Annotated in this window: 48 protein-coding genes, 2 tRNA genes and 1 pseudogene (1 of these 51 running past the window's edge); 33 read left to right on the top strand and 18 right to left on the bottom strand. The window is 71.9% G+C overall.

Annotated features, from left to right (window positions below; translation table 11 throughout):
* Positions 1-142: 142 nt before the first annotated feature.
* From ACSP97_RS13205 to ACSP97_RS13190, 4 genes are all read left to right on the top strand, one after another.
* On the top strand, positions 143-430 hold the full coding sequence (locus ACSP97_RS13205; protein ID WP_388288881.1) for a hypothetical protein: 288 nt from the start codon (positions 143-145) through the stop codon (positions 428-430).
* Entirely contained in the window at positions 431-2,629 is a 2,199-nt protein-coding gene (gene malQ, locus ACSP97_RS13200; protein WP_440557601.1) for a 4-alpha-glucanotransferase, read from the top strand.
* Positions 2,630-2,633: 4 nt separating this feature from the next.
* Positions 2,634-2,918, top strand: coding sequence for a hypothetical protein (locus ACSP97_RS13195; RefSeq protein ID WP_180331052.1), 285 nt, complete (start codon positions 2,634-2,636; stop codon positions 2,916-2,918).
* A gap of 261 nt (positions 2,919-3,179) precedes the next feature.
* Positions 3,180-4,079, top strand: a complete 900-nt coding sequence (locus tag ACSP97_RS13190) for a methyltransferase domain-containing protein (protein WP_440557599.1) — start codon at positions 3,180-3,182, stop codon at positions 4,077-4,079.
* Here ACSP97_RS13190 and ACSP97_RS13185 read toward each other — a convergent pair.
* Positions 4,030-4,500, bottom strand: coding sequence for a DUF1203 domain-containing protein (locus ACSP97_RS13185; RefSeq protein ID WP_440557597.1), 471 nt, complete (start codon positions 4,498-4,500; stop codon positions 4,030-4,032). The genes ACSP97_RS13190 and ACSP97_RS13185 overlap by 50 nt on opposite strands.
* Positions 4,501-4,612: 112 nt before the next feature.
* Between ACSP97_RS13185 and pepN (ACSP97_RS13180) the strand changes: the two genes are divergently transcribed.
* Positions 4,613-7,180 (top strand): aminopeptidase N, encoded by a 2,568-nt coding sequence (gene pepN / locus ACSP97_RS13180; protein WP_355144794.1) that lies wholly within the window; start codon positions 4,613-4,615, stop codon positions 7,178-7,180.
* 116 nt (positions 7,181-7,296) lie between these two features.
* Here pepN (ACSP97_RS13180) and ACSP97_RS13175 read toward each other — a convergent pair whose 3' ends face one another.
* Positions 7,297-8,313 (bottom strand): aspartate-semialdehyde dehydrogenase, encoded by a 1,017-nt coding sequence (locus ACSP97_RS13175; RefSeq protein ID WP_355144792.1) that lies wholly within the window; start codon positions 8,311-8,313, stop codon positions 7,297-7,299.
* 495 nt (positions 8,314-8,808) lie between these two features.
* Between ACSP97_RS13175 and ACSP97_RS13170 the strand changes: the two genes are divergently transcribed.
* From ACSP97_RS13170 to ACSP97_RS13155, 4 genes are all read left to right on the top strand, one after another.
* Positions 8,809-10,566, top strand: a complete 1,758-nt coding sequence (locus tag ACSP97_RS13170; RefSeq protein WP_440557595.1) for a TIGR03767 family metallophosphoesterase — start codon at positions 8,809-8,811, stop codon at positions 10,564-10,566.
* A 92-nt stretch (positions 10,567-10,658) separates the two neighbouring features.
* The gene (locus ACSP97_RS13165) at positions 10,659-11,825 is read left to right on the top strand and encodes a serine hydrolase domain-containing protein (protein WP_440557593.1); all 1,167 of its coding nucleotides are present in this window, start codon (positions 10,659-10,661) and stop codon (positions 11,823-11,825) included.
* 234 nt (positions 11,826-12,059) lie between these two features.
* On the top strand, positions 12,060-12,611 hold the full coding sequence (locus tag ACSP97_RS13160; RefSeq protein WP_440557591.1) for a MarR family winged helix-turn-helix transcriptional regulator: 552 nt from the start codon (positions 12,060-12,062) through the stop codon (positions 12,609-12,611).
* Complete coding sequence (locus ACSP97_RS13155) at positions 12,608-15,337, top strand: FUSC family protein (RefSeq protein ID WP_440557589.1); 2,730 nt, start codon at positions 12,608-12,610, stop codon at positions 15,335-15,337. The genes ACSP97_RS13160 and ACSP97_RS13155 overlap by 4 nt, the downstream gene beginning before the upstream one ends.
* A 67-nt stretch (positions 15,338-15,404) precedes the next feature.
* Here the strand turns inward: ACSP97_RS13155 and ACSP97_RS13150 are convergent, their stop codons facing one another.
* Positions 15,405-16,439: a hypothetical protein gene (locus ACSP97_RS13150; RefSeq protein WP_355144782.1), complete on the bottom strand. Its 1,035-nt coding sequence runs from the start codon at positions 16,437-16,439 to the stop codon at positions 15,405-15,407.
* Positions 16,440-16,645: 206 nt separating this feature from the next.
* Complete coding sequence (gene pepN, locus ACSP97_RS13145; protein WP_388288860.1) at positions 16,646-19,222, bottom strand: aminopeptidase N; 2,577 nt, start codon at positions 19,220-19,222, stop codon at positions 16,646-16,648.
* 139 nt (positions 19,223-19,361) lie between these two features.
* On the opposite strand from pepN (ACSP97_RS13145), the gene ACSP97_RS13140 reads away from it, so the two are divergent.
* Entirely contained in the window at positions 19,362-20,024 is a 663-nt protein-coding gene (locus ACSP97_RS13140) for a mycothiol-dependent nitroreductase Rv2466c family protein (RefSeq protein WP_355144778.1), read from the top strand.
* 351 nt (positions 20,025-20,375) lie between these two features.
* On the opposite strand, the gene ACSP97_RS13135 is transcribed toward ACSP97_RS13140, so the two are convergent.
* Positions 20,376-21,398 carry a 2-hydroxyacid dehydrogenase gene (locus tag ACSP97_RS13135; protein WP_355144774.1) on the bottom strand — a complete coding sequence of 341 codons (1,023 nt, stop codon included), beginning with the start codon at positions 21,396-21,398 and terminating at the stop codon, positions 20,376-20,378.
* Between the two features lie 286 nt (positions 21,399-21,684).
* On the opposite strand from ACSP97_RS13135, the gene ACSP97_RS13130 reads away from it, so the two are divergent.
* Positions 21,685-22,296 carry a histidine phosphatase family protein gene (locus ACSP97_RS13130; protein WP_440557586.1) on the top strand — a complete coding sequence of 204 codons (612 nt, stop codon included), beginning with the start codon at positions 21,685-21,687 and terminating at the stop codon, positions 22,294-22,296.
* Positions 22,297-22,418: 122 nt separating this feature from the next.
* Here ACSP97_RS13130 and ACSP97_RS13125 read toward each other — a convergent pair whose 3' ends face one another.
* From ACSP97_RS13125 to ACSP97_RS13110, 4 genes and pseudogenes are all read right to left on the bottom strand, one after another.
* Positions 22,419-23,066 carry a superoxide dismutase gene (locus tag ACSP97_RS13125; RefSeq protein WP_355327403.1) on the bottom strand — a complete coding sequence of 216 codons (648 nt, stop codon included), beginning with the start codon at positions 23,064-23,066 and terminating at the stop codon, positions 22,419-22,421.
* Between the two features lie 122 nt (positions 23,067-23,188).
* Positions 23,189-24,571 carry an amino acid permease gene (locus tag ACSP97_RS13120; protein ID WP_355144768.1) on the bottom strand — a complete coding sequence of 461 codons (1,383 nt, stop codon included), beginning with the start codon at positions 24,569-24,571 and terminating at the stop codon, positions 23,189-23,191.
* A 119-nt stretch (positions 24,572-24,690) separates the two neighbouring features.
* On the bottom strand, positions 24,691-25,593 hold the full coding sequence (locus ACSP97_RS13115; protein ID WP_440557583.1) for a TauD/TfdA dioxygenase family protein: 903 nt from the start codon (positions 25,591-25,593) through the stop codon (positions 24,691-24,693).
* 39 nt (positions 25,594-25,632) lie between these two features.
* A pseudogene (locus ACSP97_RS13110) lies at positions 25,633-26,175 on the bottom strand (LLM class flavin-dependent oxidoreductase); the annotation flags it as partial.
* An 836-nt stretch (positions 26,176-27,011) separates the two neighbouring features.
* Here ACSP97_RS13110 and ACSP97_RS13105 point away from each other — a divergent pair.
* Entirely contained in the window at positions 27,012-27,593 is a 582-nt protein-coding gene (locus ACSP97_RS13105; protein ID WP_382014118.1) for a biotin transporter BioY, read from the top strand.
* A gap of 77 nt (positions 27,594-27,670) precedes the next feature.
* Here the strand turns inward: ACSP97_RS13105 and ACSP97_RS13100 are convergent, their stop codons facing one another.
* Positions 27,671-29,092, bottom strand: coding sequence for an amino acid permease (locus ACSP97_RS13100; RefSeq protein ID WP_440557581.1), 1,422 nt, complete (start codon positions 29,090-29,092; stop codon positions 27,671-27,673).
* Positions 29,093-29,386: 294 nt separating this feature from the next.
* Between ACSP97_RS13100 and ACSP97_RS13095 the strand changes: the two genes are divergently transcribed.
* Positions 29,387-29,872, top strand: a complete 486-nt coding sequence (locus ACSP97_RS13095) for a ribose-5-phosphate isomerase (protein WP_355144752.1) — start codon at positions 29,387-29,389, stop codon at positions 29,870-29,872.
* Positions 29,873-30,117: 245 nt separating this feature from the next.
* Positions 30,118-30,927 carry an Fpg/Nei family DNA glycosylase gene (locus tag ACSP97_RS13090; RefSeq protein ID WP_388310609.1) on the top strand — a complete coding sequence of 270 codons (810 nt, stop codon included), beginning with the start codon at positions 30,118-30,120 and terminating at the stop codon, positions 30,925-30,927.
* Positions 30,928-30,942: 15 nt separating this feature from the next.
* Here ACSP97_RS13090 and ACSP97_RS13085 read toward each other — a convergent pair whose 3' ends face one another.
* Positions 30,943-32,115 (bottom strand): GNAT family N-acetyltransferase, encoded by a 1,173-nt coding sequence (locus tag ACSP97_RS13085; RefSeq protein WP_440558417.1) that lies wholly within the window; start codon positions 32,113-32,115, stop codon positions 30,943-30,945.
* A 243-nt stretch (positions 32,116-32,358) separates the two neighbouring features.
* Here ACSP97_RS13085 and ACSP97_RS13080 point away from each other — a divergent pair, with 243 nt between their 5' ends.
* Together ACSP97_RS13080 and ACSP97_RS13075 are read left to right on the top strand one after the other, a co-directional pair.
* Positions 32,359-33,531: a PP2C family protein-serine/threonine phosphatase gene (locus ACSP97_RS13080; protein ID WP_355144746.1), complete on the top strand. Its 1,173-nt coding sequence runs from the start codon at positions 32,359-32,361 to the stop codon at positions 33,529-33,531.
* A 12-nt stretch (positions 33,532-33,543) separates the two neighbouring features.
* Positions 33,544-34,017 carry an HD domain-containing protein gene (locus ACSP97_RS13075; protein ID WP_440557578.1) on the top strand — a complete coding sequence of 158 codons (474 nt, stop codon included), beginning with the start codon at positions 33,544-33,546 and terminating at the stop codon, positions 34,015-34,017.
* A gap of 37 nt (positions 34,018-34,054) precedes the next feature.
* Here ACSP97_RS13075 and ACSP97_RS13070 read toward each other — a convergent pair whose 3' ends face one another.
* On the bottom strand, positions 34,055-35,239 hold the full coding sequence (locus tag ACSP97_RS13070) for an acyltransferase family protein (RefSeq protein WP_388288831.1): 1,185 nt from the start codon (positions 35,237-35,239) through the stop codon (positions 34,055-34,057).
* A 439-nt stretch (positions 35,240-35,678) separates the two neighbouring features.
* Here ACSP97_RS13070 and ACSP97_RS13065 point away from each other — a divergent pair, with 439 nt between their 5' ends.
* Entirely contained in the window at positions 35,679-35,873 is a 195-nt protein-coding gene (locus tag ACSP97_RS13065) for a hypothetical protein (protein ID WP_070027114.1), read from the top strand.
* 43 nt (positions 35,874-35,916) lie between these two features.
* Here ACSP97_RS13065 and ACSP97_RS13060 read toward each other — a convergent pair whose 3' ends face one another.
* The 4 genes from ACSP97_RS13060 to ACSP97_RS13045 all read right to left on the bottom strand — a co-directional run bounded on the left by ACSP97_RS13060 (position 35,917) and on the right by ACSP97_RS13045 (position 38,691).
* Positions 35,917-36,555, bottom strand: a complete 639-nt coding sequence (locus ACSP97_RS13060; RefSeq protein ID WP_440557575.1) for a TetR/AcrR family transcriptional regulator C-terminal ligand-binding domain-containing protein — start codon at positions 36,553-36,555, stop codon at positions 35,917-35,919.
* Positions 36,552-36,938: a VOC family protein gene (locus ACSP97_RS13055; RefSeq protein ID WP_358271226.1), complete on the bottom strand. Its 387-nt coding sequence runs from the start codon at positions 36,936-36,938 to the stop codon at positions 36,552-36,554. Before ACSP97_RS13055 ends, ACSP97_RS13060 begins: the two co-directional genes overlap by 4 nt.
* Positions 36,939-37,118: 180 nt before the next feature.
* Positions 37,119-38,246, bottom strand: a complete 1,128-nt coding sequence (locus ACSP97_RS13050) for a PP2C family protein-serine/threonine phosphatase (protein ID WP_440557573.1) — start codon at positions 38,244-38,246, stop codon at positions 37,119-37,121.
* Positions 38,247-38,310: 64 nt separating this feature from the next.
* Positions 38,311-38,691, bottom strand: a complete 381-nt coding sequence (locus tag ACSP97_RS13045) for an STAS domain-containing protein (protein WP_355144734.1) — start codon at positions 38,689-38,691, stop codon at positions 38,311-38,313.
* A 129-nt stretch (positions 38,692-38,820) separates the two neighbouring features.
* Here ACSP97_RS13045 and ACSP97_RS13040 point away from each other — a divergent pair, with 129 nt between their 5' ends.
* The gene (locus ACSP97_RS13040) at positions 38,821-39,177 is read left to right on the top strand and encodes a helix-turn-helix transcriptional regulator (protein WP_440557571.1); all 357 of its coding nucleotides are present in this window, start codon (positions 38,821-38,823) and stop codon (positions 39,175-39,177) included.
* A 202-nt stretch (positions 39,178-39,379) separates the two neighbouring features.
* On the opposite strand, the gene ACSP97_RS13035 is transcribed toward ACSP97_RS13040, so the two are convergent.
* Positions 39,380-39,450: transfer RNA gene (locus tag ACSP97_RS13035), tRNA-Gly, on the bottom strand.
* A gap of 159 nt (positions 39,451-39,609) precedes the next feature.
* Here ACSP97_RS13035 and ACSP97_RS13030 point away from each other — a divergent pair.
* The 5 genes from ACSP97_RS13030 to clpX all read left to right on the top strand — a co-directional run bounded on the left by ACSP97_RS13030 (position 39,610) and on the right by clpX (position 44,380).
* A tRNA-Pro gene (locus tag ACSP97_RS13030) sits at positions 39,610-39,686 on the top strand.
* A 188-nt stretch (positions 39,687-39,874) separates the two neighbouring features.
* Positions 39,875-41,242: a trigger factor gene (gene tig, locus ACSP97_RS13025; RefSeq protein ID WP_355144730.1), complete on the top strand. Its 1,368-nt coding sequence runs from the start codon at positions 39,875-39,877 to the stop codon at positions 41,240-41,242.
* Between the two features lie 341 nt (positions 41,243-41,583).
* On the top strand, positions 41,584-42,189 hold the full coding sequence (locus tag ACSP97_RS13020) for an ATP-dependent Clp protease proteolytic subunit (protein WP_180333392.1): 606 nt from the start codon (positions 41,584-41,586) through the stop codon (positions 42,187-42,189).
* 69 nt (positions 42,190-42,258) lie between these two features.
* Positions 42,259-42,924: an ATP-dependent Clp protease proteolytic subunit gene (locus tag ACSP97_RS13015; RefSeq protein WP_070027104.1), complete on the top strand. Its 666-nt coding sequence runs from the start codon at positions 42,259-42,261 to the stop codon at positions 42,922-42,924.
* Between the two features lie 169 nt (positions 42,925-43,093).
* Positions 43,094-44,380, top strand: coding sequence for an ATP-dependent Clp protease ATP-binding subunit ClpX (gene clpX, locus ACSP97_RS13010; RefSeq protein ID WP_014672712.1), 1,287 nt, complete (start codon positions 43,094-43,096; stop codon positions 44,378-44,380).
* Positions 44,381-44,452: 72 nt separating this feature from the next.
* Here clpX and ACSP97_RS13005 read toward each other — a convergent pair whose 3' ends face one another.
* The gene (locus ACSP97_RS13005) at positions 44,453-45,487 is read right to left on the bottom strand and encodes a hypothetical protein (RefSeq protein ID WP_440557568.1); all 1,035 of its coding nucleotides are present in this window, start codon (positions 45,485-45,487) and stop codon (positions 44,453-44,455) included.
* 137 nt (positions 45,488-45,624) lie between these two features.
* Here ACSP97_RS13005 and ACSP97_RS13000 point away from each other — a divergent pair, with 137 nt between their 5' ends.
* The 10 genes from ACSP97_RS13000 to ACSP97_RS12955 all read left to right on the top strand — a co-directional run.
* A complete protein-coding gene (locus ACSP97_RS13000; protein WP_355144726.1) occupies positions 45,625-48,249 on the top strand; it encodes a valine--tRNA ligase in 2,625 nt (874 codons plus the stop codon).
* Between the two features lie 89 nt (positions 48,250-48,338).
* Positions 48,339-49,856 carry a bifunctional tetrahydrofolate synthase/dihydrofolate synthase gene (gene folC / locus ACSP97_RS12995; RefSeq protein ID WP_355144724.1) on the top strand — a complete coding sequence of 506 codons (1,518 nt, stop codon included), beginning with the start codon at positions 48,339-48,341 and terminating at the stop codon, positions 49,854-49,856.
* 10 nt (positions 49,857-49,866) lie between these two features.
* Entirely contained in the window at positions 49,867-50,223 is a 357-nt protein-coding gene (locus tag ACSP97_RS12990; protein WP_355144722.1) for a DUF4233 domain-containing protein, read from the top strand.
* A gap of 68 nt (positions 50,224-50,291) precedes the next feature.
* A complete protein-coding gene (ndk, locus tag ACSP97_RS12985; RefSeq protein WP_355144720.1) occupies positions 50,292-50,705 on the top strand; it encodes a nucleoside-diphosphate kinase in 414 nt (137 codons plus the stop codon).
* A gap of 207 nt (positions 50,706-50,912) precedes the next feature.
* On the top strand, positions 50,913-51,932 hold the full coding sequence (locus ACSP97_RS12980; protein WP_070027093.1) for a rod shape-determining protein: 1,020 nt from the start codon (positions 50,913-50,915) through the stop codon (positions 51,930-51,932).
* A 170-nt stretch (positions 51,933-52,102) separates the two neighbouring features.
* On the top strand, positions 52,103-53,143 hold the full coding sequence (mreC, locus tag ACSP97_RS12975) for a rod shape-determining protein MreC (RefSeq protein ID WP_440557565.1): 1,041 nt from the start codon (positions 52,103-52,105) through the stop codon (positions 53,141-53,143).
* 13 nt (positions 53,144-53,156) lie between these two features.
* Positions 53,157-53,834: a rod shape-determining protein MreD gene (gene mreD / locus ACSP97_RS12970; protein ID WP_355144716.1), complete on the top strand. Its 678-nt coding sequence runs from the start codon at positions 53,157-53,159 to the stop codon at positions 53,832-53,834.
* A gap of 167 nt (positions 53,835-54,001) precedes the next feature.
* A complete protein-coding gene (mrdA, locus tag ACSP97_RS12965) occupies positions 54,002-56,251 on the top strand; it encodes a penicillin-binding protein 2 (protein WP_355144714.1) in 2,250 nt (749 codons plus the stop codon).
* On the top strand, positions 56,248-57,444 hold the full coding sequence (gene rodA, locus ACSP97_RS12960; protein WP_355144712.1) for a rod shape-determining protein RodA: 1,197 nt from the start codon (positions 56,248-56,250) through the stop codon (positions 57,442-57,444). The genes mrdA and rodA overlap by 4 nt, the downstream gene beginning before the upstream one ends.
* Positions 57,445-57,485: 41 nt before the next feature.
* A protein-coding gene (locus ACSP97_RS12955) for a CYTH and CHAD domain-containing protein (RefSeq protein WP_440557562.1) crosses the window boundary here: on the top strand, positions 57,486-57,671 show its 5' end (the start). It continues 1,311 nt past the right edge of the window; 186 of the gene's 1,497 nt are visible here — the first part of the coding sequence; it begins with the start codon at positions 57,486-57,488; its stop codon lies off the right edge, out of view.

Here is a 57,671-nt window from a genome sequence, read left to right as displayed (position 1 = left end):
CCACCGGCCGGGATGGGCGTGTACGGAGTGAATAGTGAGTGCGACCGCGTTCACGGGGTAGGGCTGCGATAACCCCCGAAGGCCCGGCCCGCCCGATCCGCGGTCCGGGCCCCAGGTCGCCGTACAGGACAAGGAGGCCCCCGTGGCCGCACCGGCCCGAACCCCGATCCCGGCCCAGTGGAAACACGGCCGGGGTACAGGTGAGCGAAAACCGTTGGTGGAGACGTCCGCCGAGACCATCGAGTCGATGGAGTCGAGCGAGACCGGCGAGATCAGGCTGTACGCGTTCAACGCGGAGGCCGCCGCCACCACCGCGCCGCTGACCAGCGAACCACCGCTGCCCGACGCCGAGCCCCTGACCAGCGAACCGCCACTCGCCGACACCGGCTCCCTGACCAGCGAGCCGGACCCGTACGCGGCGGGGGCGTAGATGACCGGGGCGCCCGCGGACGCGGAACTGTCCCGGCTCGCCGAGCTGCACGGGGTCACCGTCTCCTACCGCCCCGCCCCCGACCGCACGGTCACCGTCCCCACCTCCGCCGTGGTCGCCGCCCTGGCCGCCCTCGGCGTCGACGCGGGCAGCCCGGACGCGGTCCGCGCCGCGCTCGCCGGCCGGGAGCGCGAGCTGCGGGAGCGGCTGCTGCCGCCGACCGTCGTGCACTGGGCGGGCGACCCGCGCGGGCCCGCCGCCCTCGCCGACCTGCCCCCCGGCACCCGGCTGCGGGTGGAGACGGAGGAGGGCACGGAGGGGACCGGCTGGGAGTCGTACGGCGACGCCGGGGCGCGAGAGGACGCCGCCCCCTCGTCCGCCGCCGCCCTCGTCGCCGGACTGCCCCTGGGCGTCCACCGGCTGACCGCCCTCGCCCCCGACGGCCGCACCGCCCGCGCCCACCTCGTCGTCGCCCCCGACCGGCTGCCGGCCCCGCCCGGCCGCTCCCACGGGCTGCTCGTCCAGCTGTACTCGCTGCTGTCGCGGCGCTCCTGGGGGATGGGCGACCTCGGCGACCTCGCGGAGCTGGCGGGCTGGGCCGGGCGGACCGCCGGAGCCGGGTTCGTGCAGGTCAACCCGTTGCACTCGGCCGTGCCCGGCGCGCCCACCGACCCCTCGCCCTACCGGCCGTCCTCCCGGCGCTTCCCCGACCCCGTGCACCTGCGGATCGAGGACGTGCCCGAGTACGCGTACGTCACGGACCGCACCCGGCTCGACGCGCTGCTGGAGCGGGCCGCAAAGCTGCGCACCGCCGTCCTCGACAAGGGCGCCCTCATCGACCGGGACGCGGTGTGGGAGGTGAAGCGGCAGGCGCTGGAAGAAGTGCTCGCCGTGCCCCTGGGCCCCGGCCGGCAGGCCGCCTACGACGCCTTCCGCGCCGCCCACGGACAGGCCCTCGACGACCACGCCGCCTACCACGCCCTCGCCGAGGTCCACGGCCCCGACTGGCGCGCCTGGCCGGACGGACTGCGCGACCCGCGTTCCGCGGCGACCGCCCGCGCCCGCGCCGCCCTCGCCGACCGCGTCGCCTTCCACACCCGGCTGGCCTGGCTCACCGACGGACAGCTGCGGGCCGCGCAGCGCGTCGCCCGGGAAGCCGGGATGGCCGTCGGGATCGTGCACGACCTCGCCGTGGGCGTGCATCCGGCCGGCGCCGACGCCTGGGCGCAGCAGGACGTCTTCGCCGCCGGCATGTCGGTCGGCGCCCCACCGGACGCCTTCAACGCCCGGGGTCAGGACTGGGGCCTGCCGCCCTGGCGCCCCGACCGCCTCGCCGCCACCGGATACGCCCCCTACCGCGCCCTGCTGCGCGCCCTGTTCCGCTACGCGGGCGCCCTGCGCATCGACCACGTCATGGGCCTGTTCCGGCTCTGGTGGGTGCCCGAGGGCAGCCCGCCCACCGAGGGCACCTACGTCCACTACGACGCCGAGGCCATGCTCGCCGTCCTCGCCCTGGAGGCCGGGCGTGCCGGGGCCGTCGTCATCGGCGAGGACCTCGGCACCGTCGAGCCCGGCGTCCGCGAGACACTGCAACGGCGCGGGGTGCTCGGCACCTCCGTGCTCTGGTTCGAACGCGACTGGACCGGCGACGGCCGCCCGCTGCCTCCCGAGCACTGGCGCGCCGACTGCCTCGCCACCGCCACCACCCACGACCTGCCGCCCACCGCCGCCCGGCTCACCGGCGACCACGTCGACCTGCGCGACCGGCTCGGCCTGCTCACCCGCCCCGCCGGCGAGGAACGCGCCGAGGCCGCCGCGGACGCCGCCGAATGGCTCGCCCTGCTGGGCAGCCTCGGCCTGCTGGACAGCACGGCGGCCGGGCCACCCGGCACCGACGAGGAGGCGGAGATCCGCGCCGTCCACCGCTTCCTGCTGCGCACCCCGGCCCGGCTGGTCGGCCTCTGGCTCCCGGACGGGGTGGGCGACCGCCGCCCGCAGAACCTGCCGGGCACCAGCGCGGAGTACCCCAACTGGCGGCTGCCGATCGCGGACCGCACGGGCCGGCCGGTGCCGCTGGAGGAACTGACGGCCGCGCCGCGGCTGCGCGCGCTGCTGGAGGTGTTCGGGCAGCTCAGGGGCGGGGGAGCGGCTGCTACGGGACCCCGGGCGCGCGGCCTTCCGGGTGATTCGCTAACTTGAGATCGTGGACAAGAAGAACGCCCTGCGCGCCGGCGCCCTGGCCGCCGGTACGACGCTGATGATGCTGCTCATGTCGTCCCCCGCGCTCGCGCTGACCCGCGACGACGGCGACGACCCCGGCCCGGGCCTGAGCGTCATCCAGACGCTGGGCCTGTACGTGCTGATCCCGCTCGCCCTGTTCGGGGTCATCGCCGGTCTGGTGATGGTGCTGGACAAGTCCCGCGCGAAGGGGAAGACCACCTCGTCCAACATCACCGTCAAGTCCGACGCGCAGGCCAACAAGGCCTGACCGTCCGGTTCTCTTCTCCGGGGGCGCCTGTCCTCCCGCCGGTACGCGCGCAAGCGGTACCGCGGGGAAGGTCGGCGCCCTCGGCGTTTTGCACCTCTAGACTCTCCGGCATGGCGTTCATGAGCACTCCGCACTGCTGCTTCCTCTGATCGGAGGGCGGCGAGGGCGTTGCCGGACGGCATCGCCCTCCTCGGCGTGCCCGTCGGCCTGGACCCCGGGCACCTTCCCCTTCCTTTCGGACCGTGCCAGGAGTGCCTGCTCATGCCCCCGTCGTATCCCCCTGCCCTCATACCGTTCCTCCCCCTGCTGCGCTGCCCCGCGTGCGGCGCGCCCCGCCTGGATCCCGACCGCGGCGCCCTGCGCTGTCCGGCCGGGCACGCCTTCGACATCGCCCGCCACGGCTACGTCGGCCTCCTCACCGGGGCCCGCGCCACCAGCGGCGACGACGCACCCATGGTCCGCGCCCGGGAGCGCTTCCTGGCCGCCGGCGGGTACGAGCCGATCCGCGGCGCGGTCGCCCGGCTGGCCGCCGCCCGGCCGGCCGGGCCGGGCAGGGTCCTGGACGCCGGCTGCGGCACCGGGTACTACCTCGCCGGAGTCCTCGACCGGCTGCCCGGCGCCCACGGACTGGGCCTCGACTCCTCGGCGCGCGCCCTGCGTTCGGCCGCCCGGGCGCACGACCGGGCCGCCGCGGTGAGCTGGGACCTCTTCCGCCCCCTCCCGCTCGCCGACCGGGCGGCGGACGTGGTGCTGGACGTGTTCGCCCCGCGCAACCCGGAGGAGTTCCACCGGGTGCTGCGCCCGGGCGGCCGGCTGGTCGTCGTACGGCCCACCGCGCGGCATCTGGCCGAGCTGCGCCGCCGGCTGCCCAGGGCGGTCGCGGTCGACCCGGACAAGGAGCGGCGGCTGCACCGGGCGCTGGACCCCTACTTCGAGGCCGCCCGCACCGAACGGGTCGAGTACCGGCTGTCCCTCGACACGGAGCGGGCCGCCGACCTGGTCGGGATGACGCCGAGCGCCCGCCACCTGGACGCGGCCGGTGCCGGGCCCGGGGCCGGACCCGTCACCGTCTCCGTCCTCGCGACCGTCTACCGGCGCCGCCCGGCACCGGTCAGCCCCGCCGCACCTCGTACAGGAAGCACCCGTACTCCACCGCCCTGACGTGCACCAACTCCACCTCCGGGTCCTCGAAGGCGGCCGTGAGGGCGGCGTGGAAGCCGGCCGCGACCAACCGGCCGCCGAGGATGCGGCCCTCGGCGGAGTAACGGCGCAGGACGCGGTGGGAGTTGTCGAGGGGGAGGGCCTGGCCCGCCCAGCCGGGGCACTCCTCGGCGTGGACGAAGACCGGGCCCTGCTCGTCGTAGGCGCCGGGACGGGCGCCGGTCGCGGCCGCCCAGCGGCGCAACGGCGCGTACGAGACCAGGGCGATGCGCTCGCCCGGCGCGCTGCGGCGCAGACAGCAGCGCAGCGGGGCGCCGCCCTCCTCGTCGGTGAACGGGGCGGCGGGACGGCCCGCGTCGTCCACCGTCCGCAGGGCGCGCAGGGTGTCGGCGGGTACGGGGCACACGGTGTAGGTCGTCATGAGTCCACCCTCCGCCGACGGCGCCCGCGTCACCGGCGGGATGCGGACATCGCGTTCCCGCCAGGTGGCATGGAAGGATGGCGCAACCCACACATAACGAGGAGATGACCGCGTGCCTGGCACAAACCTGACTCGCGAAGAGGCGCAGCAGCGGGCCGAGCTGCTCACCGTTGACTCGTACGAGATCGATCTCGACCTCTCCGGCGCGCAGGAGGGCGGTACCTACCGGTCCGTGACCACGGTGCGCTTCGACGTCGCCCGCGGCGGGACGGAGTCGTTCATCGACCTGGTGGCCCCGGCCGTCCACGAGGTCGTGCTCAACGGCGACCGGCTGGAGCCCGCCGAGGTCTTCGCGGACTCGCGGATCGCGCTGCCCGGCCTGCTGGAGGGCCGCAACGTCCTGCGGGTCGTCGCCGACTGCGCCTACACCAACACCGGCGAGGGCCTGCACCGCTTCGTCGACCCGGTGGACGAGCAGGCGTACCTGTACACCCAGTTCGAGGTGCCGGACGCCCGCCGGGTCTTCGCCTCCTTCGAGCAGCCGGACCTCAAGGCCACCTTCCAGTTCACCGTGAAGGCGCCCGCGGGCTGGACGGTGATCTCGAACTCGCCGACCCCCGAGCCGCAGGACGACGTCTGGACGTTCGCGCCGACCCCGCGCATCTCGACGTACATCACCGCGCTGATCGCCGGCCCGTACCACGCCGTGCACAGCGTCTACGAGAAGGACGGGCAGCGGGTGCCGCTCGGCATCTACTGCCGTCCCTCGCTCGCCGAGTTCCTGGACGCGGACGCCATCTTCGAGGTCACCCGGCAGGGCTTCGACTGGTTCCAGGAGAAGTTCGACCTCGCGTACCCGTTCGAGAAGTACGACCAGCTCTTCGTGCCCGAGTTCAACGCGGGCGCCATGGAGAACGCGGGCGCGGTCACCATCCGCGACCAGTACGTCTTCCGGTCCAAGGTGACCGACGCGGCGTACGAGGTGCGCGCGGAGACGATCCTGCACGAGCTGGCCCACATGTGGTTCGGCGACCTGGTCACCATGGAGTGGTGGAACGACCTGTGGCTGAACGAGTCGTTCGCCACCTTCACCTCCATCGCCTGCCAGGCGGCGGCGCCCGGCTCGCGCTGGCCGCACTCGTGGACCACGTTCGCCAACTCCATGAAGACCTGGGCGTACCGGCAGGACCAGCTGCCCTCCACGCACCCGATCATGGCGGACATCCGCGACCTGGACGATGTCCTCGTCAACTTCGACGGCATCACCTACGCCAAGGGCGCCTCCGTCCTCAAGCAGCTGGTGGCGTACGTCGGCGAGGACGAGTTCTTCAAGGGCGTGCAGGCGTACTTCAAGCGGCACGCGTTCGGCAACACGCGCCTGTCCGACCTGCTGGGCGCCCTGGAGGAGACCTCCGGCCGCGATCTGAAGACCTGGTCGAAGAAGTGGCTGGAGACGGCCGGCATCAACATCCTGCGGCCGGAGATCGCCACCGACGCCGAGGGTGTCGTCACCTCCTTCGCCGTCCGCCAGGAGGCCCCCGCGCTGCCCGCGGGCGCCAAGGGCGAGCCGGTGCTGCGCCCGCACCGCATCGCCATCGGCCTGTACGACCTCGACGCCGACGGCAAGCTGGTGCGCACCGACCGCGTGGAGCTGGACGTCGACGGCGAGCTGACCGCCGTACCGCAGCTGACCGGCAAGCGCCGCCCTGCCGTGATCCTGCTCAACGACGACGACCTGTCGTACGCCAAGGTCCGCCTGGACGAGCAGTCCCTCGCGGTCGTCACCGAGCACCTCGGCGACTTCACCGAGTCCCTGCCGCGCGCCCTGTGCTGGGCCTCCGCCTGGGACATGACGCGGGACGCCGAGCTGGCCACCCGCGACTACCTCTCGCTGGTGCTGTCCGGCATCGGCAAGGAGTCCGACATCGGCGTGGTGCAGTCGCTGCACCGCCAGGTGAAGCTGGCCATCGACCTGTACGCCGACCCGGCCGCCCGCGAGCCCCTGCTCACCCGCTGGACCGACGCCACCCTCGCGCACCTGCGCGCGGCCGAGGCGGGCAGCGACCACCAGCTGGCCTGGGCGCGGGCGTTCGCGGCGACCGCGCGCACCCCGGAGCAGCTGGACCTGCTGGAGGCCCTGCTGGACGGCTCGCAGAGCATCGAGGGCCTGGCCGTGGACACCGAGCTGCGCTGGGCGTTCGTGGAGCGGCTGGCCGCGGTGGGCCGGTTCGACGAGGCGGAGATCGCCGCCGAGTACGAGCGGGACAAGACCGCCGCCGGTGAGCGGCACGCGGCCACCGCGCGCGCGGCCCGGCCGACCGAGGAGGCGAAGGCGGAGGCATGGTCCTCGGTGGTCGACTCCGACAAGCTGCCCAACGCGGTGCAGGAGGCCGTGATCGGCGGCTTCGTCCAGACCGACCAGCGTGAGCTGCTGGCGCCGTACGCCGAGCGGTACTTCGAGATTGTCAAGGACGCCTGGGACTCCCGTTCGCACGAGATCGCCCAGCAGATCGCCATCGGGCTCTACCCGTCGCTCCAGGTCTCCCAGGAGACCCTGGACCGGACGGACGCCTGGCTGACGGCGGCCGAGCCGAGCGCGGCCCTGCGCCGCCTGGTCTCCGAGTCCCGCGCGGGCATCGAGCGCGCCCTGAAGGCACAGGCCGCGGACGCGGCCAAGTAGCACGCGGTACCCGAAGGGGCGCCCGGCGGATCGCCGGGCGCCCCTTCTGTGTGTCCGGCGGGAAGGCGCCGGGGGACGGAAAAGGGCGGCCACGCGTCCGTGGCCGCCCCGGCGGGTCAGGCGGAGAGTTCCGCCGCCACCAGCTCCGCCAGCTGCACGGCGTTCAGCGCCGCGCCCTTGCGGAGGTTGTCGTTGGAGACGAAGAGGGCGAGGCCGTTGTCCACCGTCTCGTCGGCCCGGATGCGGCCGACGTACGAGGGGTCCTGGCCGGCCGCCTGGAGCGGGGTCGGGATGTCGGAGAGGGCGACGCCCGGGGCCTTGGCCAGCAGCTCGGTGGCGCGCTCGGGGGAGAGCGGGCGGGCGAAGCGGGCGTTGATCTGGAGGGAGTGGCCGGTGAAGACCGGTACGCGCACACAGGTGCCGGAGACCTTGAGACCGGGGATCTCCAGGATCTTGCGGGACTCGTTGCGCAGCTTCTGCTCCTCGTCGGTCTCGTTCAGACCGTCGTCCACGATCGAACCGGCCAGCGGGAGCACGTTGAAGGCGATGGTGCGCCGGTAGACGTTCGGCTCGGGGAAGTCGACCGCCTGGCCGTCGTGGGTCAGCTTGTCGGCCTCCGCGGCCACCTTCTGGACCTGGCCGTGCAGCTCGGCCACGCCCGCCAGACCCGAGCCGGACACCGCCTGGTAGGTGGCGACGACCAGGGCCTGCAGGCCCGCCTCCTCGTGCAGCGGCTTGAGGACCGGCATCGCGGCCATCGTGGTGCAGTTCGGGTTGGCGATGATGCCCTTGGGGCGGTCGGCGATCGCGTGCGGGTTCACCTCGGCGACGACCAGCGGCACCTCCGGGTCGCGGCGCCAGGCCGAGGAGTTGTCGATCACGACGGCGCCCTGCGAGGCGACCTTTTCGGCCAGCGCCTTGGAGGTCGCGCCGCCCGCCGAGAAGAGCACGATGTCGAGGCCGGAGTAGTCGGCGGCCGACGCGTCCTCCACCGTCACGCCGTCCAGCACCGTGCCGGCCGAGCGGGCCGAGGCGAACAGCCGCAGCTGCGTGACCGGGAAGTTGCGCTCCACGAGGATCCTGCGCATGACCGTGCCGACCTGACCGGTGGCTCCGACGATTCCGACCCTCACGACGACTCCCTCTGTCCGACTCTGCCTGGCCCCGGGGCTGACCGGGGCGTTTCCATGATGCGGCCGACCCCGGCCCACCTGTCCAATTCTTTGCGACATGTGCCCGAGGAGTGGACATGTCCGCGAGGGGGCCTCACCGGGTGTCCGCGCCGCACGCCGTGCTGCCGGGCCCCTGCCCGGCCGGGACACGCTCATACGGACGTGTGACGCACGCCTCTGCCCGCCGGCGCCCGGTCCCGGTGCCGGGCGTCCCCCTGCCCCGGCAGGCGCGTCGCCCTGCCCCGGGAGATGAACGGGGAATGACCGCGTCCGGACCGCCCGCGATCCACTTCGTGACCACGCGCGGTACCCGGTGATCCACGTACCGTGATCGGCGCCCCGCGTTGCCGCCTCGTTCACGTCGGGGCCACCCCCGCTGCCGACGATCCCCTTGAGCGGGGCGCACGCGTACGCGGCGGCCCGCGACCGACGCGTTCGCACCCGGGGAGACCGCGCATGCCGCGCACACGCTCTGTCGCCGCCTTCGCCGCGGGGGTCAGCCGCCGCACCGTCCTCGCCGCCGCAGCGGCGGTCTCGCTCTCCGCGGGCGTCGGCTACGCCCTGCGCCCCACCGCCAGCGAGGCCGCCACCACCGCCCCCGCCCCCGCCCCGCGGACGCCCGCCGCCGGGACGCGGGGGGCCGCCCCGCTCGCCCCCTTCACCAAGGGCACCACCCTCGACTCCGTCGCCACCCCGCGAGGCGCCTCCGGTTACCGGCGCCTCGGCGACGGGCCCGGCTGGCCGCGCGTGGTGCGCACCGAGCTGGCCGCCGCGAAGTCCGGGCGGGAGGGGCGCCGCACGACGCTCGCCGCGTTCGTGCAGTTCACCGATCTCCACGTGCAGGACGTGCAGCACCCGCTGCGCCTGGAGTACATGCGCGTCACCGACACCCACTCCTGGCGCCCGCACGAGGCGCTCACCGTGCCCGGCGCGGTCTCGCTGGTGGAGCGGGTGAACGCGCTGCGCGGCGGCCCGGTCACCGGCGCCCCGCTGGGCTTCGTCATGACCACCGGCGACAACACCGACAACAACGCCCACTGCGAACTGGACTGGTTCATGCGGGTGATGAGCGGCGGCCGGATCACCCCCAACACCGGGGACCCGCGGCACTACGAGGGCGTGCAGAACAGCGGCCTGAAGATGTTCTGGCAGCCCGACTCCGAGGTCCGCGACGGCGACAAGGCGCTCGGCTTCCCGCATCTGGACGGCTTCCTCGCCGCCGCCGTCCGCGAGGTGCGCAGCCCCGGCCTGGACGTGCCCTGGTACTCCACCGTCGGCAACCACGACGCCCTCCCGCTCGGCTGCTACGGCTCCCACGGCGACCCCTACCTCGCCGAGGCCGCGATCGGCGGCCGGAAGCTGTACGACGTCGCCCTCGCCGACGCCAGGAAGCTCCAGGCCGCCATCAAGAACGGCACGGACCCCGCGGCCGTCGGCTACCGCGACTTCCTCAAGGCCCACGCGAGCGGCATGCGGGCGGTCACGGCGGACGAGAAGCGCGCCCCCTACACCCGGTCCGACTACCTCAAGGCCCATCTGGACCCCGCCTACCAGGGCCACGGCCCGGCCGGGCACGGCTACTCCGCGGCGAACCTCGACGCGGGCACCCAGTACTACGCCTTCCGGATCTCGGACGACGTCATCGGCATCAGCCTCGACACCACCGACCCCGGCGGCCACTACCAGGGCTCGATCGGCACCGCCCAGCTGAAGTGGCTGGACCGGACGCTGCGGGAGAACAGGGACTCCCACGCCGTCGTCTTCAGCCACCACACCAGCGCGTCCATGGACAACACCCGCCCCGACCCGGACCGCCCCGGCGAGCGGCGGCACGGCGGCGCCGAGGTGGTCACGCTGCTGTCCCGGCACGCCAACGTGCTGGCCTGGGTGAACGGGCACATCCACCGCAACGTCGTCACTCCGCACCGCACCGGCAACGGCCGCTCGTTCTGGGAGATCTCCACCGCCTCGCACGTCGACCACCCCCACCTCGCCCGGATCATCGAGCTGACCGACAACAGGGACGGCACGATCTCCCTGTTCACCACCCTGATCGAGTCCGCGGCCCCGCACCGCACCGATTTCGCCGACCTCTCGCAGACCGGACTCGCCGCGCTCTACCGGGAGTTGGCGTTCAACGCCCCCGGGGCGAGCCCGCACCTCGCGGGCGGCGCGGCCGACCGCAACACCGAACTCGTACTGGAAAAGGGCTGAATCGGGGCCGTCCGGAGCACTGCCGGGCAACCTCCGGGCGTCCGGCACCGGTATCTTCCCCCGACAGCGCACATCACCAGTGGGGGGAAGACATGCCGGCACGCACGGCCCTGGTGGGCGCCACCGCCCTGCTCCTGACGACGGCCCTCACCACCCCGGCCATCGCCGGTCACGCCCACCACACCTCCCGCCCCGCCCGGACGCGCTCCGCCGACGCGCACTCCGCCACCCGCAGGGCCGTCGAGGCCGCCGTCGCGGCCGGTGTCCCCGGAGTGACGGTCACCGTGCGCGACCCCCACGGGACCTGGTCCGCGACCGCCGGCACCGGCGACCTGCGCACCGGCGAACCGCGCTCGCCGCGGGACCGGTACCGCATCGGCAGCATGACCAAGACCTTCGTCGCCACGGTGCTGCTCCAGCTGGAGGCGGAGGGCCGGCTGTCCCTGGACGACACCGTGGACAAGTGGCTGCCGGGACTCGTACGGGGGCACGGCAACGACGGCCGCCGCATCACCCTGCGCAGGCTCCTCGACCACACCAGCGGCCTGCCCAACTACACGCAGGACGAGGAGTTCCGCGCCGCGCACCTCACCGAGGACGGCTTCCGGCGGCACCGCTACGACACCCTCACCCCGAACGAGCTGGTGGCCATCGCGCTGCGGCACGCGCCGGACTTCGCGCCGGGCACCTCCTGGCACTACTCCAACACCAACTACGTCGTCGCCGGGATGATCATCGAGAAGGTGACGGGACACTCGTACGCCACCGAGATCACCCGCCGCGTCATCGAGCCGCTGGGCCTGCGGGCCACGTCCCTGCCCGGCACCGAGGTCACCCTGCCGCGCCCCGGCGGCCGGGCCTACTCGACGTTCGGCGACCCGGCGGGACCGGTGTACGACGTCACCGACCTCGACCCCTCCCTCGCCGGTTCCTCGGGCGAGGTGATCTCCGACTCGGCCGACCTGGACCGCTTCTACGGCGCCCTGCTGGGCGGGCGGCTGCTTCCCGCCCGCCAGCTGGCGGAGATGCGGACCACGGTCGCGATCGACGGCGCCCCGGACGTCCGCTACGGCCTCGGGCTCATGGACCGCAGGCTGAGCTGCGGCGTGCACGTCTGGACCCACACCGGCGACATCCTCGGCTCCACCTCGGTCGCGGCGGCCACCGCCGACGGCCGCCATGTGCTGGCGCTGAACTTCAACAGCGACTGGGCCGGGGACCCGGACGCGGTGGTCGAGGCCGAGTTCTGCGGCGACTAGGGCCTCTCGTTTGGATCGTGCCGGGCTCGCGGGCCCTGGCACCGCGCCTCGCGGCGTTGTCGTCGGTTGCCATGGCTCCGCCATGTCGCCCTCCTCCGCCTTGCGACGCACGGCACCAGACCCCGCTCCCTGATCCGGCCTGATCCAAACGAAAGACCCTAGGGACCGGCTCCGGGCCCGGTCGGGCGAGCCCGCGGGTCATGCGGTCGTATCACGTGGATATATACTTTCCATATGCACGTGTCTTCCGGTGATGTCGACGCCCGTCACGGCGAACCCGGACAAGACGGCCTTCTCCCCCAGGACCGCCTCCTCGGTGAACCCGCCGACGACGGCGCCCCCTGCGCCGAACGCCGTATCCAGAGCGCGGCCCAGGGCCTGCTGCGCGACCTCGCCAGGCTCACCCTGGCGCTGTTCCGGGCCGGCGAGTACGGCCTGACCCGTACCGAGGCGTCCCTGCTCGCCGCCCTGGAGACCACGCCCCGGCGCGTCACCGAACTCGCGGCGCGCACCGGACTGGTGCAGCCCCGGGTCACGGTGCTGCTGCAGAAGCTGGAGGACCAGGGGCTGGTCGAGCGCCGCCGCTCCACGGCCGACCGCCGCGTGGTGGAGACGACCCTCACCCCCGGCGGACGCCGCCTGCTCGAACAGGCCCGGCAACGGATGGCCGCCGCCCTGCTGGACGCGCTGCACAGCCCCACCGTCGAAGAATGCGAGCGCACGGTGTACGCCGCGCGGCAGGCCGTCGCCACGCTCGCCCAAGCCATGGAACCGGAGACCACTTGACCCGCCCAGGAACCGCCCGGCAGGAAGCCGATCCCGCCTCGGCCGTCACACCGACCGAGACCGTGCCCATCGGCGTGGCCCCCAGACGGGTGGCCGGTCCGTACCGGTGGTGGGACCGCGTGCTGGTCTCGGACCCCGGACTGGGTCAGCTCCAGGCGGGCTGGCGGACGCTGGTGACGATGGTCACCTCGCTCGCGGTCGGCTACGGCCTGTCGCACGCCCTCACCGTTCCCCCGATGATCGGCATGATGGTCGGCGGGATGATGGGCCTGATGAACGGCTTCGCGGTGACCGGCAACAGCTGGGACAAGATAGCGAAGTCCAGTCTCTGGATGCCGTTCCCCTACACCCTGGTGCTCTGGGTGGCCGCGAGCCTGAGCGGCCACCGCACGCTGGAGCTCGGCCTCAACGTCGTCGCGCTCGCCCTGACCTTCCTGCTCGCCCGGTTCGGTCAGCTGGCGCTGCTTACCGGCATGATGATGTTCAACGGGCTGATGGTGGGCACCATCGCGGGCATCCCCACCGCCATGGTGGGCAAGGCGTTCGTGATCGCCCTGGTCTCCGCCGCGGCGGTGCTGGCCGCCCGGCTCCTGCTGTGCTACCCGATGCCCCGGGAGGACCTGCTCCGCACCCAGCGGGCCTTCGTCGTGGAGGCCCGCCGACTGGTCGACATCACCGTCGACGCGCTCGACCCCGACGCCTCCCCGAAGCGGGTGGTGCGCCGGACGAACCGCTCGCTGCGCCGCCTGAACCTGGTCACCCTCACCATCGACGCCCGCCTCGCCCAGCCCGAGGCCGCCACCGACCCCGTGGTGGCGGAGCTGCTGCACCGGCATCTGTTCGACGCGGAGCTGGCCCTGCGCGGCATCAGCCAGGCGGTCCAGGTGCTCAACACGCAGTCGCCGCCCGAAGAGCTGCGCCAGTGCCTGGCGGTGGGCCTGCTGTTGGCCCGCGACACCCCGCCCGCCGAGGCCGGCGGGCTGCTGCCCGCCGTGCGGACGATCCGGGAGCAGGCCGACGCGATCCTGCACAACCCGCAGGCCGCCGCCCACGACGCCGAGTCCGCGGCCCTCGTCCGCCGGGTCGCCGAACTCCTGGAGTCCCTGGCCGACTCCCTGTCCGGCTGGCTGGCCCTGGGCCTGCGCACGCCCGGCACCCCCGCCGCGGTGCCCTTCGAACCGGCCGTGGCACTGGAGAACGAGCGCATCCCCGGCTCGGCCGCGCCGATGCGGCGCGTGCTCACCGCGCGCACGCAGAGCGGTTGGCAGCGGGTCGTGCCCTTCGTGCGGGCCCCGCTGCACGCGGGAGTGGCCGCCGCGATCGCCTGTCCCATCGCCGACGCCATCGACCCGCGGCGCTTCTACTGGGGCCTGGTCGGTGTGATGATCACGCTGTTCGGCACCAACACCACCCACGAACGGCTGCGCAAGTTCGCCCATCGCATGATCGGCACCGCCGCCGGCGCGATCATCGGCGTGCTCCTGCTCCACTGGATCGGCCGCGACCACGTCTACTGGACGCTCACCGTCATCGTCCTCGGTCTCGCCTTCGGCTCCTGGGGCATGCAGCGGGCCTACGCCCTGTGGACCACCGGCCTGGTCGTCGCCCTGGTGCAGCTCTACGGGCTGACCACGCCGGACAGCCGGATGGACCACCTGCTCGGCGAACGCCTCCTGGACAACGGCATCGGCATCCTGGCGGCGGCCGCCTGCGCCGCGCTGATCTTCCCCCTGTCCACCCGGTCGATCGCCCGGGAGGCGGAACACGGCTACGTCGTGGCGGTGCAGAACCTGCTCACCCAGGTCTCGGCCCGCTGGGCGGAGCCGGACAGCCCGGTGCGGCTGCGGGGCGCGGCACGCGCCGTCGACGTCGCGCTGTTCCAGGTCGCGGAGGTCTCCCGGCCGCTGGTGCGCATGCCGATCGGGGTGCGCGGACGCGGGCCGCTCAACCGAATGGCGCTGCTGACCACGGCCACCGGGCACGCCCGGGCGCTGGCGTCCGCCGCGGACATCGACATCGACCTCTCCCCGCGGCTGTCCGAGCGGCTCCAGCTCGTCACCCACACCTTCACCGACTCGCTGCGCGCCCTCGACCACCACCTGGTCAACGGCACCGCCCAGGGCACCTGGCGCCCCGTCGGCCCCATGGTCCGGGAGTTGCGGGCGCTGGTGCGCCCGGCCTCGCCCGGCCCGCGCGCCCAGCGGTTGCAGACCGCCCTGCGCGAACTGGAGGCACTGGACACGGCACTCGCCGCGTTCGCCGAGAAGAGCGGGCTGCCCGTGGCCCCCGGCACCGGCCGGGACGCCGGGCGGCCGTGCCCGGCACAGCGGCCCGCGCCCGCCCCGGCGGCGGACGCTTTGGCGGCCGGCCGGGGCGGCACGCGCCTCGTGCGGACGCCGTCCGCCCAGGTCGCCGTCGCGGTGGGCCCCGGCGCGGCCGGTCCCGCCACCGGTACGGCACGGACGGAGGGCGCGGCCGAGGCGCACCTGGCTGGCTCGGTGTCCTGCGCCGCCCACCCCGACGGCTGCCCCGGCGTCCGGATCACCGTCATCAACTCCCGCGGCCAGCGGGTCGCCCAGACCCACGCCGACGCCGGCCGCTACCGGCTCGGCCTGCGGCCGGGCTCGCACACCCTGGTCGTGGCGGCGGCCGACCACCCCCCGCGCGCCCAGTCCGTGACCATCCACGCGGCGCAGGCGGACGTGCGGCTGGACATCCGGCTGTAGCCGGGCGGCGCTCCCCGGCCTTCGGCACCCGAGGGCCGGGGAGCGCGCGGCCGTGGAGCAGGCCGCGCTACCGGGGCAGGGCGACGACGTAGGCGGCCGGCTCCCGGTCGCCGGCCGCCATCAGCGCCGTACGGACCACCGCGGCCTGCTGGGCCGTCGACTCCCTGAGCTTCGCCGGGGTCAGATGGACGACCGTGATCCCGAGCCGCTCCAGCCGCTCCCGCCGGTCCGCGTACCGCGACCAGACGGCGTCCTCGCCGTCCCCGTGCCGCATGTCCAGCTCGACCGCGACCGCCTCGTTCGGCCAGTAGGCGTCCACGGCGCCGAGCGGGGGGCCGCCGGGCAGTCGCAGGTCCACATTCCACAGCGGGTCCGGCAGGCCGTACTCCCGGACCATCCGGTACAGCCGGCCCTCCGCGATCGACCGGCCCTCCGCGACCAGCGCGTCCACCGCGCCCGCCACATGCGGCCGCCCGAGCAGCTTCGCCCGCGTCAACTCCTCGACGACGGCGGCCGGTTCGCAGTGCCCGCCGCGCACCGCCTCGGTCAGCAGCCGCCGTACCGGCTCCGCCTCCCGCAGCCCGGCCACCGCGTCCGCGAGCGCCCTCGCCACCGGCGCCACCGGCAGCCCGGTCACCGTGCGCGGGGCGGGCACGTCAGCGCCGCGCACGATCCGGACGTAGCCGGTGGAGCGCAGCCTGCGCTGCCGGGGCACCAGGACGTCGATGTGCTCCAGGGAGGTCAGCGGCGGCGCGGCGCGAAAGCCGTACAGGGTGAGCGCCGCCAGGCCCGTGAGCATCGCGCCCGGGTACGGCGGGCGGTGCGCGTGCCTGGCCGTCGGCTGCACCGGGACGCCCGGCGCGGGCTCGCGGGCCGCGTACAGCAGGGCGCCGCGCAGCCGCTCCTCGCTTGTCGGCGGTCCCGGGTGCAACAGGTGGACGTGCGGCAGCAGTTGACGCCACGGGCCGCCGGGGCGGGTCCGTGCGGACAGTTCGGCCGCGGTCACCCCGTGGGCGCGCAGCTGGGCCGTGGTCAGCACGCGGTGGTGGGTGTCGTGGAGATGGCCGAGGGGGCGGGGGGAGAGGGGGGTGTTGTGCGTCATGCCCTCGGGATGCCCACCCCTGGTCCCTCCTTTAACCGCTGTTACACGGTCGTCGAGGAATACGGACAAGACGGAACTAAAGGTCAGGTGTTCGGATGTCGATCGGGCACCGGAAACCCCTGGTCCGCGGGGTGCGGACCAGGGGTTACGGCCGTCGGGGCACGCATCCGGTAACGGTCACCGACCGCCGAGGCTCAGGCCAACGCTCATCGGGTGGCGGCCTCCGCGTCGCACTCCTGTCCGCGCAGCGCCCGCGCCAGGTCGTCCCGCGCCTCCAGCACCAGCCGCCGCAGCGCGGGCGCCGCGTCCTGGTGCGCCTGGAGCCACGCGTCCGTCGCCGCGAGCGTCTCGGGCCGGTCCTGGAAGGCCGGGAACAGCCCGCTGACCACGTCCATGCCGATCTGGATGGAACGCTCCCGCCACACCCGCTCGATGGCCGCGAAGTACTTCTGCGCGTACGGCGCGGTCAGCTCCCGCTGGGAGGGCTGGTCGAAGCCCGCGATCGTCGCCTCCACCAGCGCGTTGGACAGCGTGTCGGACTCCACGACCTGCTCCCACGCCCGCGCCTTGACCTCCGCCGAGGGGCGGGCCGCCAGGCAGCGCACCTGGTGGCGCTTGCCGGACGCGGTGTCGTCGCGGGCCAGTTCGGCGGCGAGCAGCCGCTCGTCGGCCACGCCGTGCGCGGCCAGCGGCTCCAGGAACGCCCAGCGCAGCTCCTGGTCCACGTCCAGGCCCTCGATCGCCGTGGTGCCGTCCAGCAGCTCCTTCAGCAGCGCCAGGTCCGGCTCGGCCGACGCCGTCGAGGCGAAGAACCGCGCCCAGGCCAGCTGGTGCTCGCTGCCCGGCCCGGCCGCCCGCAGCTCCCGCAGCGCGCCCTCGGCGAGCAGCGCGCCGCCGGTGTCCCGCCAGGCGGGGGCCGCGTAGCGCTCCAGCGCCGAGCGCGCCCACGCGTGCAGCATCTGGAGCACGCCGATGTCCGACTCGCGGCCCGCGAAGCGCAGCACCAGACCGATGAAGTCCCGGGCCGGCAGCAGCGCGTCCCGGGTCATGTTCCACAGCGCCGACCAGCACAGGGCCCGCGCCAGCGGGTCGGTCAGGTCGCCCAGGTGCTCCTGGAGGGTGGCCAGCGAACCGGCGTCGAAGCGGGTCTTGCAGTAGGTCAGGTCGTCGTCGTTGACCAGCACCAGGTCCGGGGCCTCGGCGCCGGCGAGCTCGGCCACCACCGTGCGCGGGCCGTCCACGTCCGTCTCCACCCGCGCGTACCGCTCCAGCGCGCCGCCCTCGGTGAGCCGGTACAGGCCCACCGCGATCCGGTGCGGCCGCAGTTCGGGATGGGCCTCGGGGGCCTCCTGCACCACCGCCAGCTCGGCGACGCGGGAGTCCGCCAGGAGCACCTGCGGGGTCAGCGCGTTCACCCCGGCCGTCTCCAGCCAGGACCGCGACCACGCCGTCATGTCCCGGCCGCTGGTCTCGCCCAGCACCGACAGCAGGTCGCCCAGGCGCGTGTTGCCGTACGCGTGCCGCTTGAAGTAGCGGCGGGCGCCCTCCAGGAACGCGTCCTGCCCGACGTACGCCACCAGCTGCTTGAGCACGGAGGCGCCCTTGGCGTAGGTGATGCCGTCGAAGTTCAGCTTGGCGTCCTGGAGGTCGCGGATGTCCGCCGTGATCGGGTGCGTGGACGGCAGCTGGTCCGCGCGGTACGCCCACGCCTTGCGGCGGTTGGCGAAGGTGATCCAGGCGTCCTTGAAGCGGGTCGCGCCGACGTTGCCGAACGTGCCCATGAAGTCCGCGAAGGACTCCTTCAGCCACAGGTCGTCCCACCAGGCCATGGTGACCAGGTCGCCGAACCACATGTGCGCCATCTCGTGCAGGATCACATTGGCGCGGGCCTCGTACGACGCCTGCGTCACCTTCCCGCGGAAGACGTACTCCTCGCGGAAGGTCACCAGGCCCGGGTTCTCCATCGCGCCCAGGTTGTACTCCGGCACGAACGCCTGGTCGTACTTGCCGAAGGGGTACGGGTAGTCGAAGTGCTCGTGGAAGAAGTCCAGGCCCTGCTTGGTGATCAGGAAGACGTCGTCCGCGTCGAAGTGCGGGGCGAGCCCCTTGCGGCACATCGCGCCCAGCGGGATCTCCAGCGTGGTGCCGTCCGCGAACGTACGGGAGTAGGTGTCCGTCACGTAGTGGTACGGGCCCGCCACCACGCAGGTGATGTACGTCGAGATCGGCTTGGTCTCCGCGAACCTCCACACGCCGTCGGACAGTTCACCGGCGCCGTTGCTCCACACGGTCCACCCCTCGGGCGCCCGCACCTCGAAGCGGAACGGCGCCTTGAGGTCGGGCTGCTCGAAGCCCGCGAACACACGGCGGGAGTCGGCCGGCTCGTACTGCGTGTAGAGGTAGACCTCGCCGTCCTCCGGGTCCACGAAGCGGTGCAGGCCCTCACCGGTGCGCGAGTAGGCGCACTGGGCGTCGACCACCAGTTCGTTCTCCGCGGCCAGGTTTTCCAGCGCGATCCGGGTGCCGTCGAAGACCTCGCTCGGGTCCAGGTCCTTGCCGTTGAGGGACACGGCGGTCACGCTCGGTGCGATCAGGTCGGCGAAGCTGGAGGCGCCCGGCTCGTTGCAGCGGAAGCGGAGGGTGGTCACCGAGCGGAAGGTGCGCGGCTCGCCGTTCCCGTCGCCGACCGCGGACCTGAGGTCGAGGGACACGTCGTATCCGTCGACGGACAGCAGGGCGGCCCGCTCCCGGGCCTCGTCGCGGGAAAGATTCTCACCGGGCACGGCGGCACTCCCTTGTGATCACGTGATGCGGGGCTGAACAGCACCGATCCTGCCATGCGCTCCTGACGGGGCTGAGCGGGGAATGCCGTTCGCGGGGACGTCGTTGCCGTTGAGGACGACCATTTCGCTGAGGAGAACCATGTCCGAGACCGTGTCCCCGTCCGGCAAGACCCCCGTCGACTTCTGGTTCGACCCGCTGTGCCCCTGGGCCTGGATGACCTCCCGCTGGGTGCTGGAGGTGGAGAAGCTCCGGGACATCGAGGTCCGCTGGCACGTCATGAGCCTCGCCGTCCTCAACGAGGACAAGCTGGACGAGCTGCCCGAGGAGTACCGGGAGATGCTCAGCACCAGGGCCTGGCAGTCCGTGCGGGTGGTCACCGCCGCCTGGCAGAAGCACGGCCAGGAGGTCGTGGGCCCGCTGTACACCGCGCTCGGCACCCGCATCCACAACAAGGGCGAGGGCGCCACCCTGGAGGCCATCGCCGGGGCGCTCGCCGACGTGGGCCTGCCCGCCGAGCTGATCGACTACGCCGAGCAGGAGGACTTCGAGTTCGACGCCGAGCTGCGCGCCTCCCACAAGGAGGGCATCGACAAGGTCGGCCAGGAGGTCGGCACCCCCGTGATCGCGGTTCCCGGGGACGACGGGCAGCAGATCGCCTTCTTCGGGCCGGTCGTCACCCCCGCCCCCAAGGGCGAGCAGGCCGCCCGCCTGTGGGACGGCACCCTCGCGGTCGCCTCGGTCCCGGGCTTCTACGAGATCAAGCGCACGAGGACGCAGGGCCCCGACTTCAGCAACCTGTAGGCCCGGGGCAGGACACCGGACCGGGTTCCGGCACCCGGGGGGTCACCCGTGCCGGGCCCGGCTCCGGGCCGCCGCGGCAGACGCAGGTGTTCCTCCTGACGTCCGGTGCGGCGGTCGGCCCGGTCCGGGTCCGGGTGGACGATGCGGGCGGGCTCGGTCCGGGCGGTGACGTCCAGGGCGGCCGGACAGGTGCCGACGGTCAGTAGCCCGTCGCCGGGCGCGGTGCCCCCGCGCCGAGCGCGCGGGCGGGCGGCGGGCAGGCCGCCCCCGGGCCCGCCCGGCGGCGTCGGCCCGGTGACCGGTGCGAGCGGCCGCCGCCGGTCGGCCCGAGCGGCTTCGGGCTCCCGCGCCTCACGTCAGACAGTGGGCGAGCGGCTCCCCCCGCACCCACCGCCCCACCTCCGCCGCCGCCAGCCGGGCCGCCTTCTCCGCGACCGCCCGGCTCGCGCCGCCGAGGTGCGGGGTCAGCAGCACCCGCCCGCCGACCGTGCGCAGCCGCGAGTCCGCCGGCAACGGCTCCTCGGCGTACGTGTCCAGCGCCGCCGCGGCGAGCCGGCCGTCCTCCAGCGCGTCGCACAGCGCGGCCTCGTCCAGCAGGCCCCCGCGGGCCGCGTTGACCACGACCGCGCCCGGCGGCAGCAGCGCCAGCTCGCGGGCGCCGATCAGCCCCCGGGTCTCCTCGGTGAGCCGGGCGTGCAGGCTGATCACCCGGGAGCGGCGCAGCAGTTCGTCCAGCGAGGACATCCGCAGCCCGTGCACCTCGCCGCGCGCGTACGGGTCGTGCACCATCACCCGCGCGCCGAACGCGCACAGCGCCCGCGCCACCCGGCTGCCGACCGCGCCGTGCCCGATCAGCCCGACCGGCAGGTCCTCCAGCTCCAGTCCGCTCTGCTCGTACGTGCAGTACGTCGGGCCCGCCCAACTCCCCTGCTCCGCCAGCAGGTCGTGGGCCTGCGGGATGCGGCGAAGGGCGGCGATCAGCAGGCCGACGGTGAACTCGGCGGTGGCGGCGGCGGTGCGGCCGGGCGCGAAGCAGACCCGGACGTCGTGCCGCCGGGCCGCCTCCAGGTCGACGTTCACCGGGTCGCCCCGGCAGACCGCGACCAGCCGCAGCTCCGGTCGGGCGGCCAGCACCCGCTCGGTGACCGGCGCCCTCTGGGTGACGAGGACGTCCGCGCCGGCCAGGGCCGCGATCAGCTCGTCCTCCGTGCCGCTGGCCTCGCGCACCCCGGCGACCGGACCGAACGGTTCCAGCGGCCAGCCGAGCATCAGTTCCCGCACATCGCAGTGGGCCTGCCGGGCGAGGGCCGCCGTGATCAGCGAGGGCAGCACAAAGCGGTCGCCGGCGGCCAGCACCCGCACACTGGAGGTCATCACAGGGCGTCTTTCGTCTCGACGTCAAGGACAGTGGGTCTTTCGTCGGTGCGGTGGGGGCGCTGGTCCGACACGGTGAGTCGTTTCGGCTGTACAGGGTGTAGCGACCCGCAGGGGGGCGTCAATCCCTGCGCGTGGGAAAGGCCGGGGACGTTCGCGGCGGGCGGCGGGAAATGCGCCATGCGCGGAGGGACGCACGCCCGCGCGCGGCCGGCGGGGCGGCGGTGACGGCGGGACCGGCCCGGGGAAGGAAGGGGGGAGGAAGACGGAAGGGAACACCGACGGCATGACGACCACCACCCTCCTCCTGGCCCGCCACGGCGAGACCCCCTGGCACGCGGAGAACCGGTACGCCGGAGCGAGCGACATCGGGCTCACCGCGCTGGGCCGGGCGCAGGCCGAGGCGTTGGGGAGGTGGGTGGGGGAGCGGCCCGTGGACGCCGTGTGGTGCTCCCCGCTGAACCGGGCCGTGGCCACCGCCGAGCCCGCCTGCCGGGTGCTCGGGATCGAGGCGCGGCGCGAGGACGACCTCAGGGAGTGCGGCTTCGGCGTGGTGGAGGGCCGTACCCTCGCGGAGTTCGCGGCGGAGCACCCGGCCGCCGCCGAGGCCTACCGCCGGGACCCCGTCGCCCATGCGTTCCCCGGCGCCGAGGACCCGCGCGCCGCCGCCGCGCGGGGCGCCGCCGCGCTGCGCCGGATCGCCGGGGCGCACCGGGGCGGCCGGGTCCTGGTCGTCGCGCACAACACCCTGCTGCGGCTGGTGCTCTGCGCCCTGCTGGGGATCCCGCTGTCCGAATACCGCCGGGTTCTGCCGCGGCTGCTGAACGCGGCCGTCACCGAGATCCGCGTCGACGGCGACCGCACGGCTCTGCTGTCGCTCAACGTGCCCTGCGCGTGACGGGGCGGCACACGGCAGAAGGCCCTCCGTGAGTCACGTCCTCACGGAGGGCCTCCCTTCAACCGCCCGCCGCCGTGAAGGGTGAGAAGACGATCACGAGGCGGGACGCTTCAGGGGCGCGCTCACGGCGCGAGCAGCAGCGCGTTCGCGCGGGAGGTGGCGGCCGCGTAGCGCCGGGCCACGTCCTGCCAGTCGACCACCCGCCACATGGCCTCGATGAAGTCGACCTTCTGGTTCTTGTACTGGAGGTAGAAGGCGTGCTCCCAGGCGTCGAAGACCAGGATCGGGGTCGAGCCCTGGCCGACGTTGCCCTGGTGGTCGTAGACCTGCTCCACGATCAGCCGCCCGCTCAGCGGCTCGTACGCGAGCACGCCCCAGCCGGAGCCCTGGGTGGTGGCCGCAGCCTTGGACAACTGGCTCTTGAACGCGGCGAAGGAGCCGAAGGACTCCTTGATGGCGTCGGCGAGTTCGCCCACGCCGTCCGCCGCCAGCGGCTCGCCGCCACCGTCCTTCGGGCCGGTCATGTTCTGCCAGTAGATGCTGTGCAGGATGTGCCCGGACAGATGGAAGGCCAGATTCTTCTCCAGCCCGTTGACCGAGCCCCACGACTCCTTGTCCCGCGCCTCCGCCAGCTGTTCCAGCGTGTCGTTGGCGCCCTTCACATAGGCCGCGTGGTGCTTGTCATGGTGCAGCTCGATGATCTCGGGGCTGATCACGGGGGCCAGCGCCGAGTAGTCGTACGGCAGGTCGGGCAGCGTGTAGACGGGCATGGGTGATCCCCTCCGGAACCTTATTGCAAGTCTCTTGCAACTACACGCTAGCAACAACAGTGGCGGGGCAACAGAAAGGCCCCCACGTGTCGTACGTGGGGGCCGGTCCGCGCGGCGCGGGATCAGCGCCTGGCGCGCGCCCGCTGCCAGGCGTATCCCACCGCCGCGAGCACCACCGTCATCGCGCCCGACGAGTACAGCTGGACCCGGGTGTCCGGCTGCCGCGCCATCAGCACGAAGACCGCGGCCATCCCGGCCAGCGCCACCCAGGTGAGGTACGGGAACGCCCACATCCGCACCACCAGCCTCTGAGGCGCCTCCCGCTCGATCCGGCGGCGCAGCAGCAGCTGGGAGACCGCGATGAAGATCCAGACGACCAGGATCACCGCGCCGATCATGTTCAGCAGCCACGGGAAGACGTCGTCGGGCCGCCAGTAGCTCAGCAGCACGCAGAAGAAGCCCACGACACAGGAGGTGAGCACGCCGATCCGGGGCACCCCGCCGGACAGCTTCGCCAGCGCCTTCGGGCCCTGGCCGCGCTCGACCAGGGAGAACGCGATGCGCGAGGAGCCGTAGATGTTGGCGTTCATCGCGGACAGCAGCGCCACGAACACCACCACGTCCATCAGCCGGGCCGCGCCCGGGATGCCGAGGTGGTCCAGGGTCGCGACGTAGGGGCCGCGCGCCACCACCTCCGGGGAGTTCCAGGGCACCAGGGTGACGACGACGGCCATGGAGCCGATGTAGAACACGGCGATGCGCCACATCGCGGTGCGCACCGCGCGCGCCACGCCCCGCACCGGGTCCTCCGACTCCGCCGCCGCGATGGTGACCGTCTCCAGGCCGCCGTAGGCGAAGACCGAGGCGAGCAGGCCGATGACCAGGCCCTGGCCGCCGTGCGGCAGGAAGTGGGTCAGATGCGAGGTGCCGGGCGCGTCGGTGCCCGGCAGCACGCCCGTGATGGCGAGCACGCCCAGCACCAGGAACAGCGAGATCGCGCCGACCTTGAGCGCGGCGAACCAGAACTCGAACTCGCCGAAGTTCTTCACGGCGGCCAGGTTCGTGCCGAGGAAGACCAGCATGAACAGCGCGACCCAGATCCACTGCGGGCTGCCCGGCACCCAGCCCTGGACGATCTTGGCCGCGCCGATGCCCTCCAGGCCCACGGCGGTGCACAGCAGCACCCAGAAGGACCAGCCGGCCGCGAACCCGGCCCAGGGGCCGATCGCCCGCTCGGCGTGGGCCGAGAAGGAGCCGGACGACGGGTAGGCGGCCGACATCTCGCCGAGCATCCGCATCACCAGCATCACCAGCAGCCCGGACAGGGCGTAGGCGATCACGATGGACGGACCGGCCGCGGCGATGCCCGCGCCCGACCCGACGAACAGGCCCGCGCCGATCACGCCGCCGAGGGCGATCATCGACAGGTGGCGCTGCTTGAGGCCGTGGGCGAGCGAGGCACCCTCCGTCTGCGGTGGTGTCTCGGTGCGGGTGCTGCTGGGCATGGGCGCGGCTCTCCCGTGCGGTGGGGGGTAAAAACTCCCCAAGTCTGGGCGGCCCGTCCGCATGTGCGGAGGAGCCGCCCAGTATCCGGACACCCGGCGCGCGGAGAGTGAGATTCCGGTTACGCCGCCACGGGGGTCCCCGCGGGCGTGTAGTGGGAGGCGTCGCCCTCGATGGAGTAGCTCTCCTTGCCCTCGATGCCGACCGGGACGTCACCGGCGACGGTCACCCGGTGCAGCCGGCGCGGCCGCCCGTCGTAGTTGTCGATGGCGTAGTGCTGGGTGATCCGGTTGTCGAACAGCACCAGCTCGCGCTCCGCCCAGCGGTGGCGCAGGACGTTCTCCGGGCGGGTGACGTAGGACTGGAGCAGGTCGAGCACCTTGCGCGACTCGCCCGTCGACAGGCCCACGATCCGCTGCGCGAACCCGCCGATGAACAGCCCGCGTTCCCCGGTCAGCGGGTGCACACGCACCACCGGGTGGGCGGTGCGGTACCGGATCGAGGTGAACCGGGCGCGGCGTTCGGCCAGTTCCGCGTCGATCTCCTCGTGCGGTACGGCGTAGTCGTAGTCGTTGGTGTGCTCGGCCCACAGGGTGTCCGCGAAGCGGCGCAGCGGCTCGGGCAGGTCCCGGTAGGCGGCCGCCGCGTTCGCGATCAGGGTCTCGCCGCCGTACGGCGGGACGGTGATCGAGCGCAGGGTGCTGGCCTGCGGCGGGTTGAGGACGAAGGTGACGTCCGTGTGCCAGTGGTTGGCGATGCCCCGCTCGCTGTCCACGGGGAGCACGTTCGGGGCGCCCTCGACGGCCTCGACGGTCGGATGGGCGGTGGTCAGTTCGCCGAAGTGCCGGGCGAAGGCCTGCTGGCCCGCGTCGTCCAGGCCGTCGGCGGCGAAGACCAGCGCCTTGTGGACGTTCAGGGCCTCGCGGATGCCGGCCACCTCCGTCTCGGTGAGCGGCCGGGTGAGGTCGACGCCGAAGACGCGGGCGCCGATGCGCGCGGTGACCTTGGTGATCTCCAGGGACATGGGGGTTCCTTTCGGGAGGGGGTGCGGAAGACGGTGGGGTCAGCCGTGGGCAGGGGTGAGGTACTGGTTGGCGGGGCGGGGCAGGCCGTAGCGCTCGCGCAGGGTCCGGCGCGGGCCGTACTCCTCGCGGAACAGCCCCCGGGCGCGCAGGACAGGGACGACGTGGTCCACGAAGGCGTCCAGGCCCGAGGGCAGCACGGGCGGCATGACGTTGAAGCCGTCGGCCGCCCCCTGGGTGAACCAGGTCTCGATCCGGTCCGCGATCTGCTCGGGCGTCCCGGCGAAGGTCTGGTGCCCGCGCCCGCCGCCGAGCCGGCCGATCAGCCGGTGCACGGTCAGCTGCTCGCGCCGGGCCAGCGACACCACCAGGGTGTAGCGGCTCTTGGCGCCCTCCACGGCGGACTCGGGCGGCAGGTCCTCGGGCAGCCGCCGGTCCAGCTCCAGCGAGTCGGGTGCGAGCTGGAGCAGCCGTTCCAGGCGCTTGAGCCCGTGCTCGGGCACGATGTGGTCCTCCAGGACCCGCTCGGCCGCCCGCGCCTCGGCCTCCGTCGACCCGACGACCGGCACGATCCCGGGCAGCACCGGTTCGGTCAGCCGGTGCTTCAACTCCCGCCGGGCCAGCACCCGGCCGCGCAGATCCAGCAGCGCCACCGTGGTGTACGGCACCGCCACGTGCACCCCGCCCACCACGAACCGCGCGTCGTCCAGCTCCACCGGCACATGCGGCCGACCCACCCCGCGCGAGCGGCGCGGGGCGGCCGACTCCCGGATCAGCCCGAGCGCCGCGAGCCGGGCGCAGTGCTCGGTCACCGACGCGGGCGACAGCCCGGTCAGCCGGGCCACGGTGCTGCGCGCCACCGGTCCGTGCTCCAGCACGGACCGCAGCACGACGCTGGCACTGGTGCGCCGCCGGTCGCGTCGACGGCACGCGGAACGGGGGAGACAAGGGCGGGGGCGGCAGTGCGGGGCATGGGGAACCGTCCTCGGGGACCGGAGCCGACACATCGGGAACCGGGAGGGACGGGGCGGACCGAGCGGGCCCGCCCTATCCCGGACGGCGACAGGTGGCCGCGCCCTGACGCCGCAGGTCGACATAGCGACGCGACGTGAAGTACCGGGCCTGGGCAACCATGTGCCCGAAGCTAGCAAACGGCCTCCGCGCCGCCCAGGGGCCGTCGTCCGGGCCGGCGCGGACCTTTGGGGGAACCCTACAGACGCGCCACGGGCGGGTCGGGTCTCCCGGACCATGCCACCTCAGTGACCGTAATCACGCCGTGCCCGGTGTAAGGCGCGCTCTTTGTGCGGAGCCCACCAAGTCGGCGATCACCCCTTTGTCGGGCGCTGACGGTGATCGGATTCGGGGCGCCGGTATAGCGTCGCGGTGTTCCCACCTGTCCCCTTCATCCCGCGGAGTCCCCATGAGCACCGCCACCGTCTCCACCCGCCCGGGCGCCGTCCTCGCCGATCTGCTGCCCGCGTCCCGCGTCCGCGACGCCGCCCTCGTGCTCGGCGGCGCCGCGCTCACCGGCCTCGCTGCCCAGCTGTCGGTGCCCGTGCCCGGCTCCCCGGTGCCGGTGACCGGCCAGACCTTCGCCGCGCTGCTGGTCGGCACCGCGCTCGGCGCCCGCCGCGGCTTCCTCTCCCTCGCCCTGTACGCGCTGGCGGGCGTGGTCGGTGTGCCGTGGTTCGCGGGCGGCGACTCGGGCGCCGGCTCCGTCTCCTTCGGCTACGTCCTCGGCATGCTGCTGGCCTCCGCCGTCGTGGGCGCCCTGGCCCGTCGCGGTGCCGACCGCTCCCCGCTGCGCATGGCGGGCACGATGGTCCTCGGCTCGGCCGTCATCTACGCGATCGGCGTCCCGTACCTGGCCCTGGCCGCCCACTACTCCCTCGCCCAGGCGGCGGCGGTCGGCCTCGTCCCGTTCCTGATCGGCGACGCCCTCAAGGCCGCGCTCGCGATGGGTCTGCTGCCCACCGCGTGGAAGCTCGCCGGCAAGCGCTGACCCGCCGGCACCGCACAACGGCCGCGGGGCCCGACGGACTTCGTCGGGCCCCGCGGCCGTTGGCGCGTCGGAAAGGGTCAGCCGATGGAGACCTTGTCGGCCGAGGCGTCCGCGGCGGTGGCCGGCCGGTCGCCCGTGACCTTCTGCTTGATCAGGGAGATGACGACCACGACCGCCGCGACCAGCAGCGACAGCAGGACCGTCTCCCGGCCGTCGTGTTCGGTGTCGAACAGCATGTAGACCAGGACCGCCACGATCACCGCGGCCGCCGCCCAGGTCAGGTACGGGTACAGCCACATCCGCACGATGAGCTTCTCCGGCGCCTCGCGCTGGATGATGCGGCGCATCCGCAGCTGCGAGAAGCAGATGACCAGCCACACGAACAGGGCGACCGCACCGCTGGAGTTGACCAGGAAGAGGAAGACGGTGTCGGGGAACTCGTAGTTGAAGAAGACCGCGACGAAGCCGAAGACGACCGACGCCAGGATCGCCGCCATCGGCACACCGCGCGCGTTGGTGCGGGCGAACGCCTTGGGGGCGTCACCGCGCTGGCCGAGCGAGAAGGCCATCCGGGAGGCCGTGTACAGGCCGGAGTTGAGACAGGACAGCACCGCCGTCAGCACGATGACGTTCATGATCTGGCCGGCGTGCGCGATGCCGAGGGAGTTCAGCGCGGCGACGTACGAACCGTCCTTCTCCAGCGACGGGGAGTTCCACGGCAGCAGCGCGACCACGACGAGGATCGAACCCAGGTAGAAGACGCCGATCCGCCAGATGATGCTGTTGGTGGCCTTGGTGACCGCCCGCTGCGGGTCCTCCGACTCACCGGCCGCCAGGGTGGCGATCTCGCTGCCCATGAAGGAGAAGACGACCAGCAGGACACCCGTGAGGATCGCGCCCGGACCGTGCGGCAGGAATCCGCCGTGGTTGGTGAGGTTGGCGAAGGACGCCTGGTCCGTGTGGGCCCCCGGCAGCACACCGAAGATCGCGAGCAGGCCGACGACGATGAACGCGGCGATCGCCACGACCTTGATGCCGGCGAACCAGAACTCGAACTCGCCGTAGGAACCGACGGAGAACAGGTTCGACGCGGTCAGCACCAGCATCACGATGAGGGCCCAGCCCCACTGCGGCACCGCCGGGACCCAGCCCGACAGGATCTTGGCACCCGCGGTCCCCTCCACGGCGAGCACGACGACCCAGAAGAACCAGTAGAGCCAGCCGATGGAGAAACCGGCCCAGCGGCCGAGCGCGCGGTCGGCGTGCTCGGAGAAGGAGCCTGAGGTCGGGTTGGCGGCGGACATCTCGCCCAGCATCCGCATCACGAGGACGACGAGGGTGCCGACGAGGGCGTAGGACAGCAGGATGCCGGGGCCCGCCGCGGCGATGCCGGAGCTGGAGCCGACGAAGAGGCCGGCGCCGATCACACCGCCGATCGCGATCATCGTCAGATGGCGGTTCTTGAGGCCTGCTTGAAGTCCGGAACCAGGAGGGGTCATGGACGGATTCCTTTGCGCCTGTTGAGCGGGGTTCTCGTACGGGAACGGGGGTGCCGCTGTGGGGTCCGGTACGGGATTCGTACGAGCGGTGTACGAGTCGGTCCAGTGAATCCGAGGCGAACGAATTCGGGAACCTCTGAATCCGGATTGTTACTTGAGGTTCCCTTGAGGTTCTATGGTCCCGCTCACATTCGAGCTGCGGAATTCGTAGCGGCGCCGCATTCCCCTCCTTCGCCGTCCGGGCGCCGCCGCCCCGGGGCTGCTGCCCCGTATCCGTCGTGTCACACTCGTGGCATGCGCGTGTACCTCGGCTCGGACCATGCCGGCTACGAACTCAAGAACCACCTCGTCGAGTGGCTCAAGGAGGCGGGCCACGAGCCCGTCGACTGCGGGCCGCACATCTACGACGCCCAGGACGACTACCCGCCCTTCTGCCTGCGGGCGGCCGAGCGTACGGCCGCGGACGCCGACGCCCTCGGCATCGTGATCGGCGGCTCCGGCAACGGTGAGCAGATCGCCGCGAACAAGGTGAAGGGTGTGCGCGCGGCGCTGGCCTGGAGCGAGGAGACGGCGTCCCTCGGGCGGCAGCACAACAACGCCAACGTGGTGGCCGTGGGTGCGCGCATGCACACCACGGAGGAGGCCACGAAGTTCGTCGAGGTGTTCCTCGCCACCCCGTTCTCGGGTGACGAGCGCCACCTCCGCCGCATCGACATGCTCTCCGACTACGAGACCACGGGCGACCTCCCCCCGATCCCGGCGCACCACCCCCAGTCGTAGGCCCCGCCCGGACCGGCATCCGGCCCGCTTTCCCCGCCCGCCCTCCGGCCCCGCTCGACGGGCCGGAGGGCGGGCGTCGTCGGCGCCCCGGCCCCTGGGCCGACCGGGACGGCCGTCGACCGGGCGCCCCCGCGCCCCGGCCCCGGCGTTCCGCCCTCGGGAGTCCACGACGGCGGTTCCGTACGCTGGGTGAGTGGACCGCGGGGCCCCGCCCCCGGCGACGAAGAGGAAAGGACGGCCCCGCCTTGCCCGAAGGGCACACCATCCACCGGCTGGCCCGGGACTACGCCGAGCGGTTCCTGCACACGGCCCCCCGCGTCACCAGCCCCCAGGGCAAGTTCTCCGACGCCGCCGCCCTCCTGGACCGCGCCGAGCTGACCGCCACCGAGGCGCACGGCAAGCACCTGTTCCTCCGGTTCCGCGACACCGACTGGGTCCACATCCACCTCGGCCTCTTCGGCAAGGTCGGCTTCGGCGACGCCCCCGCGCCCCCGCCCACCGATACCGTCCGCCTGCGCCTCGCCACCGACACGGCGTACGTCGACCTCCGCGGGCCTACCACCTGCGCCCTGATCACCGACGCGGAGAAGCGGGCCGTCCACGACCGCCTCGGCCCCGACCCGCTCCGCGAGGACGCCGACCCCGAGGTCGCGTACCGGAAGATCTCCCGCAGCCGCACGACCGTCGCCGCCCTGCTGATGGACCAGAGGACCGTGGCCGGCGTCGGCAACGTCTACCGCGCCGAGGTCCTGTTCCGGCACGGCATCGACCCCTACCGCGCGGGCCGCGACATCACCCGCGCCGAGTGGGCCGCGATCTGGTCCGACCTCGTCGCGCTGATGCGCCAGGGCGTGCGCGACAACCGGATCGACACCGTACGGCCCGAGCACACCCCCGAGGCCATGGGCCGCCCGCCCCGCGTCGACGACCACGGCGGCGAGGTGTACGTCTACCGCCGCGCCACCCAGCCCTGCCACGTCTGCGGCGACGAGATCCGCACCGCCGGCCTCGCCGCCCGCAACCTCTTCTGGTGCCCCACCTGCCAGAAACGCTGACCCGGACGAAAGACCCTAGAAGCCGTGCGGCAGCCACGGCGCGACGGCGGACCCGAACCCCACCGACGCCTGCGCCAGCGCCCCGCGGCGCAGCTCCCGCACCCGCCCGGCCGCCGCCAGCGCGGCCGGCGACACCCCGCCCAGGTACGCGGCCCCCAACTCCCGTACCGACAGGGCGAGGTCCGCGGGCTCCCTCGTCCGCTCGCAGGACGCCCCCTCGACGTCCCCGGTCAACCGCCAACGGTCCGCGTTCCAGGGGCAGAAGGCGTCCTCCACCTCCAGTACGACGTCCACCGGCGCCTGGTACGTCCGCGCGGCCAGCGCCGCACCGACGTCGACCAGCCGTACGAAGCACTCGTCCCGCACCCGGAGCCGGCACCGGCGGATGTCGGAGACCAAGTGCTGCCAGCCGTCGTCCACCGGCCGCGCGTCCGCCGCCACAGTCGTCATCAGGTCGATGCCGCACAGGAAGCGCCACAGCGCCCCCTCCGTCGCGGGATCGAGCGCGGCGAGGTCCGTCAGCCGCACCGTGCCGTCGGCGCCGCCCTCGTTCCATCCGGCCTGGGTGCGGAACCGCGCGTACCCGGTGACCTGCCCGTCCCGCTCCGCGACCACGCACTGGAGCGCCGACGCCCCGCCGCGCGCGATCTCGGTGTCCAGCAGCCCGGCCCGCTCCCAGCCGGGCCGGCGGACCAGCATCCCGGGCCGGCGCGGCACCAGCGCCGCGTACACCGCCTCGCACGCGTCGAGGACGTCCGCGGGCGCCGCGTACCGCAGCCGCACCTCGTCGCTGCCCGCCGGCGGATCGAGGGTGACCCGGCCGGTGTCGATCCGCGCGGACAGCCGGTAGGTCGCGGCGCCGTAGCCGAAGCGGCCGTAGATCGCCGGCTCGGACGCGGTCAGCACCGCCAGCGGTTCGCCCAGCTCCCGGGCGTCGTCCAGCTGCCGGCGCATCATCGACGTCAGCACCCCGCGCCGCCGGTGCGTGGCCGCCACGCTCACCATGGTGACGCCCGCCGCCGGGACCGCCGCCCCGCCCGGCACGGTCATCCGGAAGGCGAACGACCCCGCCGTACCGACGATCCGGTCCCCGTCCCGGGCGGCCAGTCCCCGGTCCAGATCCAGCAGGGACCGGTGCAGTTCACGGTCCTCGAACTGCGCGGGCAGCCCGCCGAACGCGCGGTGCAGGCAGCCGTACCACTCGTCCTAGTCGGCCTCGCGCAGCACCCTCAACTCGGTTCCCCGGTCGGTCTCCATGCGCCATGCCTAGCAAGACGTCACGGGGCGAGCCAGCGAATTTCGCCGGGACGGGGACGCGCGGGCGCCGGGTGGCGTTCACTGAGGGACGAACCTGTGAGACGCAGCCCGCACGGGGGACAAGTGGGACCTCCCGTGCCAAGCGGCCGGTGCGATGGATAGGGTCCCGAACTAATGGCAGCAGGACGAGAGACGCGCGCGAAGGCCGAGACGCTCACGGCCCGGTGGAAGATGCAGTGGCACCGGGCCCGCGTCAGCCTGCGCAAAAGCGCCGTCGACTACTTCCGCGGCGACGGCTCCGACTGGATCGCCTTCGCCGGGCTGCTGCTCACCGTCCCCGTCCTCGCCGCCCTCACCCTGTTCGACTCCGTGTGGTGCTCCCCGGCCACGCTGGTGCTGCCGATCGTCGCGGGCGGGCTGCTGCTGCGCCCGGCGAGCCTGCTCGGTCTGTACGCGGCGGCGGCCACCGCGCTGATCGTGGAGTCGGTGCGGCTCGGCCCGTACACCGAGGGACCCTCCCGGGTCACCCCGGGCGTGGTCCTGGTGGTGGCCGCCTGCGGTTTCTTCGGCCTGCTCACCGCCCAGTTCCGCAGCCGCGTCGGCGTGCCCTGGCGGCGCGGCGGCACCATGCTGTTCGACCTGCGCGAACGCATCCGGGTGCAGAGCAAGCTGCCCAAGCTGCCGCAGGGCTGGCACCACGAGATGGCGCTGCGCCCGGCCGGCGGCCAGTCCTTCTCCGGCGACTTCGTGGTGGCCGCCCGCACCAACGGCGGCCGCACCCTGGAGGTCGTCCTCACCGACGTCTCCGGCAAGGGCATGGACGCCGGCTCGCGCGCCCTGCTGCTGTCCGGCGCCTTCGGCGGGCTGCTGGGCTCCCTGCCCCCGCACGCCTTCCTCCCCGCCGCCAACGGCTATCTGCTGCGCCAGGACTGGGAGGAGGGCTTCGCCACCTCCATCCACCTCGTCCTGGACCTCGACTCCGGGGACTACGAGCTGTACTCCGCGGGCCACCCGCCGGGGCTCCAGCTCAGCGCGGGCACCGGCCGCTGGGAGGAGAAGTCGGCCGAGGGACCGCTGCTGGGGGTCTACGACGGCGCCCAGTTCGACTCCGTGAAGGGCTCGCTGCGCCCCGGCGACGTGCTGATGCTGTTCACCGACGGCCTGGTGGAGACCGCCGACCGGGACATCGTCGAGGGCATCGACCGGCTCACCGGCGAGGCCGACCGCTATGTCCCCGGCGGCTTCCACGGCGCCGCCTGGCACCTCATCGAGGCCGTCGCCAAGGACGTCAACGACGACCGCGCCCTGCTCCTGATCTGCCGCGAGGCCTCGGCCCACGCCCGCTGACACACTGGGCGCATGACCGAGACACCGCCCGCGGCACCCGGACTCCTCACCCTCGCCGAGGTCGAGGCCACGGCCCGGACCGCGCACGAGGGACAGACCGACAAGGCGGGACGGCCCTACGCCGAGCATCTCGCCGCCGTGGCGGACGGCGTGCGCGCCCGCGGGGGCGACGCGGAGCAGATCGCGGCGGCCTGGCTGCACGACGCCGTGGAGGACGCCGCGCTGAGCCGCGCCTGGCTGGCCGGGGCCGCCCTCACCCCGCGCACCAAGGCCATCGTGGACGCCGTCACCAAGCGGCCGGGGGAGGAGCCGGCGGCGTACGCCCGGCGCATCCTCGACACCCCGGGCGCCCTGCTGGTGAAGGAGGCGGACCTGGCGCACAACGCCGACGCCAAGCGGCTGGCCGTACTGGACGAACCGACCCGGAAACGACTGACCGAGAAGTACGCGCACCTGCGCGCGCTCCTCGGTCTGCCTCAGAGCTGAACCGGCCCCGCATCGGGACGAAGGGCGGCAAAACCGGTCAGGAGGCGGCCTTTTCGGGCGCCTGCCGGCCGCGCTCCCGGGCCAGCCGGGCGGCGTCCTGCCTGAACGCCCACTCCATCTTCGGCTCCATCGCGAACCGGAAGACCCGCCGCACCGGCGCGGTGCACAGCAGGGTGACGGCGACGCCCGCGATCAGAGTCACCAGGATCTCGCCGAGCGGCCGGTGCAGCCAGGCGTGGTCGAACCAGCCCCGGTAGTCGGCGAACTTCACCAGGAAGCCGTGCAGCAGATAACCGCAGATGGTGCCCGCGCCCAGCGTCGTGAACCAGGTCTTGCGGCCCGGCACCCAGGCGAAGAAGCAGGCCGTCAGCAGCAGCGAGCAGGCCATCATCGCGAGCGTCATCACCGGCCCGCACCACCAGGGCGCGCCCAGCTCCTGCGCCGAGTCGCGGTGGTAGAACCACGCGGTGTTCATGCGCGGCACCGCCCACCAGCCGACCAGCAGCGCTGCGGCGAACACCGGCACCGCGGCGATCCGCACCGAGCGGCGGCGCACCAGCTGGAAGTGCTCCGGCTTCATGTTCAGGCCGAGTACGAAGTACGGCAGGAACTGGAGCACCCGCTGGAGGTCGAGGTCGTCGCCGATGCTCGGGGTGAGGGAGGCCAGCATGGCGATGACGAGGGCCACCGGCAGCGGATGGCGCACCAGCTTCCAGATCGGCGTGGTCAGCCGCCAGACGAACAGGGCGCACAGGAACCAGGTCAGGAACCAGGGGTCGAGCAGGCTGATCTGCTCGTGAGAGCCCGTGACGAGGTTGTTGAACAGGGGGTACGCCGTCTCGAAGACGACGTAGGGCACCAGGACTCCGGTGATCAGCCGCTTGAGCCGGTCCGGGCGCATGTCGAAATTGCGCGAGAAGAAGCCGGAAATGATGATGAACGCTGGCATGTGGAAGCTGTACACGACCGTGTACAGGCCTTCCAGGATGCGGCTGTCGCCCTTCAGCGGCTCCCACGAGTGACCCATCGCGACCAGCACGATCGCCAGGTACTTGGCGTTGTCGAAGAACGCGTCGCGCTGCTTGCCGCCGGGTCTCGCCGTCTGCCGCGGCCGTTCCTGCGTACTCACCGGGGTACGCGGACCGGGCACTCCCTGTGCCGGCGGCTGGGCCGGGGGGAGCGGCTGCGGGGTCTGGCCGGGGGAGGAGGCGGCGTCGAACATCTCAGGCACCCTAGCGTCGTGTGCGGGATTCCGTAAAACCCCGTGCAGTCATTTCCGGTTATTCCCTGTGACTGCCCGCGAATTCAACGGACTTGCGGTCCGTGGCCGCGTGACGGTGCCTACAGAAAAGCCTGCCGTTCACCCATGATGTCGGGATTCATCCCTACCTAGTGGGGCATACGGCGTCTCTGTGCGATCAATTTGAATTACCTGCGCACAAGTTGTGTGGAGCCGGAAACGAAGTCGCGTAATTCCTGCCGGAGTCGCGGTCGAGTGCCCGTCGAATTCCTGTGCGGGGCGTCGCCCGGCCCGGGGCGGCGTGTCCGACATCATGTCAGGAGCCGCATGGACCAGGCCCGTTGGTGGCACGATGGTTCTGGCGGGGGTGCGGGCCGTGCCCCCGGGCCGGGAGAGGGACCGACCGAGGGTGTGATCAGTTGTGGCCATTTCACTGTCTGTGGTGCTGCTGTTGGCGGTCATCCTGGTGGTGCTCATCAGGGGGAAGAACCTCAAGCCCGGACCGGCCATCGTGGCCATGCTCTTCGGCTTCTTCCTGGCCTCCAGCGGCATGGCGCCGTCCATCAACCGGTTCCTGAACTCGATAGCGGACTCGATCTCCGCGATCAAGTTCTGACCGGCCGCGGTCCCACCGGCCGGCGCCCCGGCACCGGCCGCTGCTAGTGGTACAGGTGCCGCCGCTCGGCCGGCTGCCGGCTGATGAGGACCAGCCGGTCGAAGTCGACGGCCACCCCGCGCAGCAGCAGGTCGACCAGCGCGCGCGCCGACGACGCGTCGACCGGCGCCTCGCCGAACAGCACCCGCCGGTACACCACCGAGGCGAGCAGGTCGACGAACAGCTCGGGGTCCACGTCCGGCAGCAGGTCCCCGCGCTCGACGGCCCGCCGCACCGCGACCGCGGCGGCCGCCCGGCCCGGCTGCAGAAGGCTGTGCAGCAGGTGCTCGTGCAGCTCGGGGTCGTCGGCGCAGTCGGCGATCAGCGGTGCGAGCACCCCGGCGGGCAGCCGCTCGTGCAGCACCTCGGCGAGGAGCCGCACGCTCTGGTGCAGGTCGCAGCGGGTGCAGCCGTTGTCCGGGGCGGGCGGCACGACGAGGACCGAGGCGAGCGCGTCGATCACCAGCCGCTGCCGCCGGGGCCAGCGGCGGCGGATGGCGGCCTTGCTGGTGCCCGCGAGCGCCGCCACCCTCTCCAGTGCGAGACCGCCGTAGCCGTCCTCGCCCAGCAGCCGCACGGTGGCCGCCAGCACCGCGGCGTCGATCGCCGGATCCCGGGGCCGGCCGCCGGGCGCCGGGCTCACGCGGCGGCGTCCTGGGGGTACCAGCGCAGCTCCACGGTGTTGCCGTCGGGGTCGCGCACGTAGACGGACTCGGCCGAACCCCGGGCGCCCCAGCGCGGCACGGGCCCCTCGACGACGTCGAAGGTGCCGGAGGCGACGACCTCCTGCCAGTCCAGCGGATCCACCACCAGGCAGATGTGGTCCACGTTGGACTCGCCGCGGGGCCGCTCGACCAGGTCGATGACCGTGGTCCCGCTGACCCGTACCGAGGGGAACGGCACCGTCCCGGCCCGCCACTCCTCGACCCGCTCGCCCGCGAGCCCCAGCGGCCCGGTGTAGAACCCCAGCGCCCGCTCGACGTCCGCGACGTTGAGCACCAGGTGATCGAAGTCCTTGACCCGCATGATCTCTCCCCCTTGAGCCGGTCGAGCTTGTACCGGTCGAGCCGTACCGCTCGCGTCCGAGTTATGTTCCGTACCGGTACGGAACATAACAGTGCCGGGACCGCGCATCAAGAGGCGGCCCGGAACCGGCCGAAGGTCCGGATCGCGAGTGTGTCCGTGTCCGTTCGGGCCGATGAGGTGTCAGTGCCGGCGGTGCCTCTGGTCGTCGGGGTGGAGGTGGAGCGCGACGAGGGCCGCGTCGTCGTTGAGGCGTCCGTGGGTGTACGCGAGCAGGTCGTGGCGGATGTGGTGGAGCAGCGACTCGGGGCCGGCCTTGTGCCACTGGGCGACCCGTGTCTCCAGGGGGTAGAAGCGGCCGTGGGCGTCGCGGGCCTCGATGACGCCGTCGGTGTACAGCAGGAGGGTGTCGCCCGGCTGGAAGGCGGTCACGTCGATCGCGTAGGCGTCCGGTCCCGCTTCCGCGACCCCCAGGGGCGGGGAGGGGCGGAGGGCGGGGACGGTGAGGGGGCCGTCCGGGCTGAGCAGCAGGGGAGGGGGATGCCCGCAGCTGATCATCCGGATGACGAGGTCGTCGTCGGGCAGCTCCAGGAGCAGGGCCGTCGCGAACCGCTCGCCGGCCTCCGTGGCCGGCTCGAACTCGGCCAGGTAGCGGGTCACGCTCTGCCCCAGGGTGGAGGCCAGGTCGGGCAGCGTGGCGTTGCGGTGGGCGGCCTCGCGGAAGGCCCCCAGCAGGAGGGCGGATTCGCCGATGGCGGACAGTCCCTTGCCCCGGACGTCCCCGATCATGAGGCGTACGCCACCGGGGACGCGGGCGGCCGCGTACAGGTCGCCGCCGATCTGTGCCTCGTCCTCGGCGGCCATGTACAGGCAGGCGATCCGCAGCGGACCGATGCGTTCCGGCAGCGGCCACAGCAGGCCGTGCTGCGCGGCCTCCGCGACCGACCGCACCTGGGCGAGTTGGCGCCGGCGACGCTCGCGCCGCACGCAGAAGAGCGCGCTGAGGGCGGTCAGCACACCCAGGGCGAGGATTTGGGCCAGTACGTTGCGCGAGGACAGCATCCCGAACTGCCAGCCGATGGCCGCCTGCGCCGCCATGGAGAGGACGCCGATCAGACCGGTGGTCCAGGGCCCGGCGAAGGAAGCGGTGAGGGCCGGGGCGATCACGAGCAGCGGACCGAGGTGGATGTCCCCCGGAACCAGCAGGTCGACCACCGTGATCACCGCGATGAGGACGACCGGCACCAGCAGCAGGGCGCGACTCGACCGCCATGGCTGCCGCGCTCCGACCCAGCCGTGCTCGGCGTTCACATCTCTCACACTGCCATCGGTGCGGACGTCCGACGAGCAGAAGCCGGCGCGTCCGTGCGGGGACTCAGGAGGCGGTGGCGTCGGCCACGGTCCCCCGGATCTCCAGCACGGTGTCCGCGCCGGTGATCGCGAACAGCCGCCGAAGCTGTTCCGGCGGCCCGGCCACCCGCAGGGTGCCCGTCTGGTGGGTGAGGATCAGGAGATTGAGGAAGGACGAGTCCCCGAAGGCGACGCCGGAGGCGTCCAGGACCACCTTCGGGTGCTCCTTGACGGCGGCGCCCAGCGCGTCCGCGAGGGGCGGGACCGAGTCCAGGTCGAAGGAGCCGTGAGCGGCCACGACCCAGGCGCCGTCCCGCTCGTACTGTTCCAGCGTGGTCACCGGTCCGAGCGCACCGGCGCGGCCCGACCACCGCTTTCCACCGGCGCTGCTCATGAGCTGTGACATGACGGCCTCATCCCCAGGACACCTTCCGGGCTCCGTCTGTGGCGATCCAGCCCGGAGCACGTCAACAGTTACCGGAAAAGTATGTCATGTATCTGGGTTCGGCAATGGCGGCCCCCTAAAATGCGGGTCATGGTTGGAGTGCCCGAACCTCACAGCGGATGGACGTTCATCACCAGCCACGCACGCGTACTCGCAGCCATCGCCGACAACACGAACGTCCGGATCCGCGACATCGCCGCCCGCTGCCGCCTCACGGAGCGCGCCGTCCAGCGCATCATCTCCGACCTCGAAGAGGGCGGTTACCTCTCGCACACCCGTGACGGGCGCACGAACACCTATCGCATCGAGCCGGACAAGGTGCTGCGCCATCCGGCGGAGGCGGGGCTGCCCGTGGCCTCCCTGCTCTCTCTGCTCGTGCAGGACGAGACCGACCGGGCCAAGGCGCCGGAGCCGGTCATGGCGCGTACCCCCTCGGCCCGCCACTGACCCCGGCGACCCGCCACTGACCCCGGCTTCCTCCCAGGCCGCCGGACCCGCCGCGAACGGCCGCGGCCGGCACCGAACGGGACGGGGACCGCGGCGGCGGCGACGGGGGTGCCCGGCCCGCCGATCGGCACTGGACGACCCGGGAACGACCGAAGGCCCAGGGGGTGGTAACTACCACCTGACCTGGGCCTTCGTCGTTCAGAGCGGGCGACGGGAATCGAACCCGCGTAGCTAGTTTGGAAGACTAGGGCTCTACCATTGAGCTACGCCCGCAGCGCTGCGCCGCAGCTCGGTGACCGCGGCACGAAGGCATCGTAGCGGGTCGCCCGTCCATTGGGCCAACACGTTCGGATCACACGCACCACGCGCCCCGCCTCGAAGAATGCGGCCGACGCGGGCCGTCCGGCCATGTACCCTACGTCTCGCACCAGACGGGGTGTGGCGCAGCTTGGTAGCGCGTCCGCTTTGGGAGCGGAAGGCCGTGGGTTCAAATCCCGCCACCCCGACCACCAGCCGACCAGCGGCCCGCGCGTCGTGATGGTCGCCTTTTGGGGCGCCGACCGCCTGCGGTTACTATGCAAGCTGCGCGCCCGTGTGACCCCGGCCCCCACGGCCTACGTACTCCTCCGGGCGGCGAATCCGCCGGACCTGTCTGGCTCGGCAGAACCCAAGCAGTCAGCCACAAGGAGACCGAACCGTGAAGAGCGCCGTGGAGACCCTGAACCCGACCCGGGTTCGGCTCACTGTCGAGGTGCCCTTCGAGGAGCTCAAGGACAGCCTCGACGCGGCGTACAAGAAGATCAACCAGCAGGTCACGGTGAAGGGCTTCCGCAAGGGCAAGATCCCGGCCCGCGTCATCGACCAGCGGTTCGGCCGCGGTGCGGTCCTGGAGGAGGCGGTCAACGACGCGCTCCCGAAGTTCTACACCGAAGCGGTCAACGAGGCCGAGCTGAACCCGCTGGGCCAGCCCGACGTCGACATCACCGAGCTGAAGGACGGCGAGACGCTGAACTTCACCGCCGAGGTGGACGTGCGCCCGGCCCTGGAGATCCCGGACTACTCCGGTATCGAGGTCGAGGTCGACGCCGTCGAGGTCACCGACGAGGACGTCGAGAAGTCGGTCGAGCAGCTGCGCGAACGCTTCGCGTCCACCTCCCCGGTGGAGCGCGCCGCCGAGGACGGCGACGTCGTCACCATCGACCTGGAGGCCAAGGTCGACGGCGAGGTGCTGGAGGACGGCATCGCCAACGGCGTCTCCTACACCATCGGCTCCGGCGAGCTGCTCGACGGCATCGACGACGCCGTCAAGGGCCTGTCCGCCGGCGAGGAGGCGACCTTCACCTCCGAGCTGAAGGGCGGCTCCGCCGCGGGCAAGGAGGCCGAGGTCACCGTCAAGGTCACCGAGGTCGCCAAGCGCGAACTGCCCGAGCTGGACGACGAGTTCGCGCAGCTCGCCTCCGAGTTCGACACCCTGGACGAGCTCAAGGCCGACAGCCGCAAGCGCCTCGCCAACATGAAGCAGTTCGACCAGGCCACCCAGGCGCAGGAGCGCGTCCTGGAGAAGCTCCTCGAGCTGGTCGAGGTCCCGGTCCCCGAGAAGCTGCTCGAGGACGAGATCAACACCCGCAAGCACAACCTGGAGCACCACCAGCTCGCGCAGATGGGTCTGACCCTCGACAAGTACCTGGAGATCCAGGGCAAGTCCGCCGAGGAGTTCGAGACCGAGACCCGCGAGGCAGCGGTCAAGGGCATCAAGACCCAGTTCGTCCTGGACGAGCTGGTGAAGAAGGAGAACCTGAACGTCAACCAGGAGGAGCTCACCGAGCACCTCATGCGGCGTGCGGCCTCCTCCGGCATGTCCCCCGACCAGTTCGCCCAGGCCGTCGTCGAGGGCGGCCAGGTGCCGCTCCTGGTCGGCGAGGTCGCCCGCGGCAAGGCCCTGGCCGTCGTGGTCGAGGCCGCCTCGGTGAAGGACACCAACGGCGAGACGGTCGACCTCAGCGACGAGGACGAGGAGACCGAGGCCGCGGCCGAGGAGACCACCACGGAGACCACCGAGGGCTGAACCGCCCCGCGGCGCCTGTGAAGGACGTCGGGACGGGCCCCGGGGACGTGTTCCCCGGGGCCCGTTCGTCTACCCGGGCAACACCGCGCCGCGCCCCGCGCACGGCCGCGCCGTGCCCCGCCCGCGCGGCCGGGTACCCGCATCCGGGGACGCGCCGCGGCCCGATGGCGCTACGCCCCCGGCGAACACTCCCATCTCCGGGATTCCCCGAACGGGCCCGAGCGTTAGGGTCCATGAGTACGGGGGCAGGGGAGTCTCCTGAAACCCCAAGCCCCCGGCAGGACGACGTGAGACGGCCCGGCGCCGTCGTGAGACGAGCAGGTGGATACGTGACGAATCTGATGCCCTCCGCCGCCGGCGAGCCCTCCATCGGTGGCGGCCTCGGCGACCAGGTCTACAACCGGCTGCTCGGCGAGCGGATCATCTTCCTCGGCCAGCAGGTCGACGATGACATCGCCAACAAGATCACCGCGCAGATGCTGCTCCTTGCCGCCGAACCGGACAAGGACATCTACCTCTACATCAACAGCCCCGGCGGCTCGGTGACGGCCGGCATGGCGATCTACGACACCATGCAGTACATCCCGAACGACGTGGTCACCATCGCGATGGGCATGGCGGCCTCCATGGGCCAGTTCCTGCTCACCGGTGGTGCCGCCGGCAAGCGCTTCGCCCTGCCGCACGCGGACATCATGATGCACCAGGGCTCCGCGGGCCTCGGCGGCTCGGTCACGGACATCAAGATCCAGGCCGAGTACCTGCTGCGCACCAAGCGCCGCATGGCGGAGCTGACCGCGCTGCACTCCGGCCAGACCTTCGAGACGATCACCCGGGACGCCGACCGCGACCGCTGGTTCACCCCGGAAGAGGCCAAGGAGTACGGTCTCATCGACGAGATCATCTCGAGCGCCTCGGGCGTTCCGGGAGGCGGCGGCACCGGTGCCTGACCGGCCCGGTCGCGCCACGCACCGCCATCACCCACGCCCCCAGAACGCCACCAGGACGGTGAACATCCCATGAGCAACTTCCCCGGCACCGCCAGCGGCATGTACGAAGGGCCCCGGCCCGACGCCCGCTACGTCATCCCGCGCTTCGTCGAGCGCACCTCCCAGGGCATCCGCGAGTACGACCCGTACGCGAAGCTCTTCGAGGAGCGCGTGATCTTCCTGGGCGTCCAGATCGACGACGCCTCCGCCAACGACGTCATGGCGCAGCTGCTGTGCCTGGAGTCGATGGACCCCGACCGGGACATCTCGATCTACATCAACAGCCCCGGTGGCGACATGACCGCCCTGACGGCGATCTACGACACGATGCAGTTCGTGAAGCCCGACATCCAGACGGTCTGCATGGGCCAGGCGGCCTCCGCCGCGGCCATCCTGCTCGCGGCCGGCACCCCGGGCAAGCGCATGGCGCTGCCCAACTCCCGGGTGCTGATCCACCAGCCGGCCGGCTCCACCGGCCGCGGCCAGCTCTCCGACCTGGAGATCATCGCCAACGAGTTCACCCGGATGCGTGAGCAGCTGGAGAACATGCTGGCCAAGCACTCGAACCAGCCGATCGAGAAGATCCGCGAGGACATCGAGCGCGACAAGATCCTCACGGCCGAGGAGGCGCTGGAGTACGGCCTCGTCGACCAGATCATCTCCACCCGCAAGCTGAACAACAGCTCGGTCCGCTGACGCGGAGCGGCACGCTCTCAGCCCCCCTTGGCAGGGCTCACGGCAAAGTGAACCCTGCCAAGGGGGGCCCGAACATCGGGCCCGGCAAGGTACCGTCGGACATAAGGCAGCACCAGGAGCCGCTGGATCTCAGTGTCCAGGTGGCTCCCAGGCGAAGGGGAAGCACACCGTGGCACGCATCGGTGACGGCGGCGATCTGCTCAAGTGCTCGTTCTGCGGCAAGAGCCAGAAGCAGGTCAAGAAGCTCATCGCAGGGCCCGGTGTGTACATCTGCGACGAGTGCATCGATCTCTGCAACGAGATCATCGAGGAGGAGCTCGCGGAGACCAGCGAGGTGCGCTGGGAGGAGCTGCCCAAGCCCCGCGAGATCTACGAGTTCCTCGAGGGCTACGTGGTCGGCCAGGAGGCCGCCAAGAAGGCCCTGTCGGTCGCGGTGTACAACCACTACAAGCGGGTCCAGGCGGGCGAGAACGGCGGCGCGAGCGGCCGGGACGACGCCATCGAGCTGGCGAAGTCCAACATCCTCCTGCTGGGCCCCACGGGCTCCGGCAAGACCCTCCTCGCGCAGACCCTGGCGCGCATGCTGAACGTCCCGTTCGCCATCGCCGACGCCACGGCGCTGACCGAGGCGGGCTACGTCGGCGAGGACGTCGAGAACATCCTTCTGAAGCTGATCCAGGCCGCCGACTACGACGTCAAGAAGGCCGAGACCGGGATCATCTACATCGACGAGATCGACAAGGTGGCCCGCAAGAGCGAGAACCCGTCGATCACCCGTGACGTCTCCGGCGAGGGCGTCCAGCAGGCCCTGCTGAAGATCCTGGAGGGCACCACGGCCTCGGTGCCGCCGCAGGGCGGCCGCAAGCACCCGCACCAGGAGTTCATCCAGATCGACACGACGAACGTGCTGTTCATCGTGGGCGGTGCCTTCGCCGGTCTGGAGAAGATCATCGAGGCCCGGGCGGGCGCCAAGGGCATCGGCTTCGGCGCGACGATCCTGTCCAAGCGCGAGCTGGAGGCCAAGGACGTCTTCGAGGACGTCATGCCGGAGGACCTGGTCAAGTTCGGCATGATCCCCGAGTTCATCGGCCGGCTGCCGGTGATCACCTCGGTGCACAACCTCGACCGCGAGGCGCTGCTGAAGATCCTGGTGGAGCCGCGCAACGCCCTCGTCAAGCAGTACCAGCGCCTGTTCGAACTCGACGGCGTGGAGCTGGACTTCGAACGCGAGGCCCTGGAGGCCATCGCCGACCAGGCCATCCTGCGCCAGACCGGCGCCCGCGGCCTGCGCGCCATCATGGAGGAAGTCCTCCAGGGCGTCATGTACGAGGTCCCCTCCCGCAAGGACGTCGCCCGCGTCGTCATCACCGCCGATGTCGTCCTCTCGAACGTCAACCCCACCCTGATCCCGCGCGACGCGCGCGGGCGTGGCTCGGGGGAGCAGAAGACGGCGTAACGACCCCGTACGTGCGAAAGGGGCCCCGGTCGGACGACCGGGGCCCCTTTCACATGCCTGGGGGCCGCCGTGTCAGGCCTTCACGCGCACGTCGTTGCGCAGCTTCGCCGCCAGCTCCGCCGTGTCGTCCAGGGAGCCGCTCTCGCCCGAGGCGAGGGAGGCGATGCTGAACGACGTCACCAGGGCGACGGTGCTGTGGTCGCCCCAGATGCACATCGGCATCTTGATGGTCTTCGGCATGCCGGCGTCCGCGGACGAGGAGCCGGTGCTGTCGATCTGCGCCACCTGGCACTTCATGATGCCGTGGGAGAGGCCGGCCGGGTGGACGGCCTGCGGGCTGCCGATCAGCTTGCCCTTGGTGTCCGAGCCGCTCTGGTCCTTCTGCGACTCCGACTTGGCCTTGGCGAACATGGCGTCCACCACCGCCTCCGGGTCGTCGATCGAGCCGTAGACGCCGCTGAAGGAGAGGCCCTTCTTGGTCAGGCCGGTGCCGTTCTCGTAGCCGCTGCTCACCTCGGTGGGGTTCTTGACCCCCCACTTCTCGAAGTCCGACTTGTCGGAGTCGCTGAGGCCGTCCGAGGAGTCGTCGGAGCCGGACTGCTTGGTGTACGACCCGTTGATCACCGAGGCGGGCGTGATCAGCTTGTGCGGGCCGTCGTCCGCGATGCTCGTGCCGCCGCCGCCGCCGGCGAGTGCGAAGTACGCGCCCACCGCGACCGCCGCCACCACGGCCACCGCGCCGATGATCAGGCCCGTCTTCTTCTTGCCGCCGGCCGGCTGCGGGGCCTGGGGCATGCCGTAGGGCTGCTGACCGTAGGGCTGCTGGCCGTAGGGGTTCGGCTGCTGGCCGTACGGGTTCTGCTGCGGGGGCACGCCGGGCTGCTGCGGGTAGCCGTACCCCGGCTGCTGCGGCGGGGCCTGCGGGGGGTAGCCGTAGCCGGGCTGCGGCGGGGCCTGCGGGGGCTGTCCGTACGGGCCGGGCTGCGGCGGCTGTCCGTACGGACCCGGCTGCCCCGGCTGTCCGTACGGGCCGGGCTGCCCCGGCTGGCCGTACGGACCCGGCTGCTGGGGTGGCTGGCCGTACGGGCCCGGCTGGTTGCTGCTCATTTCTGGGATCCCCCTAGGACGCTTATGTGTCCCTGACATCCTGGACCAGCGCCCGAGGGCGCAGGTCACCGGGGGCCGCACCGTTACAGAACAAACGCGTTTCGGGACCGGCCCGTGACCCCTCTAAACTGACCCCCGTGACCGAGAACGCTCAGCAGCAGCCACCCGCGCCCGACACCGAACTGCCGACCCAGTACGCGCCGGCCGATGTAGAGGGGCCGCTGTACGAGCGCTGGGTGGAGCGGGGCTACTTCGAGGCGGACGCGAAGAGTGACAAGCCGCCGTACACCGTCGTCATCCCGCCGCCCAACGTCACCGGCTCGCTCCACCTGGGCCACGCCTTCGAGCACACCCTCATCGACGCCCTGACCCGCCGCAAGCGCATGCAGGGCTACGAGACCCTGTGGCAGCCCGGCATGGACCACGCGGGCATCGCCACCCAGAACGTGGTCGAGCGCGAGCTGGGCAAGGAGGGCAAGTCCCGCCACGACCTGGGCCGCGAGGCCTTCGTCGAGCGCGTCTGGAAGTGGAAGGGCGAGTCCGGCGGCCAGATCTCCGGCCAGATGCGCCGCCTCGGCGACGGCGTCGCCTGGTCCCGTGAGCGCTTCACCATGGACGAGGGCCTCTCCCAGGCCGTCCAGACCATCTTCAAGCGCCTGTACGACGACGAGCTGATCTACCGCGCCGAGCGCATCATCAACTGGTGCCCGCGCTGTCTGACGGCCATCTCCGACATCGAGGTCGAGTACCAGGACGACGACGGCGAGCTCGTCTCCATGAAGTACGGCGACGGGGACGACACCATCGTCGTCGCCACCACCCGCGCCGAGACGATGCTCGGCGACACCGCCGTCGCCGTCCACCCCGAGGACGAGCGCTACCGGCACCTGGTCGGCAAGCTCATCAAGCTGCCGCTGACCGACCGCTCCATCCCGGTCGTCGCCGACGCCCACGTCGACCCGGAGTTCGGCACCGGCGCCGTCAAGGTGACCCCGGCGCACGACCCGAACGACTTCGAGATCGGCCAGCGCCACGACCTGCCGTCCATCACCGTGATGGACGAGCACGCCGTCATCACCGTGCACGGCCCCTTCCAGGGCATGGACCGCCTGGAGGCCCGCTCCGCCATCGTCGCCGCGCTGCGCGCCGAGGGCCGGATCGTCGCCGAGAAGCGGCCCTACGTCCACTCCGTCGGCCACTGCTCGCGCTGCAAGACCACCATCGAGCCGCGGCTGTCCATGCAGTGGTGGGTCAAGGTCGGCCCGCTCGCCAAGGCCGCGGGCGACGCGGTCCGCGACGGCAAGGTCAAGATCCATCCGCAGGAGATGGAGAAGCGGTACTTCGACTGGGTCGACAACCTCCACGACTGGTGCATCTCGCGGCAGCTGTGGTGGGGCCACCGGATCCCGGTGTGGTACGGCCCCGACGGCGAAGTCGTCTGCGTCGGCCCCGGCGAGGAGCCGCCCACCGGCGAGGGCTGGCACCAGGACACCGACGTCCTCGACACCTGGTTCTCCTCCGGCCTGTGGCCCTTCTCCACCCTGGGCTGGCCCGAGCGGACCGAGTCGCTCGCGAAGTTCTACCCGAACTCCGTCCTGGTCACCGGCTACGACATCCTCTTCTTCTGGGTCGCCCGGATGATGATGTTCGGCCTGTACGCGATGGACGGCACCCCGCCGTTCCACACCATCGCCCTGCACGGCATGGTCCGCGACCAGTTCGGCAAGAAGATGTCGAAGTCCTTCGGCAACGCGGTCAACCCGCTGGACTGGATGGACAAGTACGGCAGCGACGCCCTGCGCTTCACCCTGGCCCGCGGCGCCAACCCGGGCGTGGACGTGCCGATCGGCGAGGACTGGGTCCAGGGCTCGCGCAACTTCGCCAACAAGATCTGGAACGCGACCCGCTTCGCGCTGATGAACGGCGCGACGGTCCAGGGCCCGCTGCCCGAGCCGTCGGCCATGTCGGCGACGGACCGCTGGATCCTGTCCCGCCTCAACTCGGTGGTCGCCGAAGTCGACGCCTACTACGAGGACTTCCAGTTCGCGAAGCTCTCCGACACCCTCTTCCACTTCGCGTGGGACGAGGTCTTCGACTGGTACGTCGAGCTGTCCAAGACCGTCTTCCAGGCGGGCGGCGAGCCGGCCGAGGTCTCCAAGCGGGTCCTGGGCGAGGTCCTGGACGTCACCCTGAAGCTGCTGCACCCGGTGGTCCCGTTCGTCACGGAGACCCTGTGGACGACGCTGACGGGCGGCGAGTCCGTCGTCATCGCCGAGTGGCCGGCCGACAGCGGATTCCGGGACGCGGCCGCCGAGCAGGAGATCTCCGCGCTCCAGTCGGTCATCACCGAGGTCCGCCGCTTCCGCGCCGACCAGGGCCTCCAGCCGGGTCAGCGGGTTCCGGCCCGGTTGACCCTGGACGGCACGGCGCTCGCCCCGCACGAGGCGGCCATCCGCCAGCTGCTGCGCCTCCAGCCCGAGGGCGACTCCTTCACGGCGACGGCCACCCTGCCGATCGCCGGGGCGCAGGTCGCGCTGGACCTCTCCGGCACCATCGACGTCGCCGCCGAGCGCAAGCGCCTGGCCAAGGACCTCGCCGCCGCCGAGAAGGAGAAGGCCCAGGCCACGGCCAAGCTCGGCAACGAGGCCTTCCTCGCCAAGGCCCCGGAGAACGTGGTGGACAAGATCCGCACCCGCCTCGCCAAGGCCGACGAGGACATCGCCCGCATCCAGGCCCAGCTGGAGAAGCTGCCGCAGGCGTAGCCGTCGCCACGACGCCGAAGGCCCCGGTCCCGAGAGGGCACCGGGGCCTTCGCCCATCCCTGTCCGTGCGGCTCCGTAGACTGGGACCCGTGAGCGACCTCCCGCACGACGACAACGGCCGGCCCGACCCCCTCGACTCCTTCGAAGAGATCATCGAGGCCGAGACCACCCGCGATCCCGACCTCGCCGTGATCGAGGCCGGCAGCCGCACCCTCCGGACGCAAGGGGGAGCGCCGACGGCCGACGTACCCGCCCGCCCCGAGGACCCCGAGGTCGACAAGGCGCTGCGCGAGGTCGAGGCAGAGCTGGCCACCCGCTGGGGCGAGACCAAGCTGGAGCCCTCGGTCGGCAGGATCGCCGCGCTGATGGACGTGCTGGGCGAGCCGCAGCGCTCGTACCCCTCGATCCACATCACGGGCACCAACGGCAAGACCTCCACCGCCCGCATGATCGAGGCCCTCCTCGGCGCCTTCGAACTGCGCACCGGCCGCTACACCAGCCCGCACGTCCAGTCGATCACCGAGCGGATCAGCTTGGACGGCGCCCCGATGACCGCCGAGCGGTTCGTCGAGACCTACCAGGACATCAAGCCGTACATCGAGATGGTGGACGCCGCCCAGGAGTACCGGCTGTCCTTCTTCGAGGTGCTCACCGGCATGGCGTACGCCGCCTTCGCGGACGCCCCGGTCGACGTCGCCGTCGTCGAGGTCGGCATGGGCGGCTCCTGGGACGCGACGAACGTGATCGACGCGGATGTCGCCGTCGTCACCCCGATCGCCCTGGACCACACCGACCGCCTCGGCGAGACCCCCGCGGAGATCGCCGGCGAGAAGGCCGGGATCATCAAGCAGGACGCGACCGTCATCCTGGCCCAGCAGCCGGTGGACGCCGCCCAGGTGCTGCTGAAGAAGGCCGTGGAGGTCAACGCCACGGTGGCCCGCGAGGGCCTGGAGTACGGCGTCGTCGCCCGCCAGGTGGCCGTCGGCGGACAGCTGCTCACCCTGCGCGGCCTCGGCGGCGAGTACCACGAGGTGTACCTCCCGCTGCACGGCGCCCACCAGGCGCACAACGCGGCCGTGGCCCTCGCCGCGGTCGAGGCCTTCTTCGGGGTCGGCGCCCAGCGCGCCGAGCCGCTGGACATCGACACCGTCCGCAAGGCGTTCGCCGCCGTCTCCTCCCCGGGCCGGATGGAGGTCGTACGGCGTTCCCCCACCGTCGTCCTGGACGCGGCGCACAACCCGGCCGGTGCCGAGGTCACCGCCGAGGCGGTGCGCGAGGCGTTCGACTTCAGCCGGCTGATCGGCGTGGTCGGCGCGAGCGGCGACAAGGACGTACGGGGGCTGCTGGAGGCCTTCGAGCCGATCTTCGCCGAGATCGTCGTCACCCAGAACTCCAGCCACCGCGCCATGGACGCGGACGAACTGGCCGCCATCGCCGTCGAGGTCTTCGGCGACGAGCGGGTCCAGGTCGAGCCGCGGCTGCCCGACGCCCTGGAGGCCGCGATCACGCTGGCCGAGGAGGAGGGCGAGTTCGCGGGCGGCGGGGTGCTGGTCACCGGTTCCGTCATCACGGTCGGCGAGGCCCGGCTGCTGCTGGGCAAGGGCTGAGGAGTCCGACGTGCGTACGCTGTGTTCATCCACTCTGATCGGCGAGTTCTTCATCATCGGCTTCGCCGGGCTGGTCGCCATGAAGGACCCGAGCCTGTCGGTGTCGACCGTCTGGCTGGTCAGCGGCATCGCCATGGTGCTGTGCGTGCTGCTGTGCGGCGTGGTGACCCGGCCCGGCGGGGTCGCCCTCGGCTGGGCCCTGCAGATCGCCCTGATCGCCGCCGGCGTCTTCGTGCCGACCATGTACTTCATGGGTGTGCTGTTCGCGGCCCTGTGGTGGGCCTCGGTGCACTTCGGCCGGAAGATCGACGAGGCCAAGGCCCGGTTCGCCGCGCAGCGCGACTCCTCCACGCCTGACGCTGTGTGACAGGGGCGCGGACACGCCCTGTAACCTCGTCCCACCGCACACACGTTTCACGCGTAAGGAGTCCCCTCGTGAGCCAGCGCACCCTCGTCCTCCTCAAGCCCGACGCCGTCCGTCGCGGCCTGACCGGCGAGATCATCAGCCGTATCGAGCGCAAGGCCGGCTGGCAGATCACCGCGCTGGAGCTGCGCACCCTGGACGAGGAGACCCTGGAGCAGCACTACGGCGAGCACAAGGGCAAGCCCTTCTACGAGCCGCTGGTCGCGTTCATGGCCTCCGGTCCGGTCGTCGCCATGATCGTCGAGGGTGAGCGGGTCATCGAGGGCGTGCGCGCGCTCGCCGGCCCGACCGACCCGATCGCCGCCGCGCCGGGCTCCATCCGGGGCGACTTCGGTGTGATCGTCCGCGAGAACCTGATCCACGCCTCCGACTCCGAGGAGTCCGCCGAGCGCGAGGTGAAGATTTTCTTCCCCGGCCGCGCCTGATACCGGCGATCGAGGGAACGAGCGCCCCCGAACGCCCGTCTCCACAAGCGAGGCGGCCCGCCATCTGGTGACAATGACGGAGACCCTCGCGCAGTGTTCGTGCAGGCGCGTTTACGATAGAAGCCTTCACGTCACAGCACCCGCCTCGCCTGCCTGACATGCCCTCAAAAGCTCGGGAAGGCCAGATGAATCCGGATGGGGAACTCAATGTCGTTCATCGGCCGTGACATGGCTGTCGACCTCGGGACCGCCAACACGCTGGTGTACGTCAGGGGTCGCGGAATCGTACTGAACGAGCCGTCCGTCGTCGCGATCAACACCAACACCGGTGGCATCCTGGCGGTCGGCGCCGAAGCGAAGAAGATGATCGGCCGGACGCCGGGGAACATCGTGGCGGTCCGGCCGCTGAAGGACGGCGTGATCGCCGACTTCGAGATCACCGAGCGGATGCTCCGCTACTTCATCCTGAAGATCCACAAGCGGCGGTACCTGGCGCGTCCGCGGGTCGTCGTCTGTGTGCCCTCGGGCATCACGGGCGTCGAGCGCCGCGCGGTGATCGAGGCCTCCACCCAGGCGGGCGCCCGCCAGGTGCACATCATCGAGGAGCCCATGGCCGCGGCCATCGGCTCCGGCCTGCCGGTCCACGAGGCCACGGGCAACATGGTGGTGGACATCGGCGGCGGCACCACGGAGGTCGCGGTCATCTCCCTCGGCGGCATCGTCACCGCCCAGTCCATCCGCGTCGCGGGTGACGAGCTGGACAACGCGATCATCCAGTACATCAAGAAGGAGTACAGCCTCCTGCTGGGTGAGCGCACCGCCGAGCAGATCAAGATCACCATCGGTTCGGCGTACGAACTCGAAGAGGACGAGCACACCGAAGTCCGCGGCCGGGACCTGGTGTCCGGGCTGCCCAAGACCGTCGTCATCTCGGCCGCCGAGGTCCGCAAGGCGATCGAGGAGCCGGTCAACGCGATCGTGGACGCGGTCAAGACGACCCTCGACAAGTGCCCGCCGGAGCTGTCCGGCGACATCATGGACCGGGGCATCGTGCTGACCGGTGGCGGCGCCCTGCTGCGCGGTCTGGACGAGCGGCTGCGCCGGGAGACCGGAATGCCGATCCATATCGCCGAGGACCCGCTGGACAGCGTCGCGCTCGGATCCGGAAAGTGCGTCGAGGAGTTCGAGGCGCTCCAGCAGGTTCTGGACGCCCAGCCGCGTCGATGACGCAGCACTTCGATTCCGCCGTACGAGACGTTCTCCTCTCGTGCGGCGGATCGTTGATATAGAGGCATAAGCTCCCCCCCCAACGGGCCTCTTGGATTTGCGCCTTGCCATGGGCGTCTTTTCCAAGGGCCCGACGAATTCCTACTTGAGGAAGGGCACGGCCGCCGCACGTGAGGGACACCAAAGAGAGCCGGCTGCTCCTGGTCCTGCTGATCGCCATCGCGTTCGCGTTGATCACCGTGGATATCCGAGGGGGCCGGAACTCCCCGGTCGACGGCGCCCGGCAGGCCGCGGCCGCCGTCTTCGGCCCGGTGGAGGACGGACTTTCCTCGGCGGTCGACCCGGTCGGCAACGCCATTTCCGCGGTCCGCGACTCGGGCAACCGGCACAGCAGACTCGCCGAGCTGGAGAAGGAGAACGCGGCGCTCAAGGCGAAGCTCGGCAGCGACGACCGGACCCGCAGCCGGCTCGGCCAGCTCGACCGGATGCTGAAGCTCGCCGGCGAGGGCCAGTACGGCATCAAGGGCGCCCAGGTCATCGCCATAGGGTCGGCGCAGGGCTTCTCCTGGACCATCACCATCGACGTCGGCGCGAACGACGGCATCAAGCGGGACATGACCGTCCTCAACGGCGACGGCCTGGTCGGCCGGGTCACCACGGTCGGCCCCGACACCTCCACCGTGCTGCTCGCCAACGACCCGGACTTCACCGTCGGCACCCGTTTGGAGGGCAGCGACGAACTCGGCTTCGCCTCCGGGCAGGGCGACCGTCCGCTGCGCGTGGAACTCCTCAACGGCAAGGCGGAGGTGAAGAAGGGCGACCGGCTGGTCACCTTCGGCTCGGAGTCCGACAAGCCGTTCGTGCCGGGCGTCCCGGTCGGCGTGGTCTCCCGCGTCGACCCCTCCGGCGGCGGTCTGACCCGCACCCTGTACGTCACGCCGTACGTCGGCTTCACCAAGCTGGACGTCGTCGGCGTGGTCGTCCAGGGCCCGAAGAAGGACCCGCGCGACGAGGTGCTGCCCGCCAAGCCCAAGCCGGTGCCGACGCCGACGGTGACCGTCACCGTCACCCCGTCGGCGGACGCGAACGGGAACGGGAACGGGAACGGGAACGGGAACGGCGGCAACTCCGGTTCCGAGGACAGGTCGCGGAACGACTCGTCGCAGAACTCTTCACAGAACGACTCATCGCAGAACGACCAGCAGCCGTAGGAGCTGAATCCCCATGCGTGTCAACCGGATCCTGCTCTCCGTACCGCTGGTCGTGGTCGCGCTGGTGATCCAGGTGAGCGTCCTCGCCCGCCTCCATCTGCCGGGCGCCGTCCCCGACCTGCTGCTCCTCACCGTCCTGGGCCTCGCCATGGTGTACGGCCATGTCGGCGGCGCCCTCGTCGGGTTCGCCGCCGGCCTGCTGGCCGACGTCGCCCCGCCCGCCGACCACGCGGCCGGCCGCTACGCCCTGGTGCTCTGTGTGACCGGCTACTTCGCCGGGCTGATCAAGCCGGAGAGCGGCAAACTGAGGTCGGCGACCGGCCCGATGGCCGTGGTGGTCGCCGCCGCGATCGGCTCCACCCTGCTGTACGCCGGAGTGGGCGCCCTGGTCGGCGACACCGCCGCCCGCCATGTGGGCCTGCCCGGACTGCTGGTCTCGGCCGCCCTGTACGACCTGCTGCTCGCCCCGTTCGTGGTCCCCGGGGTGATGTGGCTGGCCCGCCGCTGCGACAACGACCCGCTGGCCGAGACCGGCGCCACCGGCAAGGCGGCCGACATCTCCTCGGGCTGGCTGTCCTCCGGCACCGGCCTGCACATCGGCAGCCAGCGCGGCGCCCTCGGCGTCCTGAAGGCCAAGGCCCGCACCCGCTCCGCGAAGGTCGGCCGCATCAAGGGGGTCAAGCGCCTGTGAGGCAGCCTCAGGCCCCCGGCGGACCGGGGCGATTCACTCGAACGGGTCGGCTTTCCCGGAACGCGGGTTCACAGACTGATCGTTCATCATTCGTACGAGCGCGGGCCGTTCGCACACACGCGCCGCGCATCCAGACGTCCGCGCACTGAGAGGGGGAGACAGCCGCAGTGACCAACATCCCCGAGACCGGTCGGACCCCACGGGTCCAGATCCGGCTCGTCGTGATCCAGATCCTCGTCCTCTCCCTCCTCGGCACGCTCGGCGGCCGGCTGTGGTACCTCCAGATCCGGGAGGGCGCCCAGTACCAGAAGGAGGCCTCCGGCAACCACGTCCAGCAGGTCGTCCAGCCCGCCGTGCGCGGCGAGATCCTGGACGCCCGCGGCGTCCCCCTCGCGGACAACGAGACCCGTCTGGTGGTCTCCGCCTCCCGCACCGACCTGCTCAAGCAGAAGGACGACGGCAAGGCGGTCCTGACCAAGCTGGCCGGAGTCCTCGGCATGAACCCCGAGGACGTCATGCAGAAGGTCCGCCTCTGCGACGCCAAGACCCCCCAGCCGTGCTGGAACGGCTCGCCCTACCAGCCGATCCCGATCACCGACAAGGCCACGCCCCGGCAGGCCCTCCAGATCCGCGAGCGCTCCGAGGACTTCCCCGGCATCTCCGCCGAGCCCGAGGCCGTGCGCCGCTACCCGGGCCCCGGCAAGTCCAACACCGCCCAGGTCCTCGGCTACCTCTCGCCGGTCACCGACGACGAGATCCAGAAGGCCAAGAACACCAGCTCGCCCTATCTGCGCTCGGACATGGTCGGCCGCTCCGGCCTGGAGCGGCAGTACGACAAGGAACTGCGCGGCAAGGCCGGCGTGACCCGCTACGAGGTGGACAACCTCGGCCGGGTCATCGGCAAGGCCGAGTCGGACGCGGCCCAGCCCGGTTCCAACCTGGTGACCAGCATCGACTCCCGCGTCCAGCGCGTCGCGGAGTACGAACTGGACAAGGCGATGAAGGCCGCCCGCCAGCAGTACGACTCCATCACCGGCGAGAACTACAAGGCCGACTCCGGTGCCGTCGTGGTGATGGAGGCCAAGACCGGCCGCATCGTCGCCATGGCCTCGGCCCCCACCTACGACCCGAACGTCTGGGTGGGCGGCATCTCCGCCAAGGACTACAAGGCCCTCACCGGCAAGAACTCCGACTACCCGCTGCTCAACCGCGCCATACAGGGTCAGGCGGCGCCCGGCTCGACCTTCAAGGTGGTCTCCACGGCCGCCGCCGTCCAGGCGGGCTACGCGTGGAACGGCGGCTACCCGTGCACCAGCGACTACCGGGTGGGCAACCAGGTCTTCAAGAACTTCGAGGGCGAGAACTTCGGCGACATCTCGCTGGGCCGCGCCCTGGAGGTCTCCTGCGACACCGTCTTCTACGGGCTCGCCGACCGGGAGTGGAAGAAGGACGGCGGCATCAACCCCAAGAAGGGGCAGCCGAAGGACTACTTCTTCAAGACCGCCCACCAGTTCGGCCTCGGCAAGCCGACCGGCGTCGACCTGCCCAACGAGCTGGGCGGCCGCGTCCCCGACCGCCAGTGGAAGCAGGACTACTGGGAGGCCAACAAGGACTCCTGGTGCAAGACCGGCAAGAAGGACGGCAGTTACGTCGAGAAGATCGCCTACGAGAACTGCCTCGAAGGCAACAAGATGCGCGAGGGTGACGAGATCAACTACTCCATCGGCCAGGGCGACACCCTCGTCACGCCGATCCAGGAGGCCATGATCTACGGCGCCGTCGCCAACGGCGGCACCGAGTACGTCCCGACCATCGGCAAGGCGATCATCAGCCCCGACGGCAAGACCGTGCAGGAGATCAAGCCCAAGGTGCAGCGCAAGCTGCCGGTCACCCAGGCCACCCTCAAGGGCATGGACGACGCCTTCGCGGGCGTCATCACCCGCGGTACGGCGGCCTGGAAGTTCAGCGGCTGGCCCCAGGACAAGATCCCGCTGCACGGCAAGACCGGTACCGCGGAGGTCTACGGCAAGCAGACCACCTCCTGGATGGCCACCTACTCCAAGGACTACACGGTGATCATGACGATCGCCCAGGCCGGTACCGGTTCCGGCGCCTCCGGTGAGGCCGTGCGCAACATCTACAGCGCGCTCTACGGCGTCCAGGGCGACGGCTCCATCGACAACAAGAGGGCGCTGCTGCCCCAGCCGCAGGCGAGCCTGCCCAAGGTCCGCACGGACGGCACCATCGTCGCGCCGCCGGTCCCAAAGGACCCGGCGAAGGACACCGAGGCCGCCCAGAAGAACAACCCGAGCAACGGCGGTGACCAGCAGCCCACCACCGCCCCGACCGACAACGCCAACCGCAACACCCGAAGGCGGCCACGCCGGAAGCGGGGGAGCCGGAGGATGCCCTCATGACCGGCGTGAACAGCTTCTCCGTCTCCGGATACGGACCCGAACGCGCCGGCTGGACGCGGATCTTCGCCCGCGACTCCGTCACCCGCCGCCTCGACTGGCCCATGATGCTGGCCGCCCTCGCGCTGTCCCTGCTGGGCTCGCTGCTGGTGTTCTCGGCGACCCGCAACCGCACCGAGATCAACCAGGGAGACCCGTACTTCTTCCTGGAACGCCACCTGATGAACCTGGGCATCGGGGTCGCCCTGATGATCGCCACCCTCTGGCTGGGCCACCGCGCCCTGCGCAACGCGGTACCGATCCTCTACGGCGCCTCCGTCATGCTCGCCCTGGTGGTGCTCACCCCGCTCGGCGCCACCATCAACGGCCAGCGCAACTGGATCGTGATCGGCGGCTTCTCCGTCCAGCCCGCCGAATTCCTCAAGATCGCGATCATCCTCGGCATGGCGATGCTGCTGTCCGCGCGGGTCGACGCGGGCGACAAGCCGTACCCCGACCACCGCACGGTGGCGCAGGCCCTCGGGCTCGCGGCCGTGCCGTGCATGATCCTGCTGCTGATGCCGGACCTCGGCTCGGTGCTGGCGATGGTGGCCATCATCCTGGGCGTGCTGCTCGCCTCGGGCGCCTCCAACCGCTGGATCTTCGGCCTGCTCGCCACCGGTGTGATCGGCTGCATCGCCATCTGGCAGCTGCACATCCTGGACCAATACCAGATCAACCGCTTCGCGGCCTTCGCCAACCCCGACCTCGACCCGGCCGGCGTCGGCTACAACACCAACCAGGCCCGCATCGCCATCGGCTCCGGCGGGCTGACCGGCGCCGGCCTCTTCCACGGCTCGCAGACCACCGGCCAGTTCGTGCCCGAGCAGCAGACCGACTTCGTGTTCACGGTCGCGGGCGAGGAACTGGGCTTCGTCGGCGCCGGGTTCATCATCTTCCTGATCGGCGTCATCCTGTGGCGGGCCTGCCGGATCGCCCGGGACTCGACGGAGCTGTACGGGACGATCGTCGCCGCGGGCATCGTGGCCTGGTTCGCCTTCCAGGCGTTCGAGAACATCGGCATGACCCTCGGCATCATGCCGGTCACCGGTCTGCCGCTGCCGTTCGTCTCCTACGGAGGCTCCTCGATGTTCGCGGTCTGGGTGGCGGTCGGGCTACTCCAGTCGATCAAGGTGCAGCGGCCCATGTCGGCGTGAGAAAGCTGCCACCGGGGGCGGGCGCCCACTAGATTCGGTTCATGGCGGAGACGAAACGCGAGATCGAGCGCAAGTACGAAGCCGATGACAGCGGGCTGCCCGACCTGACCGGCGTCGGCCCGGTGGCGGCCGTCCTCGACCGGGGCCTGACGGAGCTGGACGCCACCTACTACGACACCCCCGACCAGCGCCTCGCCGCCGCCTCGATCACCCTGCGCCGCCGTACC

The organism is Streptomyces sp. SCPE 10 (genome assembly GCF_051980735.1).
In the GTDB taxonomy this organism is placed as follows: domain Bacteria; phylum Actinomycetota; class Actinomycetes; order Streptomycetales; family Streptomycetaceae; genus Streptomyces; species Streptomyces misionensis.
Note: the sequence above shows the minus strand (reverse complement) of the source record. Positions and strands in the feature narration are given on the sequence as shown.

Bases quoted from the DNA above. Each gene is read 5' to 3' on its own strand.
- malQ (WP_440557601.1), top strand. From the start codon at position 431: ATGACCGGGGCGCCCGCGGACGCGGAACTGTCCCGGCTCGCCGAGCTG.
- ACSP97_RS13190 (WP_440557599.1), top strand. From the start codon at position 3,180: ATGCCCCCGTCGTATCCCCCTGCCCTCATACCGTTCCTCCCCCTGCTG.
- ACSP97_RS13185 (WP_440557597.1), bottom strand. From the start codon at position 4,500: ATGACGACCTACACCGTGTGCCCCGTACCCGCCGACACCCTGCGCGCC.
- ACSP97_RS13170 (WP_440557595.1), top strand. From the start codon at position 8,809: ATGCCGCGCACACGCTCTGTCGCCGCCTTCGCCGCGGGGGTCAGCCGC.
- ACSP97_RS13165 (WP_440557593.1), top strand. From the start codon at position 10,659: ATGCCGGCACGCACGGCCCTGGTGGGCGCCACCGCCCTGCTCCTGACG.
- ACSP97_RS13160 (WP_440557591.1), top strand. From the start codon at position 12,060: ATGCACGTGTCTTCCGGTGATGTCGACGCCCGTCACGGCGAACCCGGA.
- ACSP97_RS13150 (WP_355144782.1), bottom strand. From the start codon at position 16,439: ATGACGCACAACACCCCCCTCTCCCCCCGCCCCCTCGGCCATCTCCAC.
- ACSP97_RS13140 (WP_355144778.1), top strand. From the start codon at position 19,362: ATGTCCGAGACCGTGTCCCCGTCCGGCAAGACCCCCGTCGACTTCTGG.
- ACSP97_RS13135 (WP_355144774.1), bottom strand. From the start codon at position 21,398: ATGACCTCCAGTGTGCGGGTGCTGGCCGCCGGCGACCGCTTTGTGCTG.
- ACSP97_RS13130 (WP_440557586.1), top strand. From the start codon at position 21,685: ATGACGACCACCACCCTCCTCCTGGCCCGCCACGGCGAGACCCCCTGG.
- ACSP97_RS13125 (WP_355327403.1), bottom strand. From the start codon at position 23,066: ATGCCCGTCTACACGCTGCCCGACCTGCCGTACGACTACTCGGCGCTG.
- ACSP97_RS13120 (WP_355144768.1), bottom strand. From the start codon at position 24,571: ATGCCCAGCAGCACCCGCACCGAGACACCACCGCAGACGGAGGGTGCC.
- ACSP97_RS13115 (WP_440557583.1), bottom strand. From the start codon at position 25,593: ATGTCCCTGGAGATCACCAAGGTCACCGCGCGCATCGGCGCCCGCGTC.
- ACSP97_RS13105 (WP_382014118.1), top strand. From the start codon at position 27,012: ATGAGCACCGCCACCGTCTCCACCCGCCCGGGCGCCGTCCTCGCCGAT.
- ACSP97_RS13100 (WP_440557581.1), bottom strand. From the start codon at position 29,092: ATGACCCCTCCTGGTTCCGGACTTCAAGCAGGCCTCAAGAACCGCCAT.
- ACSP97_RS13095 (WP_355144752.1), top strand. From the start codon at position 29,387: ATGCGCGTGTACCTCGGCTCGGACCATGCCGGCTACGAACTCAAGAAC.
- ACSP97_RS13080 (WP_355144746.1), top strand. From the start codon at position 32,359: ATGGCAGCAGGACGAGAGACGCGCGCGAAGGCCGAGACGCTCACGGCC.
- ACSP97_RS13075 (WP_440557578.1), top strand. From the start codon at position 33,544: ATGACCGAGACACCGCCCGCGGCACCCGGACTCCTCACCCTCGCCGAG.
- ACSP97_RS13070 (WP_388288831.1), bottom strand. From the start codon at position 35,239: ATGTTCGACGCCGCCTCCTCCCCCGGCCAGACCCCGCAGCCGCTCCCC.
- ACSP97_RS13055 (WP_358271226.1), bottom strand. From the start codon at position 36,938: ATGCGGGTCAAGGACTTCGATCACCTGGTGCTCAACGTCGCGGACGTC.
- ACSP97_RS13045 (WP_355144734.1), bottom strand. From the start codon at position 38,691: ATGTCACAGCTCATGAGCAGCGCCGGTGGAAAGCGGTGGTCGGGCCGC.
- ACSP97_RS13040 (WP_440557571.1), top strand. From the start codon at position 38,821: ATGGTTGGAGTGCCCGAACCTCACAGCGGATGGACGTTCATCACCAGC.
- ACSP97_RS13020 (WP_180333392.1), top strand. From the start codon at position 41,584: ATGCCCTCCGCCGCCGGCGAGCCCTCCATCGGTGGCGGCCTCGGCGAC.
- ACSP97_RS13015 (WP_070027104.1), top strand. From the start codon at position 42,259: ATGAGCAACTTCCCCGGCACCGCCAGCGGCATGTACGAAGGGCCCCGG.
- ACSP97_RS13005 (WP_440557568.1), bottom strand. From the start codon at position 45,487: ATGAGCAGCAACCAGCCGGGCCCGTACGGCCAGCCACCCCAGCAGCCG.
- ACSP97_RS12980 (WP_070027093.1), top strand. From the start codon at position 50,913: ATGTCGTTCATCGGCCGTGACATGGCTGTCGACCTCGGGACCGCCAAC.
- mreD (WP_355144716.1), top strand. From the start codon at position 53,157: ATGCGTGTCAACCGGATCCTGCTCTCCGTACCGCTGGTCGTGGTCGCG.
- rodA (WP_355144712.1), top strand. From the start codon at position 56,248: ATGACCGGCGTGAACAGCTTCTCCGTCTCCGGATACGGACCCGAACGC.